This window comes from Delftia tsuruhatensis NBRC 16741, from assembly GCF_001571325.1.
GTDB classification, from domain to species: domain Bacteria; phylum Pseudomonadota; class Gammaproteobacteria; order Burkholderiales; family Burkholderiaceae_C; genus Comamonas; species Comamonas tsuruhatensis.
The window spans coordinates 1-49,888 of sequence record NZ_BCTO01000069.1; the positions used below are offsets into that span (position 1 = coordinate 1).

Below are 49,888 nucleotides of genomic sequence, written 5' to 3' on the forward strand. Positions count from 1 at the left end.
GATGGATGGGGTTGCCTGCGCCCTGGTTGGTGCTGCTGGAGTTGCCCTGGGTGGCGGGGCCGGCGCCGCCGCAGGGGCTGCCGCCGGGCGTGGGGGCGCAGGTGCCGCCGCCCGAGCCGCCACCGCCACCGCCAAGGTCGATGCCGCCGCCCGTGCCGGGGGCGCAGCTTTGCACGGTGGGGTCGCATTTGCCGGAGCCGCCGCCCAGGTTGGGGGCGGCAGTCGCCAGGGTAGGCGTGGCCTGGGCCAGCAGTGCGGCGAGGCATAGCAAGGCGCTGCGCAGCAGCGTGTGCCGTGGGTGCATGTGAGTTTCTCCCTCGGGATTTTTAGGAATCTCGGGCAGGAGGCGGCCATGCGTCTGGCGGGGAGCTGGTGGAGGCAAGCCTGTGTCCGGGTTGCCGGTCAATCTAGGCAGCTGCGGCGTGCTTGTCTCTAGGAATAGTCTGTTTCTGCGGCCCAAAGGGAGGAATGGGGCGGAAAAGGGGCCGGCGTGGGGCTGTGGCGCAACGGAATGCGGCCGCCCGCATGCCCCACAATCCCCGCCAAAGGAGTGCACGGGCAATGGACAGATGGCAGGCCATGCGGGTGTTTTGCGGCGTAGTGGATGCGCAGGGCTTCACGGCGGCGCAGGACAGGCTGGGCATGACGCATTCGACCGCCTCGCGCCATGTCAAATGGCTGGAGTCGGAACTGGGCACGCAGCTGCTGCAGCGCAATTCGCGCGGGCTGAGCCTGACCGAGGCGGGGCGCAGCTACTACCTCAGCTGCGTGCAGTTGCTGGAGCAGCTCGATGCGGCCGAGGCCGCGCTGGCCGTGCGCCGCGCACGCGTGGCGGGCGTGCTGCGCATCACGCTGCCGCTGGCCGTGGGCGCCATCGAGCTGGGCGACTGGCTGCCCGAGTTCGAGCAGCAATTCCCGGATCTGGAGCTGCAACTGCTGTGCACCGACCGGCTGGTGGACCTGGTGGCCGAGGGCGTGGATGCAGCCGTGCGCATCAGCCGGCAATTGCCGGACAGTGGACTGCAGGCGCGGCTGCTCACGCATTCGCCTCTGGTGCTGGTGGCTTCGCCCGCCTATCTGATGCGCCACGGGGTGGTGCAGGCGCCAGAGCAACTGGCCGCGCACCGCGCCCTGGCCTTTGCTGCGGGTCCGGCCCAGTTGCGCTGGAGCGTGGTGTCCGGGCAGGGCGCTGTCACCGAGGTCCAGCCGCTAGCGGCATTGCGCACCGATTCGGTGGCCACCATCTTCGAGGCCGCACGCGCGGGGCGGGGCATTGCGGCGCTGACCTGGCATACCGTGCGCTCGGCCATCGAGCGCGGCCAGCTGGTGCGGGTGCTGCCCTGTTTTCATCTGGGGCAGTACAGCTACCACGCGCTGTATCCGCGCACGCGGCATCTGCGCCCGGCCGTGCGTGCCTTCGTGGATTTCATGGCACGGCGCTATCGGCAGGGGCCGGGGGACTGAGCATGGTGTTCTGGAGCCGGCCGCTCGATGCGCAGGAACAGGCCTTTGTGCGCACGCACTTCGGCGCCTCGCTGGATGCGCTGCTGCCGCGCATGCGCCTTTATCTGCGCCGCCTGGGCGACACGCGCAGGGCGCTGTCCATGAATGGCGGGCGCATCTTCATGCCGCGCGCCTTTTTCATGCAGTCCGATCCGCGCCAGCCGCTGCGCCTGTCGCATCCGCAGATCGCAGGCATCTTTGCCCATGAGCTGCTGCACCAGTGGCAGCGCCTGCAGGGCATGCCCGTCACGCGGCAGTCCGCCTGGCTGCAGTTCAAGGCGCTGTGCATGCGCGGTGATCCCTATGCCTACGAGCGCTGCGACGATCCCCGGCGCATGCTGCAGCGTTTTGTCCATGCCCAGGTGGAGCAGCAGGGCCAGATGTGGGAGGACCATGTGCGCGCCTGCGTGGCGGGGCAGGGCGATGCGGCGGGCGCCCTGATCGCGGCCCACGTGCGGGGCACGTGAGTCAGCTGGGCTGGATGCTCAGTGCTTCGATCAGGTCATGGGCCGACACATCGCGCGCCGCGCCAAAGCCCGCCACGTGCCGGGCGATGGATGGCGTGATGCAGACAAAGCGGAAGTCGCCCAGATCGGTCATGAACGCGGCTTCGGGGAAGCGCAGCACATAGCTGTCGCGCGCACCATCGGCCAGCACGCTGCCGGGCGGCGGCGTGCTGGCCACGCCTTCAATGGCCACGCGCTCCAGTGCATGCACGCCCTCGCCGTCCACTTCGGCCGCGCACACCAGCAGGCTGACGGCCGGGTGCAGCTCCATGGCCCGCGTGTGCGCTGCCAGTGCGCTGACGTGCAGCACAAAGCAGCCAAACTGCGCATTCCAGGCCCAGGGCACCATGGACAGACGGGGAGCGGGCAGTGCATCGCCAGTCCCGGGGGCAGGGGAGTCGGCGGGCTGGGTGGCCAGGGCCGCGCTGCGGCGGCGGGCCAGCAGATCGCGCAGCGACAGCTGCAGGCGGGACAGGTGGGGCATGGCGGGCGTGGAGGGCGTGGAGGGCATGGCGCCATCGTACCCGTGGCGTACTTGTGGCGTGCGCGTGGCCGGCTTGCGAAAGCACAAGGCGAGTTGCGGTGGCACCGGTATGCCATGGGCGCTCAAGCGTCACTTTGGCGACGATTCCCTGGGGCCTTCCCCAATGCCGGGAACCGGGTGTGCGCCTAGCCTCGCTGGCAAGGCGGATTGCCGCCGTCCGATCCACTCACCGACCATTCAACGCCCATCCGTCCATGTCGACCCTGCCCGCGCACCACGCCTTCTGGCCCAGCCGTCTGCCCCATTCCATCACCGTGCCCGCCACCAGCGTATGGGAGAACCTGGCCGTCAACGCGCGCCGCTATCCCGACAAGCCGGCCATCCGCTACTTCGGCAGCTCCATCAGCTACCGCGAGCTGTGCGAGGGCACGGAGCGCATGGCGGCCTACCTGCACAGCCTGGGCGTGCAGCGCGGCGACCGCGTGATCCTGCTGATGCAGAACACGCCTCAGCTCATCCTGGCGCACTACGCCATCTTCCGCGCCAATGCCGTGGTGGTGCCGGTCAATCCCATGAACATGGCCGAGGAGCTCAAGCACTACATCACCGACGCCGACGCCAAGGTCGCCATCACCACGGCCGACCTGGCCCCCGAGCTGGCCAAGGCCAGCAACGCGCTGGCGCCGGGCCAGCGGCTCGATCACCTGATCGTCACCCAGTTCACCGATGCCTTCGATGCCGGTGTGCAGGGCGACGATGCGCCGCCTGCGCAGTGGCACGACTGGCTGCTCACCCGGCGCGAGCCGGCTGTGCTGGAGGGCGGCAGCGTCCACACCTGGCAGCAGGCCCTGGCCTGCACCGACGCTGCGCCGCCCCATGTGGTGGGCCGCGACGACATGGCCGTGCTGCCCTACACCAGCGGCACCACGGGCCACCCCAAGGGCTGCATGCACCCGCACCGCTCCATCAACCACAACGCCGTGGCCGGCAGCTACTGGGGCAGCGGCACCAGCGAGGCGGTCGTGCTGGCGGTGGTGCCCATGTTCCACATCACGGGCATGGTGTCGGTGCTGCACACGGCCATCTTCATGGGTGCCACCGTGGTGGTCATGCCGCGCTGGGACCGCGAGCTGGCCGGGCGGCTGATCTCGCGCTACCAGGTCACCAGCTGGACCAACATCCCCACCATGGTCATCGACCTGCTGGGCAGCCCCAACTTCGCGCAGTTCGACCTCACCAGCCTCAAGTACATCGGCGGCGGCGGCGCGGCCATGCCCCAGGCCGTGGCCCAGCGCCTGCTGGAGCAATACGGCCTGCGCTTTTGCGAGGGCTACGGCCTGACCGAGACCGCTGCGCCCACGCACAGCAACCCGTCCGAGCACCCCAAGCAGCAGTGCCTGGGCATTCCCTTCATGAGCACGGAGGCGCGCGTCATCGATCCTGACACCGGTGCCGAAGTGCCCCAGGGCGAGCAGGGCGAGATCGTGGTCCACGGGCCCGAGGTCTTCGACGGCTACTGGAAGCGCCCCGACGCCACGGCCCAGGTCTTCATGGAGATCGACGGCAAGCGGTTCTTTCGCACCGGCGACCTGGGCCACGTGGATGAGGACGGCTACTACTTCATCACCGACCGCCTCAAGCGCATGATCAACGCCAGCGGCTTCAAGGTCTGGCCGGCCGAGGTCGAATCGCTGATGTTCCGCCACCCCGCCATCCAGGAAGCCTGCGTGATCTCCACGCGCGACGCCTACCGGGGCGAGTCGGTCAAGGCCGTCGTCGTGCTGCGTGCCGGCAAGGAAGACACCACGGCCGAGGACATCATCCAGTGGTGCCGCGAGAACATGGCCGTCTACAAGGCGCCCAAGGTGGTGGAGTTCGTCAAGGCCCTGCCCAAGAGCGGCAGCGGCAAGGTGATGTGGCGGCAGTTGCAGGAGGCGCAGGCGTAGCCCCGCGGGCAGTTCCCATCCATGGGTAAGTCCCACACGCGCTTGCCCAGGGCGCCGTGGGGCTGTTTGCTGCAGGGGCTCTGCAAAGGCTGCGCGCGCATCTATGATCGCGCGCCAGATACGAACACCGCAGCGCACAGCACATGCATAGATTTCCTGGGACCGCTGCCACGGCCGTGGCAGCTTTTTTTTGGGTTTCCGTTCCCGTCCCCGTTGTCGCGCACGAACTGTGCACCATCGTCGCCGACGCCGACACGGGCCAGTCCCTGGTGCACAGCGGCCCGGCCTGCGCCGAGCGGGTCACGCCGGCGTCCACCTTCAAGATCGCCATCAGCCTGATGGGCTATGACGCCGGCATCCTGCAGGACGAGTCCCGGCCCGCGTGGCCGTACCAACCGGAGTATCCGGACTGGGGTGGGGATGCCTGGCGGCGCGATATCACGCCCCAGGCGTGGATGAAAGACTCGGTGTTCTGGTACTCGCAGCAGGTGGTGATGCGTCTGGGCCAGCAGCGCTTTGACGCCTACGTGAAGGCCTTCCGCTATGGCAACGAGGATGTCTCTGCCGTGCCAGTGGCCGACCCGGGCCACAACGGCGTGTGGGTGGTGTCTTCGCTGCGCATCTCGGCGGCCGAGCAGGTGGCCTTCATGCGCAGGATCGTGCGCCGGGAACTGTCTGTGAGCAGTCAGGCCATCGACATGACTGCGCGCATCACCCGGCACCCCGTGCCTGTGGACGGCTGGACCGTGCATGGCAAGACGGGCACGGGCTCGCCGGGCAGCGACAACCGCTACGACGCCAGCCGGGCCTATGGCTGGTACGTGGGCTGGGCCACCAAGGACCAGCGCAGGCTGGTGTTCGCCACGCTGATCCAGGACGAGCAGGCGCAAAAGCCCAATGCCGGCCTGCGCGCCCGCGATGCCCTGCTGCAGCGACTGCCTGCCGTGGACCGCTGACAATGCACGGGCCGTTCCTTTTCCGTACACCTTCCGCACACGAGCGACAGACCGACACCCGATGAAGACCATTGACGAAATGCTGAACCTGGACCTGCTCACCCCCGAGCAGCACGTTGAGATCAGCGACTGGATTGCCCGCGCGAATTCCCCCGAAGAAATACTGCAGATGCCCGCCCCTCTTTGGCAGGCCGTGGAGCGGGCCAGCGAGGCCATGGGCGTCAATGCCGATCTTCTGCGGCCGCCCTCGCTGGATGCGGGCGGCGCGGTCTTCGGATAAAGCGTGCTACGCCTCGTCCCGGACCCCTTTCCCGGCTTTCGCGGGCACATCAAAGTGCATAGCACGCTCTAGGGCGGGCGCCGCAGTTCACCATCCCATCATCGACCGGTGCGCGCCAATGCCGGCCATGGCGCCATCGCTCACGGCCATGGCCACGTTGCCGGCCGCGCGGGCCGCGTCGCCACAGGCGAACACGTTGGGGACGCTGGTGGCCTGGCCTTCCGCGACCTTGACGAAGGGACCCATGGGGCCTTCTTCCAGGGCGCAGCCCAGCTGTTCGGCCACGGGGCTGGCGATGCGGGTGCGCGGCTGGGTGAACAGGCCATCCATGACCAGGCGGCGGCCGTCCTGCAGCAGCACGTCGGCCCGGCCTTCCAGGCGGGCGATGGGGGTGGCCTCCACCTGCGTGCCGCGGCGTGCGAAGGCGGCCAGCTCATCGGCACTTGGCGCGTAGGCGCCGTTGAGCAGCAGGGTGGTCTGGCCCCAGTCGGGAAGCATGACGGCGTGGTGATGGGCCAGGGCCGAGCTGGCAATGATGCCGATGCGCCCCGCATTCATCTCGTAGCCGTGGCAGTACGGGCAATGGAAGACGCTGCGGCCCCAGCGCTCGGCCAGTCCCGGCACGGGCGGCAGGCTGTCATGCACGCCCAGCGCCAGGACGAGGCGGGCGGCGCTGATGGCGGTGCCCGCTGCACGGAACTCCAGCCGGCCATCGGGCGCCACGCGGGCGACTTCGGCCGTGCCGTCCAGCCACTGCACGGTGGGGTAGGCCATCAGCTGCTGCCGGGCCTGGGCGGCGATCTGGGCGGGGGCGACGCCATCCTGGGTGAGAAAGCCGTGCGATGTTTCGCCGGCCTGGTCCACGAAGCGGTTGCGCCGCAGCCCGGCATCGACCACCAGCACCTGGCGGCGCGCACGCGCCAGTTGCAGGGCGGCGGACAGGCCGGCATAGCTGCCGCCGATGACGGCGAAATCAATGTGTTTCATGCTGGTGCTCCTGCAGTTGGTACCAGCCCTGGCCGCCCGCTGCGCGGTGGCGCGCCAGGCGGGCATGGAAGTCCTGGGACAGGGCAGCCAGCGTCACCGAGCCCAGGCGCGCGAGCAGGGCGGCCTCGGCTTGCTGCACCGCGTTGCTCAGCGCTTCGTTCACGGCCTGGGCGACCAGGCATTCGGGCCGGTCTTCCCTGAAGCCCAGCGACACCAGATCAGGGGCGCCCAAGGCTTCATGCACGTCGCGCAGCGTGGTGCGGTCCAGCTCGCAAGACAGCACCCAGCCCCCGCCATGGCCTTTGGTGGAGGTGACAAGGCCTGCATCGCGCAGGCCCGACATCAGCCGGCGCAGCACGACCGGGTTGGTCTGCAGCGCGGCGGCGAGCATGTCGGAGGTGGCAGGTCCATCGCCCTCGGCCATGTGCAGCAGCACATGCAGGACGTCCGAGAATTGGCTGTTCTGTTTCATGCAACATTATTTGTTGCATGAGTGTGGCCTTGTTTCGCGAAGGGATATGGACCTGCCGTCCGGGTGCGCCATCAGGACTCGCCCGTGAACCCGATCTGCTTGACCAGCGAACTCCAGCGCTCGAACTCGGCCTGCTGGTCGGCGGCCATCTCCTGCTGCGTGCTGCCGCGCGCCAGCAGGCCCAGGGCCGCCAGCCCGTCGATCACGGCCTTGTCCTTGAGCGCGGCGGTGATGGCCGCGTTGGCGTTGGCAATGGTGGCGGCCGGGGTCTTGGCGGGCGCGTAGAACCCGAACCATTCCTCCACCGTGACATCGGGAAAGCCCAGCTCGGTGAAGGTGGGCACCTCGGGCAGGAAGGGCGAGCGCTGCCTGCCCGAGGTGGCCAGCACGCGCAGGCGGCCGGCCTTCAGGTACTGCAGGTAGTCGCCGCTGGGGTTCATGGTGGCCGCGATCTGGCCGCCCACCAGGTCGGTGATGCTCGGCACGGTGCCGCGATAGGGCGCGTGCTTGAGCTCCACGCCCGAGCGCAGGCCCAGCAGCGCGCCCAGCAGGTGCGGCATGGAGCCCGCGCCCGGCGAGCCGAAGCTGGCGCGGTCGGGGTTGGCCTTGGCCCAGGCCAGGAAGTCCTTGAGCGTCTTGACCTCGGCCGGCACGGCGGGGCCCACGGCCAGGCCGTGGTAGATCACGGCGCCAATCGATACGGGCGTTGCGTCTTCGGGCCTGTAGGTCAGCTTGGGGTAGATGTGGGGATAGACCGAGAAGGCCGATACGGGGGCCAGTGCCAGCACGGAACCGTTGGGCGGGGAGTTCTTCAAGGCCTCCACCGCGATGCGGCCTCCGGCGCCGGGCTTGTTCTCCACAAAGCCCGGGCCCTTGCTGTAGGGCGTGCTGCCCAGCCGCTCGGCCACGCGGCGGGCCACGCTGTCGCCCGAGCTGCCGGCCGGAAAGCCGTACATGATCTTGATCTGGTCCAGTGCCTGGGCCAGGGCTTGCAGCGGTGACAGCGAGCCCAGGGCGGCGGCGCTGCCCAGGGCCTGGACGAAATGACGGCGATGCATCTGCATGGGATGTCTCCTGGTGAATATGGGAAAGGCAGGCGGATGGAAGCGGCTCAGAACATGTGGCGGATGCCCACGTTGATGCCGGTCTGCGAGCGTCCCGGCGCGGTGTTGCTGCCCGGCGCGCCGCCGCTGACCGAGACGGTCGCCAGGCGGTCGTTGCGGATGTGGCCGAGCTGCGTGTAGACGGCCGTGCGCTTGGACAGGTTGTAGATGGCGCGTGCCACCAGCAGGTCGGAGTCGTAGCCCGACACGCCGCGGTAGCGCAGCGTGAGCCACTGGGTTTCGAGCACCAGGGCCTCGGTGACCGGGTAGGAGGCGCCCACGTACCACAGGTTGCTGCGTGGCTTGACGGCGTCGCCGTCGTTGTCGCGGCGCAGCAGGCCGCCGCCGATCTTCACGCCGGCCAGCTTGAAGTAGCCGCCCAGGTGCAGGCGCTCGTCATGCTTGGCGCTGGAGTTCATGCCGCCGAACACCGGGTCGGTGGACGAGGCCGGCGTGCGGCCGTTTTGCTGCTCGTAGCCCAGCGCCACGCCCCAGGCCGGTGTGTCGTACTTGGCGTACAGCGACCACTGGCGGCAGGCCTGCGTGTCCGATCCGCTCTCGCCCGGGCAGTTGGTGCCTGCCGGGCTGGGGCCGGCATTGACGGTGTCACGCCCGAAGCTGTAGCCCGCGCCCAGTGCCAGCCCGCCGAAGTTGCCGCGCCAGGCCAGCATGTTGTCGGCGCGCGAGTTGGGAATGTAGGCGTCCAGCGAGCCCATGGCGAAGACGGCCGGGCCGATGATGTCCGAGTCCAGCAGCGACCAGAACAGCATGGAGTTCTGGCGGCCCATGGTCAGGCTGCCCCAGTTGCCGCCCAGGCCCACCCAGCTTTGGCGGCCAAAGCCGCGCCCGCCTTGGTTGAAGGTGCCCTGGTCGGGCGCAAAGCCCGACTCCAGCGTGTAGATGGCCTTGAGGCCGCCGCCCAGGTCCTCGCTGCCGCGCAGGCCCCAGCGCGAGGGCACCATGCTGGTGGTCGATGGCATGCGGCTGAGACCGCCGCCCGCCGCCACATTGTTCAGGTGCTCCACGCCCACATCGACGATGCCGTAGAGCGTGACGCTGGAGGTGCCTTGCGCGAAGGCGCCGAAGCTGGCGCCGGAGCCGGCCAGGGCCAGCACGGCGGTGGCCGCCAGGGTCCGCGGGGATGGGGTGGTTTTCATGGTGATGTCTCCTCTGGTTTGAAAAATCGTTGCCGTCTTGGCGTGGTTGTCCGCGCGCCTTTTCTCAGGCGCAGCGGGGCCCGGCCCCGCCGGGGGCGGGACTGCGGACAAGGGGTGGATGGGGGCGGAGGGGGCGGGCCGTTCAGGTGACCGTTCAGGCGCCGCCCGCCTTCAGTGCATGGTCAGCGGCAACTGAAGCTGGCAGCGCTTTCCATGTCGCCGCTGCCGTTGTAGCGGGCGGCCAGCGGATGGGGGCACAGCGGCCGGGTGCGCGTGGGCGACCAGTTGGCGGGCAGGTCGGCGTTGGCGCCGCCCGCGTTGCCCGCGCCGCGCGCACTGGCGATCACGCGGTCCGGCGCCTGGCCTTTCTCCACCCAGGCCACGAGGGAGCTGAGCATGTCGAACTGATCGGTGGCCGGGCCGCCGCTGCAGTGGTTCATGCCGGGCACCAGGTACAGGCGGGCGAAGTCGGCGGCGTCGCCATGGTTGCGGCGCAGCGTGTCGTACCACTGCACGGTGTCATCGCTGGAGAAGATGGGGTCGGCCGTGCCGTGGTAGACCATGAGCTTGGCGCCCCGGTTGCGCAGCACGGGCAGCTTGCCGTAGTCGGGCGGCATCATCAGCGACAGGCCGCTTTCCGTGAAGGTGCCGTTGGTCGCCTGCACCTTGGCCAGCATGCTGTCCACGCTGCCGTTGAGGGCGAACTGCGCGTCGTTGAAGCTGGCGGCGCTTTCCGGCGGCGTCTGCCAGATGAAGGCCACGGCACCGGAGTCGCGGCTGATGGGGTTGGAGAATTTCCAGCCGGCCCAGCCGGCCGTATCCAGGCCCGCGTCATATGGGAAGCTGCTGTAGATGCGGCTGCCGCCGCTGGTGGTGGCGCCCTTGAACAGGCCGGCAATGGTACTCTTTTGCTCGGCGCTGAGGCAGCTGCCGTCGCGCGCACCGCCGCAGGTGGGCACATCGCGCGACAGGTCGAAGCTCGCCTGGCAGGCTGCGCCGGCCTGCACCATGCCGTCGGTGGCCCCGTCCAGCGCATCGCACCGGGCCAGCACGGCCTGGCTGACCAGGCGGCGCTCGGCCTGGGTGAAGCCCGTGCCCAGGTCTGAGGCCGTGGTCGCCAGCTTCGCATAGCCCTGGGCGCCGGCAATGTTGGCAATGGCCGCCAGCGGCAGGCGCGTGCCGGGGTTGCCGGCGATGATGCCGTCGTACTGGTCGGCATAGCGCGAGGCCGCCACCATGGCGTGGCGCCCGCCGTTGGAGCAGCCGCCCAGGTAGGAGCGGTCAGGCCCCTTGCCATAGGCCGTCTGCAGCGCGCTGCGCGCCATGGGCGTGAGCTTGCCCACGGCCTGGTAGCCATAGTCCAGCCGCGCCTGCGGGTCCAGGCCGAAGAAGGGACCCAGGCTGCCTGCATGCCCGGCATCGGAGCTGAGCACGGCAAAGCCCATCTGCAGCGCGTTGCCCAGCGGCCCGCCGCCCAGCGCGCCCACGGCCGTGCTCACGACGCCGTCCAGCCCGCCGTTGGCCTGGTAGAAGAAGCGCCCGTTCCAGTCGCGCGGCAGGCGCATCTCGAAGCCCACGGCGTAGTTCTGGCCATCCACGGTGCTGACGCGCTCGTGCATGCGGCCGGTCACGCGGCAGTGCTCGGCAATGGGCTTGCCCGCCACCGCCAGCGTGCCGGCGGCCACGGTCTCGGCGGCGGTGATGCGGGTGTTGGGGAAGGATATTTTCGCGGCCAGGTCCGTGCACGACAGCAGCGTGGCGGGGCGGGCCTCGGCCAGCTGCGCGATGCCGTCGCTCGAGCCGCCGCAGGCCGACAGCAGCAGGGCGGGCAGGGCGGCGGCCAGCGCGGCCGGCAAGGCGCGGGAACGGGTCTTGTGGATCTTTCTGTCCATGTGTGTCTCCTCGGAAGGTGGTGTGAAGCCTCAGCGCGAATCCGTTGCGTGGCAGCCGTTGCCTGCATCTGCATCGCTTTCTGATGGCCGCGATTTTGGTTATATTTAATAACCAATTCAAGCGGCCTTTGCGAATTTCTTATTGGGACTTCCCCTTGATTGCGGGGCAGGCAGCAGGCCGCACAGGAGACAGACATGGACCACGAAAAACTCATTGCCATCGACATCCACACGCACGCCGAGGTGAGCTGCTGGAACCCGTTCGACAACTACGGCGAGGAGTACGACCGCGCCGCCGACAAGTACTTCGGCAACGGCCGGCGCCCGACCATCGCCGAGACCGTTGCCTATTACCGCGAGCGCAACCTGGGCCTGGTGATGTTCACGGTGGACAGCGAATCGCAGCTGGGCCGGCGCCGCATTCCCAACGAGGAGATCGCCGAGGCTGCGCGGGCCAACAGCGACATGATGGTGGCCTTCGCCAGCATCGATCCGCACAAGGGCCGCATGGGTGCGCGCGAGGCGCGGCGGCTGATCGAGGAAGAGGGCGTCAGGGGCTTCAAGTTCCACCCCACGGTGCAGGGCTTCCATCCCTACGACCGCATGGCCTGGCCGATCTACGAGGTGGTGGCCGAGCACCAACTGCCGGCCATCTTCCACACGGGCCACAGCGGCATTGGCAGCGGCATGCGCTGCGGCGGCGGCCTGCGCCTGGCCTACAGCAATCCCATGCACCTGGACGACGTGGCCATCGACTTTCCCGACATGCAGATCGTGATGGCCCACCCCAGCTTTCCCTGGCAGGACGAGGCCCTGTCCGTGGCCCTGCACAAGCCCAATGTCTGGATCGATCTGTCGGGCTGGAGCCCCAAGTACTTTCCCCGGCAGCTGGTGCAGTACGCCAACACCCTGCTCAGGGACCGCGTGCTCTTCGGCAGCGACTATCCCCTGATCACGCCCGAGCGCTGGATGAAGGATTTCCAGGAAGCCGGCTTCAAGCCCGAGGTGATGCCCGGCATCCTCAAGGGCAATGCGGTGCGGCTGCTGGGCTTGGACCGGCCCGCCGCGCAGAAGGCGGACTGAGCGCGCTCAGTTGTAGATCTTCTGCAGCAGCTGGATCAGCGTTTTGCGCTCGGCATCGGTCAGGCGGTAGGTGGCATCCATCTCCAGCTGGGCCGCCGTTCTTTCGGCCTGGGCCGTGAGTTCGGCGCCGGCCGGCGTCAGGTGCACGCCCACGGCGCGGCGGTCTGTGGGATGGGGGCGGCGCTCGATGAGCTTGCGCCGCTCCAGGGCGGCGATCAGGCCCACCAGGTTGGGCGGCATCACGTCCAGCGCCGCGCACAGCTGGCGCGAGGTGATGCCGGGGTTGTGGGACACCAGGGACAGCACGGAGAACTCCACCATCTTGAGATCGTGGGTGGCCATGCGCTCCACGAACACCTCGATGATGGACATCGAGGCACGCCGGGCGTTGTAGCCGACCAGGGTGTGCAGGAAAGAGGCGTCGATGGACGGCCCCGGCGCTGTGGCGCCGGACGGGGCCGTGTTCTCTTCGGACGGAGCGGGCTTGGATGTGCGGGCGCGGGGCATGGGGTCAAGGAACTGAAAATCGAATCATAGTGTGGCGCGCGGCTGCCGTGGTCCGGGGCCTAAGGCCGTGGCGATTGGCCGCGTTCGCCTTCAGCCTGTCTTCAGGCGTGCTTCAGCCCCCCTTCAGCCTGCGCGTGCGCCATGCGTCCGGACGGTCCTACATTGCGGCCTGCCCCCTTGCGGGCATGACTGCATCAGCAACCAGGAGGACCATCCATGATGACTTTTCGCCATTCCCGCGCGTGGCTCGGCGCGGCCGGCATCGCCACCCTTGCCCTGGGCCTTGCGGCCTGCGGCGGGGGCTCGTCGGGCAGCACCAACCCCGGGCCGCGCATCTGGGGCTACATCCAGCTGCCTGACGGCAACAAGATGCGCTATTCGGTGGTCTTTCCCAAGGGGCCGGGGTCTTTTCCCGTGCTGATGGAGTACGACGGCTACGGATCGGGCTCGGTCACCGACCAGACCACCCAGGAATGGACCAAGGAAGGCTATGCCGTGATGGGCCTGAACGTGCCCGGCACGGGCTGCTCCACGGGCGAGAACCAGTGGGCCGACGCCTCCGTGGGCGCGGCCGGGGCGCACGCGGTGGAGTGGGCTGCGCGCCAGGCGTGGTCCACGGGCAAGGTGGGCATGGTGGGCTATTCATACTCGGGCTACGACCAGCTGTGGGTGGCGGCCCAGCGTCCGCCCAGCCTCAAGGCGATTGCACCTGGCAAGAACGTGGCCGATCCCTACCGCGACGTGGCCTATCCGGGCGGCATCGAGAACATCGGCTTTCCCGCCAATTGGTGGGGGCAGTTCCCCGCGATATGGCGCAAGGCCGCCGAGGACGCCAAGGCGCTGGACGGCGATACCGGATGCGCCCAGGTCGTGGAGGACAACATCCGCAAGATCCAGCGCCCCGACCTGGACATGGCGCGCTGGCTGGACGAGGACCGCTTCTTCGGCGCCCGCTACGCGCGCAAGAGCGCCATGTACACCACGCACCGCATCGACATTCCCACGCTGGGCACCCAGTCCTGGCAGGACGAGCAGGTGGGCACCCGCATGGGCTACTACGAGGACAGCATCGCCCCGGACAAGATGTGGCTGATCAGCTCCAACGGCGACCATCACACCGACAGCGCCCCCTTTATTCGCGAGACCATGAAGCGCTTTTACGCGCGCTTTCTCAAGGGCGAGAGCAACGGCTTCGAGCACACGCCGCGCGTGCTGCTGGCGCAGGAAATGCAGTGGATGAACGGTGGGGGCGACTATGGGCAGCTGCGCCCCTCGGCCGTGGCCAGCTTTGACCGGCTGCCCGTGCGCGTCACGCCCATGACGCTGTGGCTGCAGCCGGGCGGCGGGCTGGGCGATGCGCCGCCGCAGGCCGAGCGCCAATCGGCCAGCTACCGCTACCCGCTGCCGGGCGCCGATGCCAACCATCCCGACGCGGACACCGAGTCCGGCGCGGGCCAATGGATGGCCAGCCCCGCCGGGCAGGGCCTGCTGCGCTTTACCACGGCCCCGCTGCCGCGCGCGCTGAGCTTTTATGGCGAGGCCTCGCTGGACCTGTGGCTCAGCGCCACGGCCGGCGACACCGATGTGCAGGTCACCGTCTCGGAGGTGCGTCCCGACGGCCAGGAGATGTTCGTGCAGCGCGGCTGGCTGCGTGCCTCCATGCGCGCGCTGGACGGCCAGCGCTCCACCGCCTTGCGGCCCTGGGGCGATTTCACCGAGGCCGCCGTGCGCCCGCTGCGCCCCGGCGAGCCCACGCTGATGCGCGTGGAAATCCAGAAGTTCGCCCATGTGTTCCGCGCGGGCTCCAGCCTGCGCGTGACCCTGGACACGCCTTCGCAGACTGGGTACTGGGCCTTCGACCATCTGTCCACGCCTTCGACCAACACCGTCTGGCTGGACCGCAGCCGGCCGTCGAAGATCGTGCTGGGCCACATCGCCTATGCCCATGAGCGGCAACTGCCGGACTGCCGGCGCATGCTGCGCCAGCCCTGCAGGCCCAACGAGGAGGCCGTTCCTTCGGGCGTGGGCCCCATGCCGCCGCTGTGACTTCGTGCCCCGGTATTGACTATGAATGAACGTTCGTTCATCATTCGGGGCATGAAAAAGAAGGAAGACATCAGCGAGCGCAGGGCCCTTATCGTGCAGGCGGCCCTGCAGTGCTTCGTGGAGCGCGGCTTTCACTGCACCAGCATGCGCGACATTGCGCAGGCCGCCTCGGTGAGCCTGGGCAATCTGTACAACCACTTCGACGGCAAGGAGGCCTTGATTGCCGAGGTCGCCACGCAGGAGCAGACCGAGCTGCTGCCCTTGCTGCAGGCGCTGGAGCGGGCCGCAGCCCCTTCGCTGCCGGTGGTGGCGCAATTCCTGGCCGCCTACCAGGCGCTGTGCCGCCAGCGGGAATGGGCCGTGCTCAGCGCAGAATGCCTGTCCGAGATCGCGCGTTCGCCGGGCCTGGCGCCCGCCTTCGAGGCCAACCGCAGGCGCATGCTCGACGGCCTGGCAGGCTTCATGGAGCGCGGGGCGCAGCAGGGCCTCTTGCGGCCCGCCGTGCCCGTGCGCCTGGCCGCGCAACTGCTGCTGGATGTGGTGGAAAGCGATGCGCTGCGCTTTGCGCTGGCGGTGACGCCGCAAGAAGACGCGGGGGCGGATGAAGGGGTCGATGTGCTGCATCCCGCCTTGCTGGCCTGCCTTCTTGGAGGCGAGGCACGGGTGGACGCGACATGAGGCATGCCACCGGCAGGGGCGCCCGCCTGGCGGGGCTGGATCTGGCGCGCTACCTCGCGCTGGCAGGCATGGTGTTCGTCAACTTCAAGCAGGCCATGCATCCCGCGCTGCAGGAGCCTGGCTGGCTGCTGTCGTTCTTCCATTTCCTGGAGGGCAAGGCCTCGGCCACCTTCGTGGTGCTGGCAGGCCTGGGCCTGGTGCTGGCCACGCGCTCGCTGGAGCCGGCCACGGCGCGCCTCTGGACGCTGCGCCGCGCGCTGTTCCTGCTGGTGGCCGGTGGCATGAACCTGGTGATCTTTCCGGCCGACATCATTCACTACTACGCGGTCTACTTCGTGCTGGCCATCGCCTGGCTGCAGGCCGGCGCAAGGGCGCTGCTGGCCGGCATGGCGGCCGTGGCCGTGCTCTCCGCCTGGGCCTTGCTGCAGCTGGACTACAGCCAGGGCTGGGACTGGGCCAGCCTGTCCTACCAGGGCCTGTGGGAGCCGGCCGGCTTTGCGCGCAACCTGCTGTTCAACGGCTTCCATCCGGTGCTGCCCTGGTTTGCGTTCTTCCTGTGCGGCATGCTGCTGGCGCGCCTGCCGCTGGCCGAGCCGCGCGTGCAATGGGGTCTGGTGGCTGCGGGTGGCGTGATGGTGGGATTGGCCTGCGCCGTCCCGGCGCTTGCGGCCCGCAGCGCTTGGGCTCCCTGGCTGGCCACCGGCCCCATGCCGCCCGGCCCGGCCTACCTGCTGATGGGCCTGGGCTGCGCCAGCATTGCCATAGGCGCCTGCCTGCGGCTGGCCGACCGCTGGCCCGGTGGACCGTGGCGCGGCCTGCTGCCGGCCGGGCGCATGACGCTGACCCTGTACCTGGCCCACATCCTCATCGGCATGGGCCTGCTGGAGGCCATGGGCGCGCTGGACGGATCGCGCAGCCTGCGCGAAGTGGCCGTGGCCGCCGCGCTGTACGTGATCATCGCCAGCCTGGCCGCCTGGGCCTGGAGCAAGAAGGTGGCGCAGGGGCCCGTGGAATGGGTGATGCGGCGGCTGACGGCACTGGGCTGACGCAGTCTTGCAGGGCGATGGCCCCGGGCCTGCGGCGTTGGCGACCCTGCTGTAAGATAGCCCTCCGCTCCGGGGTGCACGCCAGTGCTGAGATCCACACCCGAGAACTTGAACCGGGTCATTCCGGCGGAAGAAGAGCCTGCACCCCTGCGTGGCCGCCCATGCGCCACGGCCGGGGGAGCCTTCGGAGCATCACGTCCCAGCTCTCGAAGGAATTCCATGGACAAGGCCCGGCCCCAGGCGGCTTCTCTGGTCGCAGACCTGCTTGCATTCATCGCCATGGACGGCTGCACCGACGAGCAGTTCGATGCACTGGCCCTGCGGCTGTTCGCCTACCAATACGAATCGAATGCGCCGTTTCGCAGCTTCTGCCAGCGGCGCGGCGCCACGCTGCGCAATGTGAAGACCTGGAGCGACATTCCCGCCGTGCCCATCGATGCGTTCAAGGCCATGGAGCTGCGCAGCGAGCCGGCCTCGCCCGCGGAGCGCGTGTTCATGACCAGCGGCACCACGGGCCAGGCCAAGGGACTGTCCGCGCGCGGGCGCCACTTCCATCCAGCGCTCGATGTCTACGATGCGTCGATGACGCGCAACTTCGCGCAGCGCTTCATGGCCGGGCACGAGCGCCTGCCCATGGGCATCCTCTTTCCCGACGAGCAGGCCATGCCCAACTCTTCGCTGGCCCACTACCTGGCGCTGGCCAAGACGGAATTCGGCACTCCCGACAGCCGCTACTTCCTCACCCCCGACGGCCTGGACATGCCCGGCCTGTGCGCCGTGCTGGAGGAATCCGAGCGCAGCGGCCGCCCCTATGCGTTGCTGGGCGCCAGCTTCAGCCTGGTGCATGTGATGGACGCACTGCGCGAGCAGGGCCGCAGCTTCCGTCTGCCGCCGGGCAGCCGCATCCTGGACACGGGCGGCTACAAGGGCCAGTCGCGCGAGCTGCCGCTGGAGGACTTCTACGCCGACCTGTCCCGGCTGCTGGGCGTGCCGCGCAGCCACTGCATCAACATGTACGGCATGACCGAGTTGAGCACGCAGTTCTATGACGACGGCAATGCCACGCTGCCCTCGGTCAAGTCGGGGCCGCACTGGATACGCTCGCGCCTGGTCGAGCCCGTCACCGGCCGCAGCGTGGCGCCCGGCGAGCGCGGCATTCTCGTGCACTGCGACCTGGCCAACTACAACGCGGTCACTACCATCCTCACCGAGGACGTGGGCCTGTGGGCCGGCCATGGCGAGAACAGCGGTTTCCTGTTGCTGGGGCGTGCCGAGGGCGCAGCGGCCAAGGGCTGCTCGCTGGCGGTCGATGAATTCGTGAAGGCCGCTGCTGCATGACCATCGAGCGGATCACGGCCGGCTACCTGCCCGAACTGCCTGGTTTGCGCGAGGACGAGGTGCAGTGGCATGTGCTGCCCTTCGAACGCGGTGGCGTGCGGCTGGAAGTCTCCGTGCCCCTGCTGACCGGCCCGCAGATGCATGCGCTGGCAGCCCATGTGCGCCGTGCCGCCGACCGCCACCTCAGGGCCATGCCCGTGGCCGAGATCATCGATGCCATCGACCGTGCCATTGCCCGCCTGCTGGACCGCAGCGATCCCTATCGGCGCCAGGCCGAGGCCTGGCTGCCCGTGGTCAGCGGCTATGACGCCGACATGGTGCGCCTGGGGCTGACGGGCTTCTTCAAGACCTTTCGCGCCGCGCAGCTGCGGCGCTTCGTGGCCGAGGACTTTGCCAACCCGGCCGTGCTCGACGGCTTCCAGCCCGCGCCCAAGGGCGGCGCGGTGCGCGCCTTCGGGCCCGACCTGCTGATGCACAGCTGGGCCGGCAATGTGCCTGCGCTGTCCCTGTGGAGCCTGGTCTGCGGCCTGCTGGTCAAGGCGCCAGCCATTGGCAAGCTGGCCAGCGCCGAGCCGCTGTTCGCGGGCTGGTTCGCACGGCTGCTGGCCGAGGTGCATCCGCCGCTGGCCGATTGCCTGGCCGTGGTGTGGTGGAGCGGAGCGGGGGGTGTGGATGGGGCAGATGGCGCGAATGGAGATGCCGCCGCCGCGCTCCACGCCGAGGCCGACACCGTGCTCGCCTACGGCGGCAACCAGACGCTGCAGGCGCTGCGCCAGCGCCTGCCCGTGACCACGCGCTTTCTGCCACATGGCCACAAGCTGGGCTTCGGCATGGTGGGCGCCCAGGCGCTGGACACGCTCAAGGCGCCCGCCGTGGCGCGGCTGGCGGCCTGGGACGTGATGCGCTACGACCAGCAGGGCTGCTACTCGCCCCATGTCTTCTACGTGGAGCGCGGCGCCCCAGTCTCTGCGCGTGCCTTTGCCGACTACCTGGCGGCCGAACTGGCCAACCTGCAGCGGCGCTTTGCGCGCCGGCCGTTGGAGCTGGAGGAGGGCGCCGCCGTGGCCCGCTGGCAGCAGGCCGTGGAATGGTCGGGTGACGAACAGCAACTGCTGGGCCCGGTGGACGCGCCCTGGAGCGTGGCGTACAGCGACAGCCTGCAGCCGCTGGCGCCCACGGCCCTGTACCGCACGATTGCCGTGGTGGGCGTGGACCGCCTGGATGACGCCGTGCCCGTGGTGGCCGCGCAGCGCGACTACCTGCAGACGGCCGGCATTGCCGCCTCGCCCGAGCAGCTGTACCGGCTGGCGGGCCTGCTGGGCGCGGCCGGCGTCACGCGCATCAGTGCCATCGGCTCCATGAGCATGCCCGAGGCCGGCTGGCACCATGACGGCCGCTTCAACCTGCTGGACCTGGTGCGCATGACCGAGATAGAGCAATCTGCCGAGGCGGCGGCGCAGCCGTTTGCGCCGTATGCGGACTGACATGGCGAACCTGCAAGAGGGGACGGACGGGGCTGCAACCATGGCGTTTCTCGATGTCGAGCAAGTGGTCTTCACCTACCCTGGCCGCCCGCCCGTGGTGGACGGCGTGGACTGGCGCGTGCAGGCCGGTGAGGTCCACTGCCTGCTGGGCCGCAGCGGCTGCGGCAAGACTACCTTGCTGAAGCTGGCGGCGGGGATGCTCAGGCCGCAGTCGGGCCGCATTCTGCTGCGTGGCGCCGAGCTGGCCGAGCCCGGCCCGCAACTGGGCTTCATGTTCCAGGCGCCCACGCTGCTGGAGTGGCATACGGCGCTGGGCAATGTGCTGCTGCCCGTGTCGCTGCAAAGGCGCCCCGCGCCGCAGGACGAGCAACGCGCCCTGGCGCTGCTGCAGCAGCTGGGCCTGGCCAGCCACGCGCAGCGCCATCCGCGCCATCTCTCGGGCGGGCAGCAAAGCCGCGTGGCGCTGGCACGGGCGCTGGTCCTCGATCCGCCGCTGCTGCTGCTGGACGAGCCCTTTGCCGCGCTGGACGCCATCACGCGCGCCGAGCTGCAGGATGACCTGCTGCGCACCTGCCGCGAGCGCGGCACCACGGTGCTCTTCGTCACCCACGACATCAACGAGGCCGTCTACCTGGGCGACCGCATCGCCCTCATGCACGGCGGGCGCATCGTGGCCGATATGGCGGTCGATCTGCCCGCGCCGCGCACCCAGGCCATGCGCCACGGGCCGGCGTTCAACGAACACTGCGCCCGCGTGCGCGCAGCCCTGGACAGGACGGCGGCATGACGGTGTCCTTGTTCCATGCCCGCCTGCTGGCCGCCGCGCTGGCGCTGGTCCTGCTGGGCCTGTGGGAGCTGCTGGTGCGGCAATGGGGCCTGTCCGCCCTGGTGCTGCCGGCGCCCTCGGCCATTGCGGCATCGCTGTGGACGGGGCTGGCCACGGGCTATTTCTGGCCGCACATCTGGGCGACGCTCCAGGCCCTGCTGCTGGGGCTGGCGGCCGGCAGCGCGATCGGCCTGCTGGCGGGCATGGCCCTGGCTGAATCCGAGCTGCTCGAGCGTGTGCTCAAGCCCTACGTGGTGGTCAGCCAGGTCGTGCCCAAGCTGGCGCTGGCGCCGCTGTTCGTGCTGTGGTTCGGCTTCGGCATGCTGCCCACGGTGCTGATCACGGCGCTGATCTGCTTTTTCCCGCTGATGGAAAACACCTTGACCGGCCTGCGCCAGGTCGATGCCCAGCGCCTGCAGCTGTTTCGCATGCTGGGCGCCACGCGGCTGCAGACGCTGCTGCGCCTGAAGCTGCCCACGGGTCTGCCCGCCATTCTTGCGGGCCTGCGCGTGGCCGTGGTGCTGGCCCTGGTCGGCGCCGTGGTGGCCGAATTCATGGGCGCCAGCCGGGGCCTGGGCGCCGTGGTCATTGCCGCCCAGGGAATGATGGACACCACCCTCATGTTCGCCGCCCTGGTGCTGATCGCCGCCATGGGCCTGCTGCTGTACCAGGCCTGCCTGGTGCTGGAGCGCCGGCTGCTGCGCTCGCGCGCCGCCTGACCACCCTGAACACTTCCGCAACCTTTTCCCCAAGCGCCATGCACACACCGCAATCCCCCTTCCTCACCCGCCGCAGCCTGCTGGGCGCCTCTGCCGGTTTTGCCGGCCTGGCGCTGGCCGGCAATTGCCTGGCCGCTCCTGTGCAAGGCAAGATCCGCCTGGCGGGCTGGAGCAAGCCCATCAGCGAGATCACCAACATCCTGGCCGAGCCCGACAAGGGCTTTTTCAAGGCCCAGGGCGTGGAGCTGGCCTACCTGCCCGGCGCGGGCGGCGGCGACGCCATCCGCAACATGCTCAGCGGCCAGGCCGATGTGGCCTTCACCGACCCCGGCTCCTTCTTCATGGCGCTGGACAAGGGCGAGAAGCTGGTCGCCATCTACGACATCTACCCGCAGAACGTGTTCAACGTGGTCTCGCTCAAGTCGGCCGGCATCCGCAAGCCGGCGGACCTCAAGGGCAAGAAGATCGGCGTCTACAGCCTGTCCAGCGGCACGCGCCAGAACCTGCTGGTGATGCTGCACCAGGCCGGCCTCAAGGAGTCGGACGTGACCATCGTCGTCACCGGCCTGCTCAACTTCGCGCCGCTGATGCAGGGCCAGGTCGATGCCACGGCCGCCACCGACACCGGCCTGGCCGTGGGCCTGCGCAAAGGCATTGGCGAGGTCGATGTGATGCAGGTGCGCGACCACCTCAACATCTCCAGCGACATGTTCGTGGTGCGCGAGGACACGCTGCGCGACAAAAAGGACCTGCTGCGCGCCTTCCTCAAGGGCTACCGCGACAGCGCCGCCTGGATGATGGCCAACCCCGAGGAAGCCGCCACGCTGGCCGGCAAGCACGCCATCGACGGCACCCAGCGCGACATCAACCTGGACGTGATTCGCCTGCGCAATGCGTCTTCGCAGCCGCTGCAGGCCGGCAAGCCGCTGGGCAGCTTCGACCTGGCCGCCCTGCAAAAGGGCGCCGACGCCTACCGCGCGCTGGGCATGGTGCAAAGGCAGATCAAGGTGTCCGACGTGGTGGACACCAGCCTGCTGCCCGGGGCCTGAGATGGCACAGCCGTCTTCCCTGGGCCTGCAAGGCAAGGTGGTACTGGTCACCGGCGCCGGCCGCGGCATAGGCGCGGCCATTGCCACCGCCTTCGCGCGCGAGGGCGCCCTCGTGGCGGTCAACCACCTGTCCAACGACGCTGCCGCCGCCCGCACCGTGGCGGCCTGCCAGGCTGCGGGCAAGCAGGCCGGAGGCGATGCCTGGGCCATCAAGGCCGATGTAGGCTCGCAGCCTGCCGTCCAGGCCATGGCCGAGGCCATCGCGCGCGAGGCCGGCGCCATCGACATCGTGGTCAACAACGCCTTCAAACCCTACGCCTTCGACCCCGAGCGCCGCCGCCGCTTCGACGACCTGGACTGGAGCGACTACCAGGCCCAGTACGACGGTGCCGTGGGCGCGGCCTTCAACGTCTGCCGCGCCGTGCTGCCGCAGATGCGCCAGCGTGCGCGGGGCAGCATCGTCAACATCGCCAGCAACCTGGTGGAGCACCCCGTCGTGCCGTACCACGACTACACCACGGCCAAGGCCTCGCTGGTGGCCTTCAGCCGCAACCTGGCCAGCGAGCTGGGGCCCGTGGGCATACGTGTCAACTGCGTGGCGCCGGGCCTGGTCTATCCCACGCAGGGCACGCAGGACACGCGCGAGTCCTTCCGAGAATCGCTGATGGCCGCCACGCCGCTGCGCCGCCTGGCAAGCCCCGAAGACGTGGCAGGGCCGGTGCTGTTCCTGGCCTCGGAACTGAGCGGCTTCATGACGGGACAGGTACTGTTCGTCGATGGCGGCCTGGTTATGCGCTGAGCCTGTTCTAGAACTGCTCCCACTCATCGGTCTCGGCCATCTCGGCCATTCCGGCCGCCGTGGCGCGGCGGGGTATTGCTGCCTTGGCGGGCAGCGCCACAGGCGCGCTGGAGGCCGCAGCCGCTGCCGCGCGCAAGGGCTTGGCAGGGAGGGGAACGGCAGGGGCCAGCGCGGGAGCCGGCCTGGCGGTCTGTGCGCGCGCCGGCACGGCCGCTGCCACTGTCGTGGACTTGGACAGGGCGGCCTGGGGGCGGGTCGCGTTCTCATCCAGCCGGAACACGCTGACCAGTTGCACCAGTTGCGCGGCCTGCTTGTTCAGGCTGTCGGCAGCAGCGGCAGACTCTTCCACCAGGGAAGCGTTTTGCTGCGTCACCTGGTCGAGCTGCTGCACCGCGTCGCTGACCTGGGTCACGCCCTGGGACTGCTCCTGCGTGGCGGCACCGATGTCGGAGATCAGTTCGGCCACGCGGTGCGTCTGGGTGACGATGTCGTTCATGGTGCTGCCGGCCTCGGCCACCTGGCGGGAGCCGGCGGCGACCTTGCCCACGCTCTCGCTGATCAGGCCCTTGATCTCCTTGGCCGCATTGGCGCAGCGCTGGGCCAGCGACCGCACCTCGGAGGCGACTACCGCAAAGCCCTTGCCCTGTTCCCCGGCACGCGCGGCCTCCACGGCGGCATTGAGCGCGAGGATGTTGGTCTGGAAGGCGATGGCGTCGATCACGCCGATGATTTCCCCGATCTTGCGCGAGCTGTGCGTGATGTCCTCCATGGTGCTGACCACGCCATGCACCACCTCGCCGCCGTGCACGGCCGTGGCGCTGGCCGACTGGGCCAGGCCCGAGGCGCTGCGCACCGTGTCCACGTTCTGCTGAATGGTGGCGGTCATCTGCTCCATGGAGGCAGCCGTTTCCTCCAGGTTGGCGGCCTGCTCTTCCGTGCGCGCGCTCAGGTCGGCGTTGCCCGAGGCGATCTGGCTGGCGCCCGTGGCAATCGATTCGCTGCTGTGGCGCACCTGGCTGACGATGCCGGCCAGGCTGGCGCGCATGGCCTCCAGGCTGGCCAGCAGGCTGGTGGTATCGCCCCGGCGCAGCTGCACGTTCACCGCCAGGTTGCCCTTGGCCACTTCCTGCGTGACCTGGGCCGCGTAGGCCGGCTCGCCACCGAGCAGGCCCTTGATGCGGCGGGTGATGGCCCAGGCCACCAGCGCACCCAGCAACAGCGAGGCCAGGGCCAGCGACAGCATCTGCCGGCCGGCGGCCAGCGATTTGCCTTCGGTGGCCTGGGCCGTTTCCGTGGCACGCACCTGCTGGTGGGCCAGCATGTCGTTGATGGCGGCAAAGAACGCGTCCTGCTGCCTGCGGAACTCTCCGCTGCTGCCCAGCATGGCCGAGACGGTGGGCAGGTCATGCCGCATGGCCGCGGCCATGAACTGGTCCAGCAGCGGCAGGTAGGCGGTGCGCGCATTCCTCATGCGGTCGTACAGGGCGATGCCCTGCGGCGTGGTCAGTCCCTCGCGGAACTGCTCCATGAGCTGGCCTATCTTCTGGCGCTGCGTGTCCAGCGTGGCCTTGGCCAGGGCCTTTTCCGCAGGGTCTTCGATCAGCGCCAGACTGCGCACGCCGCGGAAGATGAACTCCACCGAGCTCTTGACCTCCACCAGCCTGAGCAGGCTGGTGATGCGCGTGTCGGCCAGGTAGGAGACATCGTCCGAGGCCTGGATCAGCCGCGCTCGGCCCAGCAGCGCAATCGACAGCGCGATGAGGATGAGAACCGAGAAACCCAGACCCAGCATGGAGCCCGTTTTCATATTCTTCAGATATTTCATGCGTCTTCCTTTGCGTCCTACTTTGCGTGTTGCTTCGGGTGATCGGTAGGGCCTGAATACACGCCCGTCATATGCATTCCAGGATTTTTCAAATCACGTCAGCCGGTGGTGCCGAACCCAGGCCGATGGCGGTATCCCATAATGGCCGGAAAAATCCCTGGAAAATGTGGAGAGGGAGGAATATCCAAGCCGGGAGGAAATCTGTCCTATGCTTTGATCCGTGGTCAGCAAGGATTCCGCAGCCAGGTGGATACGGCTTTGTCTTATATATTCACCAATGCTGCATGATCGGCTATGGCGAAATGAAACTTCCAGCGTGCGGCGGCTGACGCGGCAATGGTCGGCAATGGACTGCACCAGCAGTTTCTTGTCCAGGTTGTCTTCTATGTATTGAAGGGCGCGTTTCACATAGGCAGGTTCCAGGTCATGCAACCGCGCCTCGTCCATGGCCGTGAATCGTGATTTCTCCAGATAAGGACTGATGGCCATGCTCTTGAGTCGCATGATGTTCAGCGCCTTCAGCGTGGACAGTGCGCCCGCGAAATCGCCCTGCGTTTCCTGTATGTGGTACTCATAGACCAGCGCATTGCGGTGCAGGCCCTCCAACTGGTAGGTCTGCGCCGTGGACTTGGCCAGTACGGCGGCCTGCAGCGCCTGTCCGTACTGGCGCTTGCTGCAATGCACCAGCGCACTGCTGAGCCAGGCCCAGCCTGCAATGGGCGGGTTCTTGGCCTGGTAGTGGATGCCGATGCGCTCAATGGCGCGGACCACGGCGGCAGCCTCGCGCCGGCCCGACTCCAGCCCCTTGAGCGACAGCCGCAGCAGCTCGCTGTACGGCCAGGCCAGGCCCGCTGGCAGCTGGCGGCCCACATTCCCCAGCAGGTCCTGCAAGGCAGCGCTGTCGGGCGCAGCGGCACCCAGCTGGACCAGGCCTGAATCGGGCGGCGGCCCGCACCACAGGTCCTGGTGGTTTTTATAAAGAAAGACCTTCCAGAGGATTTGCGCCCTGGCCCAGGTGATCAGGGCGGGGAGCCAGGGGCTGTCTCCGGGCGCCATTTGCGCAAAATCATGGTCCTTGCCTTCGATCAATTGCAGGGCGGTATCGAGCTCGCCCAGCCGGCCATGCGCCAGCGCCAGCACATAGGTGGCGCGCACCAGGGCCTCGGGCGGCAGCAGCGCGGGATTGGCCATGGCCGCCGTGGCCAGTGAAATGGCATTGCGCTCCTCACCCAGCTGGCAATGGATGAAGGCCGCTGCGATGCGCGACGACACCGCGCGGTCAGGCATGCGGTGCAATTCGAAAATCGCCTGCGCTTCCTGAATATGCCTGAGTACCAATGATGGATATATCGGCGGCTCCGGCCATTTGCACGCCTGCAGCAATTGCTCGGCCCGGCTGATTTTATTGTTTCCCTGATCAGGTCGCTGGTGATGGTCGGATATTATTCTCCACAATCTGGATGCGCTCTCATCTGGGTGGCCGTGGATGTTGTGCGTCAAAAGATGGATTGAGTAAGAATTCTTGCTTGAAAAAATCAATGATCCTGCTTGATTGATGCATTTTCATGATGAATGCATCTGTGGGGTGGCGCAGGCCTGTCCCATGGGAAACACTGATTGACTGGAGGAATCTTACAGGCTGAATAAACAATTGTTTACATTTGGAAAAGCTTTCTCTTGTCAGATTGCGCAGGCGTTTGTCTTTTTGCGAAACTTTCTCCGGCTCCATTGACTTAATTCGCTGATGCGGCTCGGTTTTTCTGATGGGAAAAATCACAAAGGCCCGCGAGAAAATCCCTGGGTTTTCTAGGGTTGTCACAAGTCGAGTGATATGCGGCCCGCATGTGGGCGGGGTGGATCTGGGCCGGTACCTGCCAGGCAAGGGCGGGCGGTCGGACGAGCTGGGCGCATTGGAGGGGTCGTGCGGCCTTCGAGCGGCCCTTGCCAGAGCCGGTGCCCGCTGGCCAATTACCTGCTTTCAGGGATATGCGCTGCGCAGGTCGTCGTCTAAAGTAAGAAATTGTCAGCAGCGCAGTCATTTGTGGCCTGCCTGAAGGCAGTGGCGGGGACCGCTCCCCGCCTGTTCGGATCTTCGGATCTTTTCTTCCAGGCCAGACCCATGCTGCAACTTTTCCAATTCCTTGCCCGTGGCACGGGGCTCGCACAGGCGTTGGGCGCCTTGGCCGTGGCCTGTGCCGTGCCGGCAGCCCAGGCCCAGAGCATCACTGCGGCACCGCTGGCAGCCGTGGCGCCGGCGGCGATTCCTGTGGACCACCCTGGCGCTCTTGCGCTGCTGGCGTTGGCCTTGGGGGCCTGCCTTGTGCGGGGTGTGCAAAAAGGGCGGATCTCCCTGGTCGGCCTGCGTGCCTGGGCCCTGGGCGGTGCTGTCGTGGCGACAGCGGCCACGGCGGCCTGGGGCGACCGGGTGCAGGCCCAGATACAGGAATTGCAGGAAGCCTTCAACCAGGCCGCAGGCGAGACGCTCACCGTTCCCGTGCAGACGACAGCGCTGGGTGCCGATGGCGCACCGCAGGGATTCCTGCCCGTGGTCTATCGCAACCAGACGTCGGTGCGGCTGAAAGTCACCGGCATCACGGACCCTGTGTGGAACACCTGCTTTCCGCTGGGCGTGCCCGGCGCGATTCCCTCGACGGCCGCGCGTCCCGGCAGCGCCTGCGCGGTCGGCGCCACGCTGGAGGCGGGCGGCTCCTGCTGGGTGGATGTGGCGCAGCTGTGCGCCAACGCGGCGGCCGCCGCGCACGGCAGCCACGCCAGCGTGCTTGCGCCCGACAGCGTGCAGGTGGACACGGCCGGGCAGCGCACGGGCAATGTGCTGTCCAACGATTCCGATGCCGATGGGGCGCTCGTGGTCGCCAGCTTCACCTATGAAGGCCAGACCGTGGCGGCCGGCAGCTCCCGGAACGTGGCGGGGCGCGGGACCTTCGCACTGCAGGCAGACGGCAGCTTCACTTTCCAGGCGGATGCGAACTACAGCGGCGGCCATCCGCTGGGCATCGGTTACACCGTGCAGACCGGCGCGTCCAGCACGCTGAGTGTTTTCGTGAACCGGATGCCCGTGGCCGGCAACGATACGGCCACCACCGATGCCGATACATCCGTCGCCATCGCCGTGCGCGGGAACGACAGCGATGCGGATGGGGACAGCCTGACCGTTTCCGGCATCACCCAGGGCACCCACGGTTCCGTGGTCGTGGATGCCGTCACGGGCAATCCGGTCTACACGCCGAACGCCAACTTCACCGGCAGCGACAGCTTCACCTACACCATTGGCGACGGCAGGGGCGGCTTTGCCACGGCCAGCGTGTCGGTGACGGTTGCTGCTGCGCCCTCCGGCAATCAACCGCCAGTGTCTGTCTCCGATGCGATAGTGGTGGCCGAGGGCGCTGTGGCCACGGTCCTTGCCAGCGGTGCAACCAGCGTGCTGGCCAACGACACGGACCCTGACGGCAATCCGCTCGTCGCGGTGCTGGTGACGGGTCCGGCGAACGGGTCCCTGACGCTGAGCGGCAATGGCACCTTCACCTATATCCACAACGGCAGCGAGACGGTTTCCGACAGCTTTGCCTACCGTGCCAGCGATGGGCTGGCCATGGGAAACATCGTCACTGTTTCCATCACGGTCACTCCCGTGAACGATGCACCGGTTGCCGTGGCAGATCAATGGATGGTTGCCACGGACATCCCGCGTAGCATCAGCTTTGCCACGTTGCTGGCCATCGCACACGGCACAGGCGGGACCAGCGTCAGGTTTCCGATAACCACGAAGCTGGTGGATACGGATGGCTCGGAAACCCTGTCGATCAGGATCAGTGGACTGCCCACCAATCTGTCCTTCAATGCGGGCACGAACCTGGGTGGTGGTGTCTGGCAGTTCACCGAAGCCGACCTGCCCAATCTCATCCTGAATCTGCCTGGCAGCTACACCACGAACGCCACCAATCTCACGGTCCAGGCCACGGCGACGGAGGTGAGCGGCGGCTTCACGGCATCGACATCCACCGTGGTCACGCTCAAGGCCTCATATACGACCGTGGATGTCACCACGACCCATAGCGGCAGCTATACGGGCAGCTCGGCCAGCGAATACATCGTTGGTGGCAACGGCGCCAACACCATCAGCGCCACCAACGGAAACAACATCGTTTTCGGAGGCGCTGGCGACGACAACCTGTCGGCGGGCGCAGGCTCCGATGTGCTGATGGGCGGCAGCGGCAACGACACCCTCAACGCGGGATCGGGCACGGACCTGCTGGCCGGTGGCCCCGGCAACGATCTGATGAGCGGCGGTGATGCGGGCGAGAACTTCGTGGATGTCTTTGCCTGGTCGCTGGGAGACCAGGGGGCGGCAGGAACACCGGCCATGGACCGAATCCAGAACTTCGCCATGGCGGCCGCGGGAGCCAACGGCGCAGGCGGTGATGTACTGGACCTGCGCGACCTGCTGCAGGGTGAATCCGCAGGCCCCGGCAATGCCGCAGGCAACCTGGCCGACTACCTGCACTTCGAGATCACGGGAGGTGATACCTGGGTCCATGTCAGCCACACGGGCGGCTTCGGTGCGGACTCCCATGCGGTGGGTGCAAGCTATTCGGCATCGGCCGAGACCCAGCAGATCATCCTGGAAGGCGTGAATCTGCAGACGCTGTATTCCGGTGCCGCCACGGATCAGCAGATCATCACGCAGCTGCTGAACAGCAATAAATTGATCGTGGATTGACCGGCGCCGGTCCTATGGCCACCGGGCACCGCGCACCGGGTCCGTTTCTCGTGCCTACATGAAATTGCGCGTATGCAGCGAGGCCAGCCGCTCGGCGTGCCCGCGCTCGAAGCCCAGCCGCAGCAGCTTGGAGAGACGCCCGTCTGCCATGTCGCGCATGAGCTGCTGCACGCGGGCGGCGCCACGGGCCAGGGCCTCGGGGGTGAGGGTGCCGGCCGCGATGAGGATCAGGGCGTCGAAGACTTCCTCGTTCAGGCCCGAGGTGCCGGCCAGGTTGTCGAAGCGCTGCTCCACGGCCTGGGCCAGCTGGTGCTGGAAGCCGGGCTCGTGCTGCAGGCGGTACAGCAGGTGGGACATGCCCAGGGCCACATGGCGCGCCTCGTCGCGCGCGGCCAGGCGGCAGATCTGGCGTGTGAGGGGGTCGGGCGCCTCGGTCTGCAGGAACTGCAGCAGGTGCACGAAGGTGCCTTCGCCCAGCACCGACAGCAGGAAACCCGCCACGGAAAAATCCGTCTCGTCCAGCAGGCTCTTGAGCGAGGCCTGGCCACCCGCCGTGGACAGGGCGGGCTCGCGGCCGTGGCGGCGGATGCGGCGCGTGAAGACATCGATGTGCCGCGCCTCGTCGGCCACCTGGATGGCCAGCGCAGCCTGCAGTTCGCGGTAGTGCGGGTGCAACTGGCCGAGGAAGCGCGCAGGCACCAGCAGGGCCGCGTTCTCGTTCTCCACCATGTAGGTCATGAGCTGCACGATGGCGTCCTCCACGGGCGCGGGCAGCTCGGGCGCATCGCACCAGTCGATATCGGTGTCGGCATTCCACTGCGCGGCCACGGCCTGGGCGTAGAGGTCGGCGGCGCTGTCGGTCCAGACCTGCAGCTTGTCGCTGAGCCGGAAATGGAAGGCCGGCGCCCCGGCTTCCACCTGCGCGCCACGCGCGGCCAGGCCCCAGAACGGCTGGGCCTGCGCGGCCACGGCACCGTCGCCCGAGCGTGCATCGCTGCGGCCCGTGTGCGCCGCGCCGCGCCAGCGCCCGGACTGCGCGCTGCCGCGCGCCACGATGGCCATGGACTGTGCTGCACCCGCGCCGTCCTCCCAGCGCAGGCCGTGGCCCTGGTCGCTGCACCAGCCCGACAGCTGGGCCTGCCAGCCCGGCGAGCTGCCGGTCACGCGCAGCTGCCCGCCCACGGGCAGGGCGGCCAGCGCGTGCTTGACCAGAAGATGGGCACCGGCATCGAAGCCCAGGCCCTGCAGGTCGATGACAGGCAGATCGGCAGCCTGCATATCGGCGGCCTGCTGGGCGGGGCTGGAGGAATCAGGCATGGCCATGGCGCGTATCAGTAACGGTAGTCCTGCACGGTGATGCGGCCTTCGGCGTCGTAGAAGGCCTCGTCCGTCACCGCGCGCTCCAGCAGGCCGTAGCCCGTGCCGCGGCCCGGGTGCCAGACCTTCAGGCCTTCCAGCTCCAGCAGCGGGCGCACTGCCGCGTCGTCCCAGGACATGGCCAGCAGGATGTCGCGGAAGGCGGCGGCACGCCCGGCATCGATGTGCGGGCCGGCCGTCATGTTGCAGTGGTCGAAGGCGCCCGAGGTGGCCAGCACGCGCGTGCCGCCGGCCGGCAGCGTGCCTTCGCGCGCAAAGGCCAGGTAGTTCTTGCCCACCATCCATGAAGCCTGTATCTCGCCGGCCACCATGGCGGCGGCGGCCAGGCGCTCGCCGCCGATGTGGTCGCCGTGCTTGCCGCCCAGCACGTCAAAGCGGCGTGCCGTGTAGTCGCGCCCGGCCACCAGCCCTTGCTGGCGCAGATGGTCCAGCGGGATCAGCGTGGCCTGGGGCGAATCCACGGCACCGAAGCCCACGGTCTTGCCGTGCAGGTCCTGCACGCTCTGGATGGGGCTGTCTGCGGGCACGACCAGCAGCGAATGCAGGTCCAGGTCGGTATCGCGCATGGCGATGGACTCCACGCGCAGGCCGCGCGCGCGGGCCATGCGGTCGGCGCGCACAAAGGCCAGCGGCGAGTTCCAGGCCAGGTGCACATCGCCTGCCATCAACGCCTCGGTCAGCGACTCGTAGTTGGAATAGAGAACGTAGTCGAAGTAGTAGCCGCGCTCGATGAAATACGCCTTGAAGCCTTCCCAGATGGTGATCACCTTGGGGGCGTAGGCCACGGCGCCGAGCTTGATCACGGGGGCGGTTGTCGTCATGCGGAAGTCCTTTGCTGGATGGGGGAGGAGGGGTGAAGCGATCGACGGGTTCTGCCGTTCAGGCTCAGGCGGCGGCGTCGCACATGCCTTTGCCCAGCATGTCGTAGATCACATCGGTGGTGGGCGCCATGACCGAGGCGGCGCGCGCATCGCGGAACAGGCGCTCTATGCCCAGCTCCTTGCGGAAGGCGGCGCCGCCGCACACGCGCATGGCAATGTCGGTCACTTCCAGTGCGGCCTCGGCGGCTGCGGCCTTGCTCTGCAGCAGGCGGGTGCGCGCATCGGCCCGGGCCGCCTGCACGGCGGCCACGGTATCGTCGCGCAGCAGGCGGGCCTGCTCCAGGCGCAGCTGGGCACGGGCCAGGTAGGCGCGGATGGTGGGCAGGTCGGCCAGCGAGCTGCCGCTTTCCGCAAAGCGCGTGCCCGCCACATGGGCCACGGCGCGGCGCAGCGCGCCCTGCATCAGGCCGATGGACGTGGTGGCGATCAGCGTGGGAAAGAAGGGCATCAGATAGCGGCCCTTCACGGCCTCGCCCTCGCCGTCGGCGCCCAGCATGCGGGCGCGTGGAACGCCCACGTTGCGTGCCTCGATGGGCGAGGACGCATTGCCGCGCAGCCCCATGCCGTTGAAGCGTCCGGGAATGGACAGGCCCGGCAGCCGGCTGTCCACCAGCCACAGCGTATTGCCCTCGCCCTGCGTGGCGCGCGAGATCCAGACATAGGAATCGGCCTCGCCGGCCGACGTGATCATGCTCTTGAGCGCGTTCAGGTGGATGACATCTTCAGCGGCGGTCGCCGTGCCCGTCGGCGCCCAGATATGGCTGCGCGAGCCGGCTTCGGACACGGCCAGCGTGGTGAGGTGGCGGCCGGCCGCGATCTCGCGGCGCACAGGGTCGTCGGCAAAGGGTTCGATCAGCGCCACGCCGCAGTAGTGCATGGTCAGCACCATGGCCGTGCAGGGGCAGTCCTGGGCAATGCGCTCGACGACCTGCACCGCTTCGGCCAGGCCCTTGCCCAGGCCGCCCACCTCGCTGGCGCTGATCAGGCCCAGCAGGCCGGCTGCCGCCAGTGCATCCAGCGCGGCGCGCGGGTAGCGTGCCTGCTCGTCGATCTGCGCGGCCTGGGGCGCGATGATGTCGCGCATGAGGGGTTCGAGTTGCTTCAAAACTTCCATCTGGGTTCACCGTGGGCATGCCCATGACCGCCTGCCGGGAGGCTGTTGCTGGAAGTCTGGGGAAATGCTGGGGCGCCGCGATGGCCGCTGGACGCGCCTGCCGCATGCAGACCTGCAATGGCGGATGGGCTGGGGAAAGAATGCAGGCGATTATGCGCCGGGTGCACTACGGCTTCGCGCAACGGGCGCCTTGCTCGGGCACCATGGCTGGTGTGTGCTTGATCCCGGTCAAGGTGGCGGGAGAACGCTGCGTCGCCACAGCACATTCACGCACGCATGCAGGCAGGCACGCATTCACGCAGGCTCGAAAGCTTGAACGCCTGGGCCCTAGGCCCTGGCAAGCCCCATGGCCAGCGCCTGTGCTGACCCCATCGGCTTGGCAAAGAAGTAGCCCTGGGCCAGATCCACGCCAAGGCTTGCCAGCGCATTGAATTCCTCGGCAGTCTCCACACCTTCGGCGACCACCACGCTTCCTATTTCGTGCGCGAAACTCGTGAGCCCCTTGGCGAGCGCACGGCGGCTGCGGTCGGTATCGACGTCGTGCGTGATGCTCATGTCCAGCTTGATCATGTCCGGTTGAAGATGCAGGATGTGCCGCATGCTGGAGTAGCCGGCACCGGCATCGTCGACTGCCAAGGTCGCGCCCCGGCGCCGCAGCGGAGCCAGTGCATCGGCCAAAGCCCTGTAGTCATCCACGGCGGCATGCTCCGTGATTTCCAGCGTCACGCGCGACAGATCCTGGTCCGAACCCAGAAGCCGGGGCAGCTGCCCCGACTGGATCAGCTGCGGCGAGCAGTTGACTGCGAGCAGCCAATCGGTTGGCAGGCGACCGAGCGCGCCAAGTGCCGTGTCGATTGCATGGCGCTCCAGCTCCAGCCCCAGGCCGACTTCGTGCGCTGCCTTGAACCATTGGTCTGGCGGGCGAAATGGCTCCAGGTCAAAGCGCGACAAGCACTCAAAACCGTGCAGCCTGCCTGTCGCGATGGTGTATACGGGCTGAAATACAGGGCGCAGCGCATTGCCCTGCATGGCAAGGCGGATTTCGTTGGCCGCTTTGTCCCTAGCATGCTGGACCGCAGAAGTTGCACTGAAATGCAGTCCCAATAAATCGGAGAATGCCCGCAACAGCGACATATCGTGCTCACCCAGCGCGGGATTGGGCTGGTGGCTGAAGCAGCACAAGGTGCCGTACAGACGGTTGTCATCCAGGCGGATCGGTACGCTCAGGTGCGAGCCGATGGGAATGGTGTGCGTCTCCGGTATTTCCTGTGCAGCGGGTAAACGGGACGTGTCTGGAATCAACTGCGGCAATTCGCCATTGACCACCTTCTGGCAATAGCCCTCGTTCAATGGAATCTTCTGCTGCCGGAAAATCACTCCGCCAGTGCTCTCGTCCACATGCTCCAGCACCCGATCCGCTTCGCGGAATCGGGCCACAAAGGCCACATCCATGCCCAGATGCCGCCGGACCACGGACAGCACACGGTCCACTCCATCCAGTTCAATGGCGAAAGCAAAAATTCTGCTCAAAGGTGCGAATGTGGATTTTCGAGGGGTCATTTCATTGATCTGCTCTATCAGATGTGTACGCACATTGAATTGACGCGCTGCTGGCGGATTGGCGGTCCTCAGTTCTGCCCGGTATGGCCGAGCGGCACGATATGCCGTTGATAACGGGAATGAATTATCGGTAGTCCGCTCCATTGGCAGGAACACGGCAAGGTTGGGGTTGCCGCGCCATCCCAAATCAGAACAGGGGGAGAGCAATGGCCCTAAGTATGCGCGGTTGAAGTGCGCAGGTCGAGTCCGTCTGTTCGGATTGACAATGGGAATGAAAAGCCAACGCGGGAACTTGCAAGTTCATTGCACCGTCTGGAACACCGGTCATGCCGCATGCCCCGGGCGTGACGGTTCCAGGTGCTCCATCGGTCACTGCCTGGCCGTATGGCGAATGCGGGCCAGGTACTGGCTGGGCGTCAGCCCCAGATGTTTGCGAAACGCGGCTCCCATGTGCGATTGATGGCTGAAGCCGCAATCGTGGGCGATACAGACCAGCGAATCGGCATCCGCCCGCATCATGGAGCGGGCCGCCTGTATGCGGGTCTCCACAAGATAGGCATGCGGAGTCATGCCAAGCAGCTGGGAAAACTCACGCAGAAAACGCAGCGGGGTGCGACGGGTCATCCGGGCCAGCTGGGCAATGCTCAACGGCTGTGCAAACTCGGCCGCCATGCGCTCCAGAACCGGCCGATACACCGGGCGCAATGCATCGATGCGCGGGATGGGCACATGGGGCACATCCCTCGCATCGACGCATTGCCGGGCCATGAAGTGCAGGGCTGCCTGCTCTATTGCCAGGGTGTCCGTCTCGGGGCAAAGCAGCAGTTGCCGCAGCTGGTGCGCAATCTGCAAGGCGGCGCGCTGGCCAGGGTGCACAACGCGCCGGGCTTCGGTGTCAGGCACTGCGTCGTCCAGCCATTGCTCCCATTGCGCAGGGGTACAGCGAACCACGAGGTACTCGCCGCCCGTGGCCGATTCGGAAAACACATCCACCCCCGGTGGCGTGCGTGCCACCGTGCCGGGCCATGTGTCGAAGTCCACGCGGCGGTCGCTGCCAATGGCATGCACGCCTTGCTGGCGCTCCAGCGCAATGCCCAGCGAATGAAGGCGGGTCGGGTCATGGCTGCTGTAGGCCGCGCGGCCCAGCAGCTGCACCTCGAATCCCGGTAGTTCCTGAACTTTCATCACCCTGGCGCCTTGTGTCTTGAACTGAAATTTCTTGATAGACGGGAAACCGGGCGCTGCCCACACTGAAGGCATGAACGCAAACCACACGGAAATTCACCGCATCATCGGTCTCATCGGGGGCATGAGCTGGGAGTCCAGCGCCGAGTACTACCGGCTCATCAACCAGGGCGTGCGCGACCGGCTGGGTCCGCTGCGCTCTGCAAAACTGCTCATGTACAGCGTGGATTTTGGCCCCATCGAGCTGGCCCAGCATGAAGGCCGCTGGGATGACGCAGCCGCCTTGCTGGAAGATGCCGCGCGGCGGCTGCAGGATGGCGGGGCGGATGGGGTGCTGCTGTGCACCAACACCATGCACAAGCTGGCAGACCGCATTGCGGCAGCGGTGCGCATCCCTTTTCTGCACATTGCCGACCCGGTGGCCGATGCGGCCCGGGCGGCAGGCCACCGCAGGCTGGGGCTGCTGGGCACCCGCTTCACCATGGAGCAGCCCTTCATGCGCGAGCGCCTGCAGCAGCAGGGGCTGGAGGTGATGGTGCCGCAGGAGGCGGACCGCGCCGAAGTGCACCGCATCATCTACGAGGAACTGTGCGCAGGCCGGATACGGGAAGAGTCGCGGCGCACCTATCAGCGCATCATGGCGCAGCTGGCCGGGCAGGGCGCCCAGGCCATGGTGCTGGGCTGCACGGAAATCAGCCTGCTGGTGCAGCAGGCGCATTGCCCCGTGCCCGTGCTGGACACCACGGCCTTGCATGCCGAGGCTGCGGTGGACTTTGCATTGACGCCTTGAGGCGCCAAAACGACCCGGACTGAACCGGCCCGGACCCCTATCAGCGGCAGATGTGACCTGCAAGTGCACGCAAGCGGCCCACCTGCGGTAAGCAGATCATCCGTGGGGCCGCCCTGGGGCAAGCGGGGCGAGTTCCATCCGGTCCCGTCCCTTGCGCTTCGATGCATAGAGGGCCTCGTCGGCCTGCTTGAGCCAGTGGGACAGCTCTGTTCCGGGCTGGTCGAACAAGGCCGCACCGATGCTCAGGGACACGGGCTGCGGCGTCGCGAACATCGCGCGCGCCTGCTGCACGAACGCCTCGCGCAAGTCCTGGCCCAGCGCCTGCGCGGCCGTGCCGCAGACGTTGTGCAGCAGGATCACGAACTCATCCCCGCCCAGCCGCGCGGCCAGTGCGCCGCGAGGCAGCACGCTGCGGATGAGGTCGCTCAGCGTCATCAGCAGGCGGTCGCCGGCATCGTGGCCGTGCAGGTCGTTGACCTGCTTGAAGTGGTCGATGTCGATCAGCAGCAGGGCGCCGGGGCGGGCCGGCGAGGCTTGTGCCAGCAGCGCCGGTGCGCGCAGATAGAGCGCGCGGCGGTTGTCCAGGGAGGTCAGCGGATCTCGGGCGGCAATCTGCGCGATGCGCTCCTCGCGGCGATGGCGCTCTGTCCCGGTCATGGACATGGCCAGCAGCATGATCGCCATCACGCCCTCCACCAGCGAGATCAGGATCACCGTGCCGCGGAAACTGCCCAGGTTGACGAAGGCGTCCAGCGCCACGGTCGATCCTGCCTTGGCGAGGTAGAACAGGCCGTGCGCCAGCAGCACGAAACTCAACTGCGCCGCGCCCATGCCCAGCGCGCCGCCATGCGGGCGCAGCAGCAGGCCGGCGCGCAAGGTGGTGATGGCGATCAGCAGCGACTGGATGCCCAGCATCGCCTTGGACCACCAGGGCCCGTCTGGCAGAAACAGCATGGCCAGCCAGACGACGGCCAGCAGCCACCAGAAGTGCGACAGCCGCACGCGCATGAATCCGGCGACCCCGGCCAGGAACAGCCAGTGGGCGGCGATCAGCAGGCCGTTGGGAAACCAGATGCCCAGCAGCACATGGCCGCTGGAACGCAGCAGGGCCAGCACGCAGCCCACGACGATGATGGCGAACCCCGCGCTCCACAGCAGCAGCGAGCGTTCGCGCACGCTGCTCCATTCCGCAGCCAGATACAGCGCCGAAGCGGCCGCCATGGCCGTGGTGAGAACGAGCAGGGTGAAGGGGTCGAGAGCCATGGGCGATGGAGGTATCGGCGCAGGCGCGCTCCTTGTGAGAGCCGCCAGACAAGGAGCAATGCGGCGACGGTCCGTGCCGTCGCGATGCAGTGGAGCAAAGCGAGCGGCGCGGATTGTCGCAGGAAGCGGGTTTTCAGGCTTGCCCGATCACCCGGCTGCAGCGATTCCGGCGTCGGCCGCGTTGCCAAGGCCACGTCGCGGAGGCGAACGCCGGGTCCTTGCACTGCGCAGGCATCCCGCCGCTCCAGACCATGGCGAAGCCGTCCTCACTGCTGGGCTGCGGGCTCTGTTGGAAGCCCGGGGCCTTGTGGAAGGCGGTGGATTTGCCGAGCTCGCTTGCCGGCAGGCTGATGAAGAGGGACCTGGTCATTCTGGACCAAGAGGAAGCGGCCACGGCTGCGCGCGGGGCCGTCCATGCACCTGCCGCTCCCCGCTTTGCCATGGTGGCCCGGGGGCGGCAAGGCGGGAGCACCGGGGCAAGATGCCCTATGGGGCGTCAACCGTGACCGGGGGAGCCGGCCCTGTCAGACCGCAACGGCGTGCAGGCGGGTATTGAAAAGCGGCCCTTGGGTGAAGGTCGCCAGGCGCTTGGCCAGCCACAGCACCGCCAGGTCCACCAGGGGTTCCACCAGCACGACGCACATGTAGGCAGCACCGAAGCTTGCCACTTCGGTCAAGGTTGCCAGGCTGGCACCGTGGCCGTAGATGGCCCAGAACGCGACCCACAGGACAATGCCGCCCTGGTAGGTGGTGGACAGGGCCAGGGCCTGCCTGTAGCTGATGTCCACATAGGCCGTGCCGGCGGGAATCAGCCGGCGCGCCAGTTGGTTCACCGCATACAGCGGCACCAGCAAGGTGGTGACGTTCATGCCGTACTGCGGCAGGTCGAAGGGGGCAAAGAACAGGCCCTGCACCAGCAGGCCGAACGCCAGGCCGATGGCCGCAGCTCCCGCGCCGAACATCAGCAGCAAGGTCGAGCCCAGGATCAGATGGACCTCGGACACGCCGACCGGCTCGTGCGGAAACACCTCGAAGAAGCTGAACACCAGCGCGGTGGTGATGACACTGCGGGCCAGCAGCGCGAGCCAGCCGCCGTTGTCGCGCAGGCTTTGCCGTGCCAGGGCGGCGGTCAGGCCGAAGGCCGCTGCGGCGGTGACATAACTGAGGGCGATTTTTTCGGGGCTGACGACGCCGGGTTCGATGTGCATGGGAGGTCCTGAACAGTCAAGGTCCGTTGCAGGGCGGGCGCCGACTGCGCAACGGCAAAGGTATTGAGCATAGCCGTGGATGAATGGCTGCGCCATGCCTTGGCGCGGCAGATGCGTTTTCTGTCCAGGCTGCGCGGATGTACTCGGGTGATGCCGGGAGCAGCCATGCAGCGATTGCCGCTGTTGTCTGGATGCCGACAGCTCACTTCAAGGCGTTGTTGAGTCGCTGAAGCTCAAGTTGCTTGGCAGCACTGGCCTCGAGATTTGCACGCTCCTCGTCCAAATACCGATAAATGCTTTTGAGCTCAGTGATTTTCTTTCTGATTTCCAGCATTTTCTTTTCAATCAACTTGGCACCCTCGGCACAATCGATTGACTTGTTTCTCTGCGCGTCCAGAATTTCGCCTATTTCCGCAAGAGAAAATCCCATGCTTTGTGCGCGCTGGATAAATCCAAGATCCTGCAGGGTTTGCGGTGTGTAAACACGGTAATTGTTGTTTCGCCGCAATGGTGCGATAAGGCCGATCTTCTCGTAGTAGCGCAGGGTATGGCGGCTGGCGCCGCTGCGGACCTCGAGTTCGCCGATATTCATGAAAAAACGCTTGACTATAGAGTTGGGTCGACAGTCTACACTCGATTTTTCATCGTGCCAAGGAGCAGAAAAATGAGCGTGGAGTGCTTTGTTACGGGAGGGACCGGCTTCATCGGCCAGCATCTGGTGTCATGCCTGAGCGCAAAAGGTCACACGATTCGGGTGCTGATGCGTCGCCCGGAGCGCCTGGCGCAACTGCGGGAGCAGGTCGACAATCTGGGAGGTGTCGCAAACCGTGTCTTTGCCGTGGCTGGCGATCTGGAGCAGGAGAGCCTCGGCTTGAGTCTTTCCGATCGAGAGGCTTTGCGGCAGGCCGAAGTTGTGTTCCACCTGGGCGCCCACTTCGCGTGGGGCCTTTCAATGGAGCATTCGCGTGCTGTGAATGTGGAAGGTGCAAAGCGCGTGGCGTTGTTGGCAGCGCAGCAAGATAGCCGGCTGGTGATGATCGGCGGCTATATGCTGAAGAACAATGAACATCTGCAGCGCATCGGAATTGATCCCGGCCATCCGGAAAGGACTCATTGGCCTGCCGTCTATCGGCGTGTCGGCGCTTACGAGGGGAGCAAACTGGAGGCGCATTTCGCGACCCTGGAGTTCATGGCTGCCAAGGGAGGGAAAATGACCGTCGTGCACCCCGCAACGGTCTGTGGTCATAGCCGCACGGGACATATACCTTGCAGCCAGCCACTGGTGGATCTGATACGCAATCTAACGCAGGGAAAACTGGCTGCAGTGCCCGGTAGCGCAGAGCACTGGTTGCCATTGGTCACTGTGGATTATCTGGTCGAGCTGGTTTCGGCTTGCGCTTTTGATCCTTCCATGGTCGGTCAGGAGCTCCTGGCGCTTGACGACCAAAGTCCCAACTTGCGAGAACTCCTGGCAGAGGTGGCACAACCCCTTGGAATAAAGTCCCCAAGGCATCATATTTCGCTCCGATTGCTGAAATGGCTTTTGAGCATTCCTCCGGTCGCACGGTTTTTGAATACGGATGCCGAAGCCCTGGACTTCATCCAGACTACGCGTTTTGACACAGCGGCGGTCGAGCAATTCGCCAAAAGGCACGGAATATCAAAGCCGGATATGCGTCAATCGTTACGGAATACTGCAATGTTCGTCAACTCATATTGCATGCCCAATGAAAGAGTCCACTGACGTGTATTTTGCCGGGATGAATACTGAGAAACTATCAAGATGCATTGCACCTATGCAGGCACAGCCAAGAGCAGCCCTCCACTGCGCCCGTGGCACTCCATAATTGTCCTTTTCAGGTGTCGAGGCCGGCGCCGAGCATCCGTTTCGAGGAATCCGCTTCAGTGAATCAACAAGTCCATACAAGAATCGCTGTCCTGGGGCCCGGTGCGATCGGGACCACCGTCGCTGCTGCGTTGCACGAAGTCGGCCGCACGCCCATGCTTTGCGGCCGTACGCCGCGTGACAGCCTGGTGCTGCAAGGTAGCGGTGTTCGCATCGTTGTTCCCGGGCCGGTGAGAACGGATCCAGCACAGATTGCACGCCCGGTGGACCTCGTTTTTCTCGCGGTCAAAGCGACTCAGACCGCTGCCACTGCGCAATGGCTTGCGGCGTTGAGCGGCCCGCAAACCGTCGTGTGTGTCTTGCAAAACGGGGTCGAGCAGTTGGAGAGTGTCACTGCGCTGTGCCCTCAGGGGCGAGTCGTTCCTGCAGTCGTGTGGTTCCCTGCGCAGGCGCAATCCGATGGGTCGGTGCTCCTGCGCAGCGATGCTCGGATCAGCCTGCCTGACGAAGCGGCCTCCCTCGTGGTTGCGCAGGCACTGCAAGGCTCCCGGTGCCTGGTAGACCTGGTTTCGAATTTCAGATCTCTGGCCTGGCAAAAGCTGCTGCAGAACGCGGCGGCCGGGCTCATGGCGCTCACGCATCGCCGCTCGGGCATGTACGGCCGGCACGACATCTCCAAGCTCACACTGGACTATCTGCAGGAGTGCCTGGCCGTGGCACGCGCCGAAGGTGCTGAACTGGGCGATGAGGTCCCGCAGGCGATCCTCGACAAGTTCCAGGCATCCCCTGCCGACCTGGGCACGTCCATACTGGCGGATCGCGAAGCAGGCCGCCCGCTCGAATGGGATATCCGCAACGGCGTTATCGCGCGCCGCGGCCGGGCGCGCGGGGTTCCGACCCCGATCGGTGATGTCTTGGTGCCGCTTCTTGCTGCCGCGAGCGACGGCCCCGGCTGATCACCCATGCCTTAACGATAAGGCCTGTGATCACAGGCCTGCCATCCGCATTCAGCCTGAAGCTGTTGGCAGCACCCCCCAATCCCAACCCTGCCGGCCGATTTTTCCGAAGCCGGGGACAATACCGGGTTCGCGGGTTCTTCCCGCTCGACCTGGGTCGAGGACGGGAATCGCTTGCGGAAGGAAGCTGCACTGGCGTTGAACCCGGACGCAGAAAACCCCAAGATCGGACGGCGGCGAGACCGCCGAGATGGCGCAGGTGCATGTGACGAAGAGGGATTGGTGGACAAGGGCCTGCCGCAGCCGCAGCGGTCGGCCCGTCAAACGCGATACCCGCCTGGTGGGCTGGCTGCTGGCCGTGGTGTTCGTGTCGGTGTCGGCGGCCACGGTGTGGCAGTTGGTGGCTGCACGCCAGCGCACGCTGGCCGAGGTGGATACCGTCAACCGCAATCTGGCGCAGACGCTGAATACCTATTCCGAAGGCGTGATCACCCAAAGCTCCATGCTGCTGCTGGGCATTGCCGAAAGGCTGGAGCTGGATGGCGCCGGTGCCGCGCACCTGGAGCGCGTGCTGCATCTGGTCAACCGCCAGGAGCAGCTGCTGAACCAGCTCAACGAGCTGCTGGTCGTGGACGCGCAGGGGCGCTGGCTGATGTCGTCCAAGGGGACGTTTCCCCCAGGAACGCAAAGCGCGGACCGCGACTTCTTCACGCACCACCGCGACGACCCGTCGTCAGGCATCTACATCGGGCCGCCGATCCGCAGCCGCTCCACAAGCGAATGGGTGATCACCATCAGCCGGCGCTATACCGACAGCGAGGGCCAGTTTGCCGGCGTGGTCGTGGTGACGCTGGGTGTGGAAAATTTCCTGCGGCTGTTCGGCAAGATCGACATCGGCGAGCAGGGCGCCATTTCACTGAGCACGCCGGGCGGGCAACTGCTGGTGCGCCACCCCTTCCGTGAGCAGGACCTGGGCCGGGACTTCTCGCAGTCGCCCAATTTCCTGCGCCACTATGCGGGGGCGATGTCGGGCACGGCGTCGTTCCGCTCGGGCCTGGATGGCACGGAAAGAATCTATGCCTTCCTGCGCAGCGAGCGCTATCCGCTGGTGACCACGGTGGCCCTGGGCCGCGACGAGGCGCTCAGTTCCTGGCAGCGCCAGGCGCAGCTGACGCTGGCCGTGGTGCTGGGGCTGTTTCTGGCGATTGCGCTGATCGGCTGGCGGCTGACGGCGGCGATGCGGCTGCGCTCGCGTGCCGAATGCTCCCTGGTCAGCGCGCGCGAGGAATTGCTGCAGGCCAACCGCCGGCTGGAGGTGCTGGCCGCCCAGGACCAGCTCACGGGCCTGGCCAACCGGCGCCGCTTCGACGAGGTGCTGGAGCGCGAGGCACGGCGCGCCGTGCGCGAGGGCACGCCGCTGTCGCTGCTGCTGATCGATCTGGACCATTTCAAGGGCTACAACGACGCCTACGGCCATGTGGCAGGCGATGCCTGCCTGCAGACAGTGTGTCGCGCCCTGGCCCAGGCCGTGCAGCGGCCCGGCGACATGGCGGCGCGCTACGGCGGGGAGGAGCTGGCCGTGGTGCTTCCCAATACGGACCAGGCCGGCGGGCTGCAGGTGGCCGAGCGGCTGCGTGCGCGCATCGAGGGCCTGGGCCTGGAGCACCGCAGCAGCCGCTTCGGCCATGTGACGGCCAGCATCGGCGTGGCGACAGCGCAGTGCGGTGAGGCTGGCGCGACACAAGGCGCTACACAAAGTGCTACACAAGGCACTACCCACGGCTCCACCCAAGGTGCCGCCGTGGCGCTGGTGGAAGCGGCCGACCGTGCGCTGTACCGCGCCAAGGCCGCAGGGCGCAACTGCGTGCAGGGCTGAATGGGGGTGGGTCTGCGTGCGCTCAGTCCGTGGGCGAGCGGTGGGCCACCACCTGCTGCTTGAGGTCGCCCAGCGCCTGGTACAGGTCGTTGCGGCTGGCCTGCGGCATGTCGCCGAACATGCCCATGACCCAGGATTCATGCGCCTTGGCCATGCGCGCAAAGGTCTTGCGACCCAGCGGGGTGAGGTGCAGCACGGAGCTGCGCCGGTCGGACTCCACCTTGGTGCGCACCACCAGGCCCTCTTTCTCCAACTGGTCGGTGATGCCGGTGATGTTGCCGTTGGTCACCATCATGTGGCGCGACAGCTCGCCCATCTTCATACCCTCGGGCGCGCGCTGCAGCTGGGCCATGAGGTCGAAGCGGGGCAGGGTGGTGTCGAATTCGCTGCGCAGGCGGTTGCGGATCTCGCCTTCGATGAGGTTGCAGCAGGTGAGCATGCGCAGCCACAGGCGCAGCGCATGGTGGTCGTCGGGCGCGGCGCGCGACTCCAGGTCGGGAGCGTGGGTCATGGCTGGTTCTGCGGTGTGGGGGCGCTCAAGCCCATCTGCGCGAGGATGGCGCGCGTCAGCGGGCTGGCCGGGTCGTTCAGGGTGAGCACGATGTCGAAATGGTTGGTGCCGGGCATGGCCACGTACTGGCCTGACGATGGACCGGGGCCACGGCGCTGGTTCCAGGCGGCCAGGTAGTCGTCGCTCTGGCGCTTGAATTCATCGGTCTCGCTCTCGCCGTAGCTGACGATGAGCGGGCAGGCCGCGCCGTGCGGCAGGAGGGCGGGGCTGTTGCGAATGGCGTCCTGCTCGCTCAGGCGCATCCATTCGTTGATGTGGGTGTGCACCAGCGGGCGCAGGTCGAACAGGCCCGACAGCGGTGCGGCGCCGCGCACCACGTCCTCGGGCACGCCGTAGTCCGCATGCCAGCCGCCGGCCAGCAGCATGCCCGCCAGGTGGCCGCCGGCCGAGCTGCCGCAGACATGGATGCGGCCCGGGTCGCCGCCGTAGCGGGCGATGTGCGCATGCGCCCAGGCCAGGGCGCGGCGTGTCTGGTCCACGATGCGGTCCAGCGTGACGGCGGGCGCCAGCGAATAGTTCAGGGCCACCACCACGGCGCCGGCGCGCGTGAAGGTGGGCGCCATGCTGCTGGAGTCGTCCTTGGACAGCAGCCGCCAGTACCCGCCATGGATGAAGAAGAGAACGGGGGCGCCTGCCGCCTCGGCTGCTGCCGGGAAAATGTCCAGCAGCTCGTCGGCATGCTCGCCATAGGCCACGTTCAGCGCGCAGGGCAGGCTCTGGCGCGCGGCCCGGCTGTCGTCGGCATAGGCCTTGATGATGGGGGTGATGTCGGTTACCGTCGCGCGGGCGTTGTACTGGACATCGAGTCCGGCGCGGTCGTAGTGACGGTAGAGTGCGGGCATTGGAACGGAGATGGCGCGAAATGGTTTGTATGGCAGGTATTGGTACAAGTCCCAGACTTGTTCTGCAAAATACTTTAAACCTAAACTAAGACCCGCGCCAACCGTTCCAGCCCTTACAGAGTTTCCCGTCCAGCGTGACGGAAGACTGCCTCACCACCGATTGTCATCCGCGCGGCCCGCGCAAGGAGCACAGCAGCATGCGTTTCCTCACCCCCTTCCTGGCCGCAGCGGCCCTGGCCCCTGCCTTTGTTCCCGCGCTCGCGCAGGCGGACACCATCAAGGTCGGTATCGCCAACGATATTTCCGGGCCGTTTGCCGCGCTGGGCGCCGAGGCGCGTGACGGCTTCAACCTCGCCATCAAGCAGCTGGGCGGCAAGCTGGGCGGCCAGCCGGCCGAGTTCCTGCAGACCGACATGGGCGGCAACCCCGACCAGGCGCGCCAGCTGGTCACGCGCTACATACAGCGCGACAAGGTGGATTTCTTCACCGGCCCCATCGGCTCCAACGTGGCCCTGGCCGTGGGCCCGGCGCTGTTCGGCGCCAAGGTGCCCTACCTGTCCAACAATCCCGGCCCCAGCCAGTTCGCGGGCGCGCAGTGCAATGCGTTCTGGTTCGGCACGTCCTACCAGAACGATGCCTTCCACGAGGCAGCCGGCAAGCTGGCCGCCGACCGTGGCTTCAAGAAGATGTTCATCATGGCGCCCGACTATCCGGCCGGCAAGGATGCGCTGGTCGGCTTCAAGCGCGGCTACAAGACCGCGCCCGGCGAAGAGGTCTACACCAAGCTGGGCCAGATCGACTATGCGGCCGAGCTGGCCCAGATCCGCGCGGCCAAGCCCGATGCGGTCTACATCTTCCTGCCGGGCGGCATGGGCATCAACTTCGTCAAGCAGTTCGTGTCCACGGGCCTGTCGCAAAGCGTCAAGCTGATCGGCCCGGGCTTCTCGGCCGACGAGGACGTGATCCAGGCCGTGGGCGAGCCCATGCTGGGCATGGTCAACACCGCGCAATGGGCGCATGACCTGGACGTGCCGCAGAACAAGGCCTTCGTCGAGGCCTTCCGCAAGGAGTACAAGGGCCGCAACCCCTCGGTCTACGCGGCCCAGGCGTATGACGTGATCATGGCCATGGATGCGGCGGTCAAGCAGGCCGGCGGCAAGGCCTCGGACCGCCAGGCCATCGTCAAGGCGCTGGAGAAGGCCGACTACGCCTCGGTGCGCGGCCCCTTCACGTACGGCAAGAACCACTACCCCATCCAGGCCTACTACCAGCGCGTGATCGAGAAGGATGGCAGCGGCCGCATCACCAACAAGCTGGTGGGCAAGGTGTTCGACAAGTACCAGGACGTCTACGTCAACGAGTGCAAGATGTGACCCCGCCGCCGCGCCCCCGTCGGGCGCGGCGTGCCTTGATCTTGATTTTCAAAGCCGGATGATTTGTTGACCGCGCGCGGGCCGATGCGCCCGCGGCAGGGGGCGTGTGGATGACGTGGACGCTGCTCTTGGAGCAATTGCTCAATGGCCTGCAGTTCGGGCTGATGCTGTTTCTGATCGCGGCCGGGCTGACCCTGGTGTTCGGCATCATGGACATCATGAACCTGGCCCATGGCTCGCTGTACATGGCGGGCGCCTATGTGGCGGCAGAGACCCTGCAGCGCACGGGCTCGTTCACGGCGGCGGTTCTGGTGGCGGCCGTGGCCACGGGCGTGGCGGGCATGGTGCTGGAGCTGGTGCTGATACGGCGCCTTGCCGTGCGCGACCACCTGGCCCAGGTGCTGGGCAGCTATGCGGTCATCCTCATCGCCAATGACCTGGTCAAGATGGTCTGGGGCCCGGCGCCGGTGATGCTCAACATGCCGGCTGCGCTGTCCGGGCCCGTGCAGCTGCTGCCCGATCTCATGTACCCGGCCTACCGGCTGATGATCATCGTCTTCGGCCTGGCCGCCGCGTTGGGCCTGTATTGGTTCGTGACGCGCACGCGCGCCGGCGTGCTGGTGCGGGCAGGCGCCTCCAACCGCCAGATGGCCACGCTGATGGGCGTGCGCGTGCCGCTGCTGTTCCTGGGCGTGTTCACGCTGGGCGCCATGCTGGCGGCGGTGGCGGGGGCGCTGCTGGGGCCCATCACTTCGGTGCAGGTGGGCATGGGCGAGGACATCCTGATCCTGGTGCTGGTGTGCATCGTCATCGGCGGCATAGGCTCCATACGCGGGGCCCTGGTGGGCGCCTTGCTGGTGGGCATGGTGGATACGGCGGGGCGGGCCTTCCTGCCCATGCTGCTGCGCCAGGTGTTCTCCCCGGCCGTGGCGTCCAGCGTGGGGCCCACGCTGGCGGCGATTTCCATCTACGTGCTGATGGCGGTGGTGCTGGTGTACCGTCCTTCCGGCCTTTTCCCTGCGCGAGGCTGAGCATGGAACACAGCACATTGCAAGGCAGGTTCCAGGCCCGGTTCTTCTGGACCGTACTCGCGCTGCTGGCGCTGGCGGTGTTCCCGCTGGTGGCTCCGGCGCTGGGGCTGGACTTCTACATCTCCTTCGTGCGCCGGGTGCTGATCTACGCGCTGGCCGCCACCAGCCTGAACCTCATCCTGGGCTATGGCGGCATGGTGGCGCTGGGGCATGCGGCCTTCTTCGGTGCGGGGGCCTATGCGGTGGGCATCCTGGCCATGAACGGCGTGACCTCGGCCCTGGTCGCCTGGCCTGCCGCCGCGCTGCTGGCGGGGCTGCTGGCCGCCGCCACGGGCGCCGTGTCGCTGCGCACGCGCGGCGTGTACTTCATCATGATCACGCTGGCCTTTGCGCAGATGCTGTTCTATATCTTCATCTCGCTGCGCCAGTACGGCGGCGAGGACGGGCTGAACCTGCCCGGCCATTCCGTGCTGCCCGGGCTGGACCTGGGCCACGACGTTTCTTTCTACTACGTGGTGCTGGCGCTGTTCGCGGTGCTGATGGCCTTGTTCGGCCGGCTGGTGGATTCGCGCTTCGGCAAGGCGCTGCAGGGCGTGCGCGAGAACGAGTCGCGCATGGAGTCGCTGGGCTACCCGGTCTACCGCCTGAAGCTCGTGGCCTTCGTTTTCAGCGGCGCGGTGGCTGGGCTGGCGGGCGCGCTGCTGGCCAACCACAACCTGTTCATCTCGCCCAGCCTCATGCACTGGACCCAGTCGGCCAACCTGCTGATCATGGTGCTGGTCGGTGGCGTGGGCCTGCGCTGGGGCGGCGTGGCCGGCGCCGTCGTCATGCTGACGCTGGAGGAAGTGCTTCGCATGTGGACCGAGTACTGGCACCTGCCGCTGGGCCTGCTGCTGCTGTGCGTGGTGTTCGGCGCGCCACGCGGCCTGACGGGCCTGTGGTCCGCACGCGGGAGGCAGGCATGAGCGGCGCGGCCACACCTATCTCCATCCCCACCCCGGCCCTGGAGGCCAAGGGCCTGGTGCGCCGCTTTGGCGCGCTGCTGGCCACCGACCATGTCTCGCTGTCGCTGGCGCCTGGCGAGATCCATGCGCTGATCGGCCCCAATGGCGCGGGCAAGTCCACGCTCATCCATCTGCTGTCGGGCACGCTGGCGGCCGACGCCGGCACCCTGGCACTGGCCGGGCGCGACGTGAGCGCGCTCAACGCCCACCAGCGCGTGGCGGCGGGGCTGTCGCGGTCGTTCCAGATCACCAACATCTTCAAGCAGTCCAGCGTGCTGGACAACCTGGCGCTGGCCGTGCAGGCGCATGCGGGCAGCAGTTTCCGCTTCTGGCGCCCGCGCGCGGCCGAGACCGAGCTCTACGAGCAGGCCCGCGAGCTGGCGCGCGAATGCGCCATCGACGCCAGCCTGCTGCAGCGCCCCGCAGGCACGCTGCCGCATGGCGAGCAGCGCAAGCTGGAATTCGCGCTGGCCCTGGCCGCACGGCCCAGCGTGCTGCTGCTGGACGAACCCATGGCCGGCATGGGGCCTGATGAAACACTGCGCCTGACCGAGCTGATCGAATCCCTGCGCGGCCGCGCCGCCATGCTGCTGGTGGAGCACGACATGCAGGCCGTGTTCCGCCTGGCCGACCGCATCTCCGTGCTGGTCTACGGCCGCATCATCGCCACCGGCACGCCCGGCGAGATACGTGGCAACGCCGATGTGCGCCAGGCCTACCTGGGAGACGAAGAAGTGAAGGAGGGCGCGTGATGCTCGAAATGCAGGCCGTGCAAAGCGGCTACGGACCCAGCCAGGTGCTGTTCGGCGTGGACCTGCGCATCGAGGCAGGCCAGGTCGTCACCCTGCTGGGCCGCAACGGCATGGGCAAGACCACGCTGCTTCGCACGCTGCTGGGCCAGCTGCCGCTGCGCGCCGGCCGCATGGTGTTTGCCGGGCAGGACATCGCCGGCTGGGCCACCGACCGCATCGCCCGTGCCGGCGTGGCCATCGTGCCCGAAGGTCGCCAGTGCTTTCCCAACCTCACGGTGCGCGAGCACCTGACGGCCTTTGTGGCACATCGCAATTCGGGCAGTCCCGGCGCGGCCGAGCCCTGGACGCCCGAGCGCGTGTTCGCGCTGTTCCCCCGCCTGGGCGAGCGCGCCTCCAACATGGGCAACCAACTGTCGGGCGGTGAACAGCAAATGCTGGCCATAGGCCGCGCCCTGGTCACCAACCCGCGCCTGCTCATCCTGGACGAAGCCACCGAGGGCCTGGCCCCCCGCATCCGCGAAGAGATCTGGTCCTGCCTGGCCCAGCTGCGCGCCGCTGGCCAGACCATCCTGGTCATCGACAAATACGTGGAGCGCCTGCTGGGCCTGGCCGACCGCCACCTCATCCTGGAGCGCGGCAAGGTCGTGTGGAGCGGAGACTCGGCCGCGCTGGATGGGGATAGAGCGCTGTGGGAACGGTATTTGGGAGTGTGAGCACGCGCAATGCATTCGCAGTTCAAGGCGAAATTCAAGGCGCGATGGAGGGTTGAATGGCATTGAAGATCAATGGGTGGCATGCCATTCAAATACATGCCTGTATCCAAGATGGGGAATTT

At 67.3% G+C, this 49,888-nt stretch carries 45 protein-coding genes and 1 pseudogene; 25 read left to right on the top strand and 21 right to left on the bottom strand.

Annotation, left to right across the window (positions count from 1 at the left end; genetic code table 11):
- Nucleotides 1-304: pseudogene (locus DTS01S_RS25945) on the bottom strand (hypothetical protein); the annotation flags it as partial.
- Between the two features lie 257 nt (nucleotides 305-561).
- Here DTS01S_RS25945 and DTS01S_RS25950 point away from each other — a divergent pair.
- Both DTS01S_RS25950 and DTS01S_RS25955 read left to right on the top strand, forming a co-directional pair.
- On the top strand, nucleotides 562-1,464 hold the full coding sequence (locus DTS01S_RS25950) for a LysR family transcriptional regulator (protein ID WP_016453252.1): 903 nt from the start codon (nucleotides 562-564) through the stop codon (nucleotides 1,462-1,464).
- A gap of 2 nt (nucleotides 1,465-1,466) precedes the next feature.
- Entirely contained in the window at nucleotides 1,467-1,970 is a 504-nt protein-coding gene (locus DTS01S_RS25955) for a hypothetical protein (RefSeq protein WP_043790241.1), read from the top strand.
- 1 nt (nucleotide 1,971) lies between these two features.
- On the opposite strand, the gene DTS01S_RS25960 is transcribed toward DTS01S_RS25955, so the two are convergent.
- Nucleotides 1,972-2,493 carry a pyridoxamine 5'-phosphate oxidase family protein gene (locus DTS01S_RS25960; RefSeq protein WP_061289642.1) on the bottom strand — a complete coding sequence of 174 codons (522 nt, stop codon included), beginning with the start codon at nucleotides 2,491-2,493 and terminating at the stop codon, nucleotides 1,972-1,974.
- A gap of 254 nt (nucleotides 2,494-2,747) precedes the next feature.
- Here DTS01S_RS25960 and DTS01S_RS25965 point away from each other — a divergent pair, with 254 nt between their 5' ends.
- The 3 genes from DTS01S_RS25965 to DTS01S_RS25975 all read left to right on the top strand — a co-directional run bounded on the left by DTS01S_RS25965 (nucleotide 2,748) and on the right by DTS01S_RS25975 (nucleotide 5,675).
- Nucleotides 2,748-4,439, top strand: a complete 1,692-nt coding sequence (locus tag DTS01S_RS25965) for a long-chain fatty acid--CoA ligase (protein WP_016450578.1) — start codon at nucleotides 2,748-2,750, stop codon at nucleotides 4,437-4,439.
- Between the two features lie 143 nt (nucleotides 4,440-4,582).
- Nucleotides 4,583-5,395, top strand: coding sequence for a class D beta-lactamase (blaOXA, locus tag DTS01S_RS25970; protein ID WP_061289601.1), 813 nt, complete (start codon nucleotides 4,583-4,585; stop codon nucleotides 5,393-5,395).
- 61 nt (nucleotides 5,396-5,456) lie between these two features.
- Nucleotides 5,457-5,675, top strand: coding sequence for a hypothetical protein (locus tag DTS01S_RS25975; RefSeq protein WP_012206342.1), 219 nt, complete (start codon nucleotides 5,457-5,459; stop codon nucleotides 5,673-5,675).
- 87 nt (nucleotides 5,676-5,762) lie between these two features.
- Here DTS01S_RS25975 and DTS01S_RS25980 read toward each other — a convergent pair whose 3' ends face one another.
- The 5 genes from DTS01S_RS25980 to DTS01S_RS26000 form a co-directional block, all read right to left on the bottom strand.
- Nucleotides 5,763-6,662: an NAD(P)/FAD-dependent oxidoreductase gene (locus DTS01S_RS25980; RefSeq protein WP_061289604.1), complete on the bottom strand. Its 900-nt coding sequence runs from the start codon at nucleotides 6,660-6,662 to the stop codon at nucleotides 5,763-5,765.
- Nucleotides 6,649-7,134 (bottom strand): Rrf2 family transcriptional regulator, encoded by a 486-nt coding sequence (locus DTS01S_RS25985; RefSeq protein ID WP_017406026.1) that lies wholly within the window; start codon nucleotides 7,132-7,134, stop codon nucleotides 6,649-6,651. Before DTS01S_RS25985 ends, DTS01S_RS25980 begins: the two co-directional genes overlap by 14 nt.
- 71 nt (nucleotides 7,135-7,205) lie before the next feature.
- Complete coding sequence (locus DTS01S_RS25990; RefSeq protein WP_017406025.1) at nucleotides 7,206-8,198, bottom strand: tripartite tricarboxylate transporter substrate-binding protein; 993 nt, start codon at nucleotides 8,196-8,198, stop codon at nucleotides 7,206-7,208.
- A 47-nt stretch (nucleotides 8,199-8,245) separates the two neighbouring features.
- Nucleotides 8,246-9,394: a porin gene (locus DTS01S_RS25995; RefSeq protein WP_016450572.1), complete on the bottom strand. Its 1,149-nt coding sequence runs from the start codon at nucleotides 9,392-9,394 to the stop codon at nucleotides 8,246-8,248.
- A 182-nt stretch (nucleotides 9,395-9,576) separates the two neighbouring features.
- Complete coding sequence (locus DTS01S_RS26000; RefSeq protein ID WP_017406024.1) at nucleotides 9,577-11,286, bottom strand: tannase/feruloyl esterase family alpha/beta hydrolase; 1,710 nt, start codon at nucleotides 11,284-11,286, stop codon at nucleotides 9,577-9,579.
- 195 nt (nucleotides 11,287-11,481) lie between these two features.
- Between DTS01S_RS26000 and DTS01S_RS26005 the strand changes: the two genes are divergently transcribed.
- On the top strand, nucleotides 11,482-12,369 hold the full coding sequence (locus tag DTS01S_RS26005) for a 4-hydroxyphenyl-beta-ketoacyl-CoA hydrolase (protein WP_016450570.1): 888 nt from the start codon (nucleotides 11,482-11,484) through the stop codon (nucleotides 12,367-12,369).
- Nucleotides 12,370-12,375: 6 nt separating this feature from the next.
- Here the strand turns inward: DTS01S_RS26005 and DTS01S_RS26010 are convergent, their stop codons facing one another.
- Nucleotides 12,376-12,876: a MarR family winged helix-turn-helix transcriptional regulator gene (locus DTS01S_RS26010; protein WP_017406023.1), complete on the bottom strand. Its 501-nt coding sequence runs from the start codon at nucleotides 12,874-12,876 to the stop codon at nucleotides 12,376-12,378.
- Nucleotides 12,877-13,092: 216 nt separating this feature from the next.
- Between DTS01S_RS26010 and DTS01S_RS26015 the strand changes: the two genes are divergently transcribed.
- The 9 genes from DTS01S_RS26015 (at nucleotide 13,093) to DTS01S_RS26055 (ending at nucleotide 22,861) form a co-directional block, all read left to right on the top strand.
- Nucleotides 13,093-14,922 (top strand): CocE/NonD family hydrolase, encoded by a 1,830-nt coding sequence (locus tag DTS01S_RS26015; protein ID WP_061289607.1) that lies wholly within the window; start codon nucleotides 13,093-13,095, stop codon nucleotides 14,920-14,922.
- Nucleotides 14,923-14,973: 51 nt separating this feature from the next.
- Entirely contained in the window at nucleotides 14,974-15,600 is a 627-nt protein-coding gene (locus tag DTS01S_RS26020; protein ID WP_061289610.1) for a TetR/AcrR family transcriptional regulator, read from the top strand.
- Nucleotides 15,597-16,646 (top strand): DUF418 domain-containing protein, encoded by a 1,050-nt coding sequence (locus tag DTS01S_RS26025; RefSeq protein ID WP_061289613.1) that lies wholly within the window; start codon nucleotides 15,597-15,599, stop codon nucleotides 16,644-16,646. The genes DTS01S_RS26020 and DTS01S_RS26025 overlap by 4 nt, the downstream gene beginning before the upstream one ends.
- 219 nt (nucleotides 16,647-16,865) lie before the next feature.
- The gene (locus DTS01S_RS26030; RefSeq protein ID WP_016450565.1) at nucleotides 16,866-17,984 is read left to right on the top strand and encodes a LuxE/PaaK family acyltransferase; all 1,119 of its coding nucleotides are present in this window, start codon (nucleotides 16,866-16,868) and stop codon (nucleotides 17,982-17,984) included.
- Nucleotides 17,981-19,468 carry an acyl-CoA reductase gene (locus tag DTS01S_RS26035; RefSeq protein ID WP_061289616.1) on the top strand — a complete coding sequence of 496 codons (1,488 nt, stop codon included), beginning with the start codon at nucleotides 17,981-17,983 and terminating at the stop codon, nucleotides 19,466-19,468. The genes DTS01S_RS26030 and DTS01S_RS26035 overlap by 4 nt, the downstream gene beginning before the upstream one ends.
- Before the next feature lies 1 nt (nucleotide 19,469).
- Entirely contained in the window at nucleotides 19,470-20,255 is a 786-nt protein-coding gene (locus DTS01S_RS26040) for an ABC transporter ATP-binding protein (RefSeq protein ID WP_061289619.1), read from the top strand.
- The gene (locus DTS01S_RS26045; protein WP_016450562.1) at nucleotides 20,252-21,013 is read left to right on the top strand and encodes an ABC transporter permease; all 762 of its coding nucleotides are present in this window, start codon (nucleotides 20,252-20,254) and stop codon (nucleotides 21,011-21,013) included. The genes DTS01S_RS26040 and DTS01S_RS26045 overlap by 4 nt, the downstream gene beginning before the upstream one ends.
- A 38-nt stretch (nucleotides 21,014-21,051) precedes the next feature.
- Nucleotides 21,052-22,062, top strand: coding sequence for an ABC transporter substrate-binding protein (locus DTS01S_RS26050; protein WP_046239925.1), 1,011 nt, complete (start codon nucleotides 21,052-21,054; stop codon nucleotides 22,060-22,062).
- A gap of 1 nt (nucleotide 22,063) precedes the next feature.
- Complete coding sequence (locus tag DTS01S_RS26055; protein ID WP_046239924.1) at nucleotides 22,064-22,861, top strand: SDR family oxidoreductase; 798 nt, start codon at nucleotides 22,064-22,066, stop codon at nucleotides 22,859-22,861.
- A 7-nt stretch (nucleotides 22,862-22,868) separates the two neighbouring features.
- Here DTS01S_RS26055 and DTS01S_RS26060 read toward each other — a convergent pair whose 3' ends face one another.
- From DTS01S_RS26060 to DTS01S_RS30705, 3 genes are all read right to left on the bottom strand, one after another.
- Nucleotides 22,869-24,686, bottom strand: a complete 1,818-nt coding sequence (locus DTS01S_RS26060) for a methyl-accepting chemotaxis protein (protein WP_061289622.1) — start codon at nucleotides 24,684-24,686, stop codon at nucleotides 22,869-22,871.
- A 93-nt stretch (nucleotides 24,687-24,779) separates the two neighbouring features.
- Nucleotides 24,780-25,973: a helix-turn-helix domain-containing protein gene (locus DTS01S_RS26065; RefSeq protein WP_047326901.1), complete on the bottom strand. Its 1,194-nt coding sequence runs from the start codon at nucleotides 25,971-25,973 to the stop codon at nucleotides 24,780-24,782.
- Between the two features lie 181 nt (nucleotides 25,974-26,154).
- The gene (locus DTS01S_RS30705; RefSeq protein ID WP_139223898.1) at nucleotides 26,155-26,505 is read right to left on the bottom strand and encodes a hypothetical protein; all 351 of its coding nucleotides are present in this window, start codon (nucleotides 26,503-26,505) and stop codon (nucleotides 26,155-26,157) included.
- A 300-nt stretch (nucleotides 26,506-26,805) separates the two neighbouring features.
- On the opposite strand from DTS01S_RS30705, the gene DTS01S_RS26070 reads away from it, so the two are divergent.
- The gene (locus DTS01S_RS26070; protein ID WP_017406013.1) at nucleotides 26,806-29,424 is read left to right on the top strand and encodes a midcut-by-XrtH protein; all 2,619 of its coding nucleotides are present in this window, start codon (nucleotides 26,806-26,808) and stop codon (nucleotides 29,422-29,424) included.
- A gap of 54 nt (nucleotides 29,425-29,478) precedes the next feature.
- Here DTS01S_RS26070 and DTS01S_RS26075 read toward each other — a convergent pair whose 3' ends face one another.
- The 5 genes from DTS01S_RS26075 to DTS01S_RS26095 form a co-directional block, all read right to left on the bottom strand.
- Nucleotides 29,479-30,747 carry a ferritin-like domain-containing protein gene (locus tag DTS01S_RS26075; RefSeq protein ID WP_017406012.1) on the bottom strand — a complete coding sequence of 423 codons (1,269 nt, stop codon included), beginning with the start codon at nucleotides 30,745-30,747 and terminating at the stop codon, nucleotides 29,479-29,481.
- Between the two features lie 8 nt (nucleotides 30,748-30,755).
- The gene (locus DTS01S_RS26080; protein ID WP_061289626.1) at nucleotides 30,756-31,622 is read right to left on the bottom strand and encodes a phosphate/phosphite/phosphonate ABC transporter substrate-binding protein; all 867 of its coding nucleotides are present in this window, start codon (nucleotides 31,620-31,622) and stop codon (nucleotides 30,756-30,758) included.
- A 64-nt stretch (nucleotides 31,623-31,686) separates the two neighbouring features.
- Nucleotides 31,687-32,796, bottom strand: coding sequence for an acyl-CoA dehydrogenase family protein (locus DTS01S_RS26085; protein WP_026062547.1), 1,110 nt, complete (start codon nucleotides 32,794-32,796; stop codon nucleotides 31,687-31,689).
- A gap of 327 nt (nucleotides 32,797-33,123) precedes the next feature.
- The gene (locus DTS01S_RS26090) at nucleotides 33,124-34,356 is read right to left on the bottom strand and encodes a sensor domain-containing phosphodiesterase (RefSeq protein WP_061289629.1); all 1,233 of its coding nucleotides are present in this window, start codon (nucleotides 34,354-34,356) and stop codon (nucleotides 33,124-33,126) included.
- A gap of 369 nt (nucleotides 34,357-34,725) precedes the next feature.
- The gene (locus tag DTS01S_RS26095) at nucleotides 34,726-35,541 is read right to left on the bottom strand and encodes a helix-turn-helix domain-containing protein (RefSeq protein WP_061289632.1); all 816 of its coding nucleotides are present in this window, start codon (nucleotides 35,539-35,541) and stop codon (nucleotides 34,726-34,728) included.
- A 73-nt stretch (nucleotides 35,542-35,614) separates the two neighbouring features.
- Here DTS01S_RS26095 and DTS01S_RS26100 point away from each other — a divergent pair, with 73 nt between their 5' ends.
- Entirely contained in the window at nucleotides 35,615-36,331 is a 717-nt protein-coding gene (locus DTS01S_RS26100) for an aspartate/glutamate racemase family protein (protein WP_016450656.1), read from the top strand.
- A gap of 96 nt (nucleotides 36,332-36,427) precedes the next feature.
- Here DTS01S_RS26100 and DTS01S_RS26105 read toward each other — a convergent pair whose 3' ends face one another.
- From DTS01S_RS26105 to DTS01S_RS26120, 3 genes are all read right to left on the bottom strand, one after another.
- On the bottom strand, nucleotides 36,428-37,594 hold the full coding sequence (locus tag DTS01S_RS26105; protein WP_047474028.1) for a GGDEF domain-containing protein: 1,167 nt from the start codon (nucleotides 37,592-37,594) through the stop codon (nucleotides 36,428-36,430).
- Between the two features lie 524 nt (nucleotides 37,595-38,118).
- The gene (locus DTS01S_RS26115) at nucleotides 38,119-38,802 is read right to left on the bottom strand and encodes an energy-coupling factor ABC transporter permease (RefSeq protein WP_016453227.1); all 684 of its coding nucleotides are present in this window, start codon (nucleotides 38,800-38,802) and stop codon (nucleotides 38,119-38,121) included.
- A 202-nt stretch (nucleotides 38,803-39,004) separates the two neighbouring features.
- The gene (locus DTS01S_RS26120) at nucleotides 39,005-39,394 is read right to left on the bottom strand and encodes a MerR family transcriptional regulator (protein ID WP_016450653.1); all 390 of its coding nucleotides are present in this window, start codon (nucleotides 39,392-39,394) and stop codon (nucleotides 39,005-39,007) included.
- A gap of 72 nt (nucleotides 39,395-39,466) precedes the next feature.
- Here DTS01S_RS26120 and DTS01S_RS30040 point away from each other — a divergent pair, with 72 nt between their 5' ends.
- From DTS01S_RS30040 to DTS01S_RS26145, 3 genes are all read left to right on the top strand, one after another.
- The gene (locus DTS01S_RS30040) at nucleotides 39,467-40,546 is read left to right on the top strand and encodes an SDR family oxidoreductase (RefSeq protein WP_074932080.1); all 1,080 of its coding nucleotides are present in this window, start codon (nucleotides 39,467-39,469) and stop codon (nucleotides 40,544-40,546) included.
- 161 nt (nucleotides 40,547-40,707) lie between these two features.
- Entirely contained in the window at nucleotides 40,708-41,604 is an 897-nt protein-coding gene (locus DTS01S_RS26140) for an oxidoreductase (RefSeq protein WP_046986576.1), read from the top strand.
- A gap of 250 nt (nucleotides 41,605-41,854) precedes the next feature.
- Nucleotides 41,855-43,480 carry a sensor domain-containing diguanylate cyclase gene (locus DTS01S_RS26145; protein ID WP_026062543.1) on the top strand — a complete coding sequence of 542 codons (1,626 nt, stop codon included), beginning with the start codon at nucleotides 41,855-41,857 and terminating at the stop codon, nucleotides 43,478-43,480.
- Between the two features lie 22 nt (nucleotides 43,481-43,502).
- Here the strand turns inward: DTS01S_RS26145 and DTS01S_RS26150 are convergent, their stop codons facing one another.
- Nucleotides 43,503-43,991 (bottom strand): MarR family winged helix-turn-helix transcriptional regulator, encoded by a 489-nt coding sequence (locus DTS01S_RS26150; RefSeq protein ID WP_012206289.1) that lies wholly within the window; start codon nucleotides 43,989-43,991, stop codon nucleotides 43,503-43,505.
- Nucleotides 43,988-44,893, bottom strand: coding sequence for an alpha/beta hydrolase (locus DTS01S_RS26155; protein ID WP_017406001.1), 906 nt, complete (start codon nucleotides 44,891-44,893; stop codon nucleotides 43,988-43,990). The genes DTS01S_RS26150 and DTS01S_RS26155 overlap by 4 nt, the downstream gene beginning before the upstream one ends.
- Nucleotides 44,894-45,090: 197 nt before the next feature.
- On the opposite strand from DTS01S_RS26155, the gene DTS01S_RS26160 reads away from it, so the two are divergent.
- The 5 genes from DTS01S_RS26160 to DTS01S_RS26180 all read left to right on the top strand — a co-directional run bounded on the left by DTS01S_RS26160 (nucleotide 45,091) and on the right by DTS01S_RS26180 (nucleotide 49,766).
- A complete protein-coding gene (locus tag DTS01S_RS26160; protein ID WP_017406000.1) occupies nucleotides 45,091-46,266 on the top strand; it encodes an ABC transporter substrate-binding protein in 1,176 nt (391 codons plus the stop codon).
- A gap of 110 nt (nucleotides 46,267-46,376) precedes the next feature.
- Nucleotides 46,377-47,297 (top strand): branched-chain amino acid ABC transporter permease, encoded by a 921-nt coding sequence (locus DTS01S_RS26165; RefSeq protein WP_016450647.1) that lies wholly within the window; start codon nucleotides 46,377-46,379, stop codon nucleotides 47,295-47,297.
- A 2-nt stretch (nucleotides 47,298-47,299) separates the two neighbouring features.
- Nucleotides 47,300-48,262, top strand: a complete 963-nt coding sequence (locus tag DTS01S_RS26170) for a branched-chain amino acid ABC transporter permease (protein ID WP_017405999.1) — start codon at nucleotides 47,300-47,302, stop codon at nucleotides 48,260-48,262.
- A complete protein-coding gene (locus tag DTS01S_RS26175) occupies nucleotides 48,259-49,053 on the top strand; it encodes an ABC transporter ATP-binding protein (RefSeq protein ID WP_017405998.1) in 795 nt (264 codons plus the stop codon). The genes DTS01S_RS26170 and DTS01S_RS26175 overlap by 4 nt, the downstream gene beginning before the upstream one ends.
- Nucleotides 49,053-49,766: an ABC transporter ATP-binding protein gene (locus DTS01S_RS26180; protein ID WP_013801790.1), complete on the top strand. Its 714-nt coding sequence runs from the start codon at nucleotides 49,053-49,055 to the stop codon at nucleotides 49,764-49,766. The genes DTS01S_RS26175 and DTS01S_RS26180 overlap by 1 nt, the downstream gene beginning before the upstream one ends.
- The last annotated feature ends 122 nt before the right edge of the window (nucleotides 49,767-49,888 follow it).

Coding starts and splice junctions, on each gene's coding strand:
- DTS01S_RS26120 (WP_016450653.1), bottom strand. CDS start 39,394: ATGAATATCGGCGAACTCGAGGTCCGCAGCGGCGCCAGCCGCCATACC.
- DTS01S_RS25990 (WP_017406025.1), bottom strand. CDS start 8,198: ATGCAGATGCATCGCCGTCATTTCGTCCAGGCCCTGGGCAGCGCCGCC.
- DTS01S_RS26095 (WP_061289632.1), bottom strand. CDS start 35,541: ATGAAAGTTCAGGAACTACCGGGATTCGAGGTGCAGCTGCTGGGCCGC.
- DTS01S_RS26085 (WP_026062547.1), bottom strand. CDS start 32,796: ATGGAAGTTTTGAAGCAACTCGAACCCCTCATGCGCGACATCATCGCG.
- DTS01S_RS26165 (WP_016450647.1), top strand. CDS start 46,377: ATGACGTGGACGCTGCTCTTGGAGCAATTGCTCAATGGCCTGCAGTTC.
- DTS01S_RS26065 (WP_047326901.1), bottom strand. CDS start 25,973: ATGCCTGACCGCGCGGTGTCGTCGCGCATCGCAGCGGCCTTCATCCAT.
- DTS01S_RS26020 (WP_061289610.1), top strand. CDS start 14,974: ATGAAAAAGAAGGAAGACATCAGCGAGCGCAGGGCCCTTATCGTGCAG.
- DTS01S_RS26080 (WP_061289626.1), bottom strand. CDS start 31,622: ATGACGACAACCGCCCCCGTGATCAAGCTCGGCGCCGTGGCCTACGCC.
- DTS01S_RS25975 (WP_012206342.1), top strand. CDS start 5,457: ATGAAGACCATTGACGAAATGCTGAACCTGGACCTGCTCACCCCCGAG.
- DTS01S_RS26030 (WP_016450565.1), top strand. CDS start 16,866: ATGGACAAGGCCCGGCCCCAGGCGGCTTCTCTGGTCGCAGACCTGCTT.
- DTS01S_RS26180 (WP_013801790.1), top strand. CDS start 49,053: ATGCTCGAAATGCAGGCCGTGCAAAGCGGCTACGGACCCAGCCAGGTG.
- DTS01S_RS26175 (WP_017405998.1), top strand. CDS start 48,259: ATGAGCGGCGCGGCCACACCTATCTCCATCCCCACCCCGGCCCTGGAG.
- DTS01S_RS25965 (WP_016450578.1), top strand. CDS start 2,748: ATGTCGACCCTGCCCGCGCACCACGCCTTCTGGCCCAGCCGTCTGCCC.
- DTS01S_RS26050 (WP_046239925.1), top strand. CDS start 21,052: ATGCACACACCGCAATCCCCCTTCCTCACCCGCCGCAGCCTGCTGGGC.
- DTS01S_RS26035 (WP_061289616.1), top strand. CDS start 17,981: ATGACCATCGAGCGGATCACGGCCGGCTACCTGCCCGAACTGCCTGGT.
- DTS01S_RS25960 (WP_061289642.1), bottom strand. CDS start 2,493: ATGCCCCACCTGTCCCGCCTGCAGCTGTCGCTGCGCGATCTGCTGGCC.
- DTS01S_RS30040 (WP_074932080.1), top strand. CDS start 39,467: ATGAGCGTGGAGTGCTTTGTTACGGGAGGGACCGGCTTCATCGGCCAG.
- DTS01S_RS26055 (WP_046239924.1), top strand. CDS start 22,064: ATGGCACAGCCGTCTTCCCTGGGCCTGCAAGGCAAGGTGGTACTGGTC.
- DTS01S_RS26010 (WP_017406023.1), bottom strand. CDS start 12,876: ATGCCCCGCGCCCGCACATCCAAGCCCGCTCCGTCCGAAGAGAACACG.
- DTS01S_RS26105 (WP_047474028.1), bottom strand. CDS start 37,594: ATGGCTCTCGACCCCTTCACCCTGCTCGTTCTCACCACGGCCATGGCG.
- DTS01S_RS25995 (WP_016450572.1), bottom strand. CDS start 9,394: ATGAAAACCACCCCATCCCCGCGGACCCTGGCGGCCACCGCCGTGCTG.
- DTS01S_RS26060 (WP_061289622.1), bottom strand. CDS start 24,686: ATGAAATATCTGAAGAATATGAAAACGGGCTCCATGCTGGGTCTGGGT.
- DTS01S_RS26115 (WP_016453227.1), bottom strand. CDS start 38,802: ATGCACATCGAACCCGGCGTCGTCAGCCCCGAAAAAATCGCCCTCAGT.
- DTS01S_RS26170 (WP_017405999.1), top strand. CDS start 47,300: ATGGAACACAGCACATTGCAAGGCAGGTTCCAGGCCCGGTTCTTCTGG.
- DTS01S_RS26070 (WP_017406013.1), top strand. CDS start 26,806: ATGCTGCAACTTTTCCAATTCCTTGCCCGTGGCACGGGGCTCGCACAG.
- DTS01S_RS25950 (WP_016453252.1), top strand. CDS start 562: ATGGACAGATGGCAGGCCATGCGGGTGTTTTGCGGCGTAGTGGATGCG.
- DTS01S_RS26150 (WP_012206289.1), bottom strand. CDS start 43,991: ATGACCCACGCTCCCGACCTGGAGTCGCGCGCCGCGCCCGACGACCAC.
- DTS01S_RS25985 (WP_017406026.1), bottom strand. CDS start 7,134: ATGAAACAGAACAGCCAATTCTCGGACGTCCTGCATGTGCTGCTGCAC.
- DTS01S_RS26000 (WP_017406024.1), bottom strand. CDS start 11,286: ATGGACAGAAAGATCCACAAGACCCGTTCCCGCGCCTTGCCGGCCGCG.
- DTS01S_RS26155 (WP_017406001.1), bottom strand. CDS start 44,893: ATGCCCGCACTCTACCGTCACTACGACCGCGCCGGACTCGATGTCCAG.
- DTS01S_RS26160 (WP_017406000.1), top strand. CDS start 45,091: ATGCGTTTCCTCACCCCCTTCCTGGCCGCAGCGGCCCTGGCCCCTGCC.
- DTS01S_RS26100 (WP_016450656.1), top strand. CDS start 35,615: ATGAACGCAAACCACACGGAAATTCACCGCATCATCGGTCTCATCGGG.
- DTS01S_RS26045 (WP_016450562.1), top strand. CDS start 20,252: ATGACGGTGTCCTTGTTCCATGCCCGCCTGCTGGCCGCCGCGCTGGCG.
- DTS01S_RS26005 (WP_016450570.1), top strand. CDS start 11,482: ATGGACCACGAAAAACTCATTGCCATCGACATCCACACGCACGCCGAG.
- DTS01S_RS26090 (WP_061289629.1), bottom strand. CDS start 34,356: ATGACCCCTCGAAAATCCACATTCGCACCTTTGAGCAGAATTTTTGCT.
- blaOXA (WP_061289601.1), top strand. CDS start 4,583: ATGCATAGATTTCCTGGGACCGCTGCCACGGCCGTGGCAGCTTTTTTT.
- DTS01S_RS26145 (WP_026062543.1), top strand. CDS start 41,855: ATGGCGCAGGTGCATGTGACGAAGAGGGATTGGTGGACAAGGGCCTGC.
- DTS01S_RS26040 (WP_061289619.1), top strand. CDS start 19,470: ATGGCGAACCTGCAAGAGGGGACGGACGGGGCTGCAACCATGGCGTTT.
- DTS01S_RS25955 (WP_043790241.1), top strand. CDS start 1,467: ATGGTGTTCTGGAGCCGGCCGCTCGATGCGCAGGAACAGGCCTTTGTG.
- DTS01S_RS26075 (WP_017406012.1), bottom strand. CDS start 30,747: ATGGCCATGCCTGATTCCTCCAGCCCCGCCCAGCAGGCCGCCGATATG.
- DTS01S_RS26025 (WP_061289613.1), top strand. CDS start 15,597: ATGAGGCATGCCACCGGCAGGGGCGCCCGCCTGGCGGGGCTGGATCTG.
- DTS01S_RS26015 (WP_061289607.1), top strand. CDS start 13,093: ATGATGACTTTTCGCCATTCCCGCGCGTGGCTCGGCGCGGCCGGCATC.
- DTS01S_RS25980 (WP_061289604.1), bottom strand. CDS start 6,662: ATGAAACACATTGATTTCGCCGTCATCGGCGGCAGCTATGCCGGCCTG.